Origin of the sequence: Archangium violaceum Cb vi76, from assembly GCF_000733295.1 — a bacterium.
Lineage (GTDB): Bacteria > Myxococcota > Myxococcia > Myxococcales > Myxococcaceae > Archangium > Archangium violaceum.
In genome coordinates this window covers 1-40421 of record NZ_JPMI01000299.1, presented here as the reverse complement: position 1 = coordinate 40421, position 40421 = coordinate 1, and the positions used below count along the sequence as shown (strand labels likewise).

The window sequence follows — 40421 nt, the reverse complement described above, 5'->3', positions numbered from 1 at the left end:
AGCCCGGTGTCGGACGCGAGCTTCAGCCCGGACGGCAAGCGGATCGCCACGGCCAGCCTGGACGGGACGGCACGCGTCTGGGACGCCGCCTCCGGCAGGCTCCTCGTCACCCTCTCGGGCTACACCACCGGCCCGGTGGAGGAGGCACGGTTCAGCGCCGACGGCACGCGCATCGTCACCACCCACCGGGATGACACCCCCAGCCTCTGGGACGCGGCATCCGGTCAGCTCCTCGCCAGACCCTTCGGCGAAGCCAGCCTGCTACGGGGCGCCATCCTCAGCGCCGATGGCTCGCGCCTCTTCACCCGCAACGGGAACGGCACGATCCGCATCTGGACCCACCGGTTGTGGGAGCCCCTCGAGCTCCAACTCTCGAGCTGGAGCGCCGGGCGGAAGCTGACCTGCGAGGAGCACGCGCTCTACCTGCACGAGAAGCGCGACTGCTCCACCAACGGAAGTCCGAGCAGATGGCGGCTGATGACGGTGAGCGGGGGGCTCGACACCTCGAGGAGCAGGTAGGAGCATGTTCGACTCCGTCCGTGGCCACGAGCTGGCCCCCAGGTCCCGCATCATCCTGAGCGTCCTGCTCTCGCTCGTCCTGCACGCCTGCGTGTTCCTCCTCGCGCTCGCGACCCCCACGCGGACTTCCCCTCCCCGGACGCAGGCACCGCGGGAGGCGCTGCGGGTGACACTCCTCCAGGGCCCTGGGCCAACGATGGCCGCCCCTCCTCCCCCCTCCCCTCCCTCGGCACATGAGAAGACCTCACCCCGGCGGGAGCAGCGGAGGGCGCCAGCCACCACCGTCCGGCCCAGGAATCGCCCCCAGCGGACGCGGCCGTCCAGGGTGGAGCCCAAGCCGGATGCCAAGGAGGAAGAAGCCCCCGTGACAGCGGCCCCCGTGACAGCGGACCCCGAGGGAGGAACCCCCGAGACAGTGGCCCCCGAGGCGTTGGCACACAGGCAGGCGGGTGACGTGTCCGGCGGAGTGATTGGCGGCGTGGTGGGAGGAGTCGTCGGGGGTCTGGTGGGCGGTGTGGCGGGTGGCCAGGTGGGCGGTACGAGAACGGAAGTGCTGCCGTTCGGCTCGGGAATGACCCGCCCAAGGAAGCTCTCGGGTCCGAAGCCCCGATACACCCGTGAAGCGCTCGCGGCCCGTGTCGAGGGCCTGATGATCGTCAGGTGTGTCATCACCGTCGAAGGCAGGATCGAACAGTGCCGCGTCATCCGATCGCTGCCGTACATGGAGGAGGCCGTGCTGGATGCCCTGTACGCCCAGCGCTACCAACCCGTGACGTCCCAGGGCCGCCCCATCCCGGTGGAGTACACCTTCAACATCCGTCTGAGCCTCCCCCGCTAGTGGAGTGTCCACGAAGTCCCCGGCTGGCGGGGAGGGGCTCGGAAGACGCCGCGGCGCCGGAGCCGAGGTCGCCGCCATCACAGGCGCGCCGGAGGAGCTTCATGGCCTCGGCGTCGTTCTTCCCGGCGCGGCCGCGGCTGCTTCTCGGAACACGCCACCACCGACAGCAGCTTCACGGAGGGCGGAGAATCATGGCATCGCAAGCTTGGCGCATGACGTCGAGAAAGCCCCGGCAGGGAGGAGAAAGCCTCGTGGGAGCGCTTCCTCCTGCCCGTCGCACTCACCTTCCGTGTGTCATTGGCACTGGCTCACCATCATCTCGCCGCCCGTGAGGGTGGCGTTGATTCGGAAGCTGAACACGTAGGTACCCGCCTCCGGGATGGCAATGGACGACTCCGTGCCACTGCCCGCGGCGATCGCCATGGGCTGCTCCGTGGCGATCACCACCGCGGCGGAGCTCCGCACCGCGAACTCCTTGGACCAATCCGCGCTGGCGAACTTGAAGGTGTAGGCGGTGGGCGCCGGCTCGTGGATCACCACCTGATAGAGATTATTTCCCTTGTAGGCGAAGCGGCGGCTCGCCGGCGTCGCGCCGAAGTTGTCTCCGCCGGCGTAGCTGCCACGGATGAACATCTCCTTGCCGAGGGGACCCAGGCCCTCGACGGCCGGGGTGTGGCAGTCGGCCAGCGGTCCCTCGCCCGAGAGATCACTCCCCTCGCCCCCCCGCGGACCCTCGGCCGTCGGCGAAACGATGTCGAAGAACCTGGCCTCGAACGGCTTCAACCGGAGCTCGTAGTTGCCACCGGAGCCCACCACCTCGGCCCCATCCAACAGCCCGACGAGCGCCCCCGCGCTCCCGATGGCCGTTCCGGCCACCGTGACCACCGCCGGGTCCGCCTTGGTGTTCAACACGTACAGGACGTGGTCATCTCCCTTGTCCTTGCGATCGATGTAGATGTTCGTGTCCGAGAAGATGTGCGTGCGGCTGCCATTGGCCAGCGCCGGGTGGGTGTCGCGCAAGGCCATCAGCGCGGCCACGTGGCCCTTCAGGCTGGCCTGTTCGGCCGAGAGCACCGCGGGCGTGCCGCCGACGGTGGACGCAACGCCTTCCACGATGGCGGTGGTCCGGGAGACATGGTCATCGCAGTGGCCGTTGACGGCGCAGGTCGAGGTGCTCTCGCGGGCCGCGAAACCCGGCAACTCCTGGCCGATCTCATCGCCGTAATAGAGGGTGATGGGACCGCTGTACGAGGCCATGAAGCTGAAGGCGGCCTTGTGCCGCGCCCAGTACGCCGCATCCGTGGGATTCGCCAGGGTTCCGCGCTGAAGCAGATCGCCGAAGCGGACCACGTCATGGTTGGTCAGCATCAGGTTCGGCATGGCATGGGCGGGATAGGCCAGGTGGTTCTGATAACCCGACTGGAGGTTGCTCGCCGCGCGGTTGCCAGTGCCACTCTCCTCGACGGCGAGGGTCTGCACCAGGCTGTAACGCACGGGGAAATCGAACACGGACAGCAGCCCGGGGCTCTCCGGGGTGCCATAACCCTGGCTGGAGATCTCCCCCGCGCTCCGCCAGATCTCCCCCACCATGTAGCCCAGCGGATGGACCGTCTGGCCGGCCCGGTTGGTGTAGCTCGTGTTGGCCGCGGCTTCGGCGACGGCGGTACGAAGGTCGTCCCAGTACTGCACCGGCACCTGATAGGCCTGATCCAGGCGCCAGCCGTCGATCTTGTACTCGGTCACCCAGTGCGCGGCGACCTCCTTGAAGAACTCGAGGTCGGCCGGATAGACGGCGGACCTTCCGGTTTCCCCCTCGGATCCACCGGTGGTGGAGACCTTGCGGCCCAGCGGCGAGGCGTAATCCTGCGCGTTGTTCTTGTAATGACCGAACACGCCATCGAGGAACACATACAGCCCCCGGGAATGGGCGGCGGCCACCAGCTCCTTCAGCTTGTCATTGGTGCCGAAGTGGGGGTCGACGTTGAAGTAGTCCGAGGCGAAGTAGCCGGTGGCATCGAGACGATCGGCCCAATCACTCTGACCGGCCACGCGCGCGCTCTTGAAGATCGGGGTGAGCCAGAGGGCATTGACGCCGGTCGATTGGATGTAATCGAGACTGTTGATGATGCCCTGCAGGTCACCCTTGTGAGGGCTGGTGCCATAGCCGGTGTTGTAATCCGCCGTGCTGTCACCATCGACGAAGGCCTCGACCATGATCTGATACAGACGCAGACCACACTCGGCCTCACCATTGCCCTTGAAACAGGCCAGGCGGCTGTCGGCCCGGCCCGCCGCGGTGCTGACGGTCACCTTGTAGGCCGCGGGCTCGGGTGCTGGCGGCTCGGGATTGGGTTCTCCGCCTCCGCCATTGCCATCACGGCAGGAGGAAAGAACACCGGCGATCGCCAGTGCGAGAAAGGATCGACTCCAATGCATGAGGTTGCTCCTTGGGTGGCAGGCGCGAGTGTTACATATAGGCCCGCATGACGCCCGCCCATCCATCGGCCACTCCCCCGCCGTCAGAACTGAGGACCTCCCCCGAGGACTCGGACCAGAAGCTCGCCACCCTCCTGCGGTGGCTCGAGGACGGAGGAGCCCGCCTCCCCAAACTGCACATCGCCCGGCAGCAGAACGGTGAACGCTCCGTGCTCGCCCGGGCCGACATCGCCGCGGGTGAGGCGGTCCTCCAGGTGCCTCGCGGCCACCTCATCACCCTCGAGGTCGCCAAGAGCTCCGACATCGGGCGCCTCATCCAGTCCCACGTCAATCCGGACAACGAGGAGATCTACCTGGCCTCCTTCCTCCTCCAGGAGAAGCTCCGGCCCGACTCCTTCTGGAAGCCCTACGTGGACACCCTCCCCGAGGCCTTCCCCCACGTCCCCCTCTTCTTCGGTGACTCCGAGCGCGCCCTCCTCAAGGGCTCCTTCCTGCTCACGCTGCTGGAGTTCCAGGTCTACACGCTCCGGCAGGACCATGCCCTCCTCTGCCAGAAGGTCCCCGGCTACGAGCGCTTCTCCCTCGAGGAGTTCGTCTGGGCCCGGCTCTCCGTGTCCTCCCGCAACTTCGGCCTCAAGGTGGGCGGCCTCCAGGGGCGCGCACTCGTCCCGCTGGCGGACATGCTCAACCACCGCCGGCCTCCCGACGTCCTGTGGGACACCTCGGCCGATGGGCAGTTCTTCGTGATGACCGCCCAGAACGCCGTGGCCTCCGGCCTGGAGATCCACGACAGCTACGGCGCCAAGAGCAATGATCTGCTCCTGCTCCACTTCGGCTTCGTGGCCAGCGACAACGAGCAGGACGAGGTCTTCCTCTCCCTCGGTCTCCCCGAGGGCGCGGCGATGGCCTCCGCCAAACAGAAGCTGCTCGGGCTCTCGTCCCCCACCGCGCGCCAGCCCTTCAAGGTGCCACTCCAGCTCGAGCACGCGTCCACCCAGCGGATGTTCTCCTTCCTGCGCGTGGCCTGCGCCGCGCCCCTCGAGCTGCCCAGGCTCGCCCCCCGGCTCCTGACGGGCCTGGGCTCCATCAAGCCGCTGGGCGTGGCCAACGAGGAGCGTGTCCTGCGCGCCCTGGCCGCCGCCTGCGAGGCCCGGCTCGCCGCCTTCGACACCTCCCTCGACGAGGACGAGCGGCTGCTGCGCGAAGAGACGCTCTCCTACAATGCCCGCAGCTGCGTCCTCCTGCGGCGCGAGGAGAAGCGGATGCTGCGCGCCTGGCTCGAGCTGACCCGCACCGGCCTGGAGCTGCTGCGCATGCCCCGTGCGGAGCTCGAACGGCTCGCCGCGCTCCCCCAGTCTCCCTGGGGCTGGTTCGATCGCTACGTCCGCGAGGCCGTGCTGGAGCTCGTCCGCCGCGCGTAGACGGCCTCAGTCGCAGCGGTAGCAGAGCGTCCGCGAGCCGCTCGCCACCCAGGGCGCGGCGTGCTCCCTGCACACCGTGTCCGGCCGGGCCTGAAGCCCGCGGACGACGTCCGCCAATGGCGAGTTCTCCTCCCTGGAGAAGCGCTGGTAGCCTTCCCAATCCGACGCGGAGGCCTCCCAGAAGACACACAGGCCCGGTCCCTGCCTCACCTGCCCCGATACGAACAGCGGCCAGTGCCCGTTGGTCTTGCTCCAGTCCTCCGGCACCCAGCCCAGCTCGACGTTGGTGAAGTTCGTCCGTGGCCACGAGGGGCTCAGATACCCTCCAAAGCTCTTGCCTTGCTCGCGCAGTACCTGGCGGGCGAGCGCGACGGCGTCCCGGTCCTCCAGCGCATCGAGATAGGGCAAGGGCGGTTCAGCGCGCACGCGATCCCAGTAGCTCGGCACGTAGATCTTGAAAGCCCGGCCCCACCCGCGCGTCACCTCGAAGAGCCCCACGGCGACCAGCACGGCCAGCACCAGCTCCCATCGCCCCGCACGCGCCAGTCCCGTCTGGAACAGCCCCCCCACCCGGATGCTGATGACGAGCAGCCCCACGCACAGCAGGAGCACCACGGCGTGGAAACCGTACTTGAGGAAGTAGTAGTCGACGTGCCACCCCGCGCCCAGGTAGGCCTGCTGCACCAGGGCGTTGACTCCAGCGAACAGCAAGGCGAAGTCGATCAACCGCCGCTCGACGGGCTCCTCGCGGGAGGAGAGGAAGCGCACGGCCAGCAACCCCACCACCGTCCAGCACTGCACCCGCAGCGCGCGCGCGTACGAGTAGGGCGTGACGCCTCCGGAGATGTCCTTCAGGGGCAGCAGCCGCCAATACGCGTACGTGGCGGCCGCGAGGAACACGAGCCCCAGCAGCACCACCCCGCCGCGGTACTTCGAACCGGACACGCGGGTGGCCTCCAGCAGCACGAGCAGGCCACCGGCGGCGAGGAGATCCCCGAGGTTCAGCCCGTAGGTGTAGCGATAGAACACCACGAACACGGCCAGCGCGGCGCAGCGAACCCAGGGGGACCTCGGAAGAGCATAGGCGAGCCACGTCAGCACGAGCGGTACCGTGCCGAAGAGATGGGCATAGAAGCCATCCGACTGGTGGTAGTGCAGCAATCGCAACAGCAGGAACGGCCACGCCATGATCGTGGCCACCCACAAGGTGGCCTGCGCCGCCACCATCGCGCGGCCCGAGCGCCAGAGCCGGCCGGCGACGAACTCGAGGCCCCCAACGAGCGCCAGGGCCATGCTGACGGGCACCAGGAAGAAACCAGCGCGGAAGCTGGTGAACGTGTCCAGACCGAAGAGCCACCTCAGCCCGTACGTCAGCGTGTGGAAGAAGGTGAAACCCTCGTAGGTGTTGGGCTTGTGGGTGACGAAGTCCATCTGCAGCGCGGCGTGGTTGCCGGCATCGCCGCCCCCCACCGAGACCAGACCGCCCAGGACCGGGATGCCCAGGATCCGCCACGTCAAGCCCAGCGTGGTGATGAGGTAGAGCACCTGGATGAGCACGAGCGGCCCGGAGGTGGGCCACGCACGCCGCCAGGCGAGCACCTTCCACGTCACGCCCACCCCGCCCGCGGTTCCGGCGACGGCACCCACCCACAAGGGCAGGCCCAGCACGGCCCGGAACAGGTTCGCCAGGGCTCCGGGCAACAACAACCACAGAAGCACGAGGAACAACAGCGTCCCGAGTCCTCGGGGAGACTCTTCAGGAGACCCTTCAATGGAGGAAGAAGGCTTCGCGTCGACAATGTCCACGGGGCACGCCGTATCACAGACCCGCCCCAGGGGCGCTACCAGAGCAACGCCTGATGCGTCGTCACACAAGGCAGCATGGCGCTCACGCCCAGCTCGGCGGAGAGGGCCTCCAGTGCCCCCGGGGACAGCCGCGGATCCTGCCGCAGCTGGCCGAGCACCCGGGCCGATTCCACCACTCCAGGACGGGCGTTCCGCACCTGGGCGACGAAGGCCGAGGCGCACAGCAGGGCCCTCGCGGCGCGCCCCGCGGGAGGCGGGGAGTCGTACCCCGTGAGCAGCACGGCGGACAGCACCTCCCCCAACTCCGGGAACCCCTCCACCAGGGGGCGCACCCGCTCCAGCGAGGGCATGACGAACCGCCGGGGCTCCTCCAACCGCGCCGCGAGCACGAGCGTGCGCGCCGCCATGACGGCCAGCGCCTCCTCGCCACAGCCTCCTCCCAGCGACGTCACACAGCGGCGGGTGAGCCGGACCAGCAGGGGCGCCATCTCCGCGCCCCCTCCCACCAACTTCAACGCCTCGTCGAGCAGCCGCGCCTGCAGTTGCTGCAACGTCACCGGTTCCGGTGCCTCCTCGAGTGCCGCGTCCGGAGGCGGAGGCGGCCCCACGGGGTACAGCATCGGCGGAGGCTCCGCCCGGACATGGCTCCCAGGCGCCATCCGGACGACGGGGGGCAGGACCTCCAGACGTTCGCCCTGCCCGTCCACCCCCTCCTCGTGAGACGAGCGGCGCCCGGGGAAGAGCCGCGTGAAGAGGCTGGCGATGTCCAGATGATCCACACAGAGCTGGCGCTCCTCGAGGAAGACCCGCAGGGTGTCCGCGAAGACGCGCGCCGAGCCGAAGCGGGCCTCGGGCTCCGCGGAGAGGGCCTGGAGCAGCACCGTCCAGAGCGAGGGCGGACACCCCGGCAGCGGCTCGAGGACGCGCTCGTCGAAGGTGCCGATGTGACGGAGGGCCTGGGGCGGCGGGCCCGCGAAGAGCGGCCGGCCCGCGATCAGCTCATAGAGGATCAACCCGAGACGGAAGACGTCACCGCGCCCATCCGCGGGACGGCCCCGGGCCTGCTCGGGCGTGAGATAGGGCGGATTGCTCCGGGAAGCACCTCCCGTGTCCACCAGCTTCACCGCCCCACCCTGGGAGATCCACACGTGGCTGGGATGCAGACCCCGGTGGCGGGCGCGGGCCTGGTGGAGGCTGTCGAGCCCCTCGGCCACCTGCATGACGATGAAGCACATCTCCCGCAGGCCAATCACCATCCCCCGCGCCCGCACCGCGAGCAGCGCGCCCAACGGCTCCCCGTCCACGAGCTCCAGCACCCGGCAGGGCCGCTCTCCGCTCAGGCCCGCGTCGAGCACCCGCACGACATTCGGGTGCCCCGGCCCGGTGGCCCGCGCCGACTCCAGGAAGAGCTCCACGAAGGAGGCATCCCGGGCGAAGCCAGGCAGCAGGCGCTCGAGGACGACAGGCGACTCCGGGCCCGCGGGCCCCGTGCTCCGGGCGAGGAAGGCCTCGGCCACGGGGTTCACCGTCAGTCTCCGGATGATGCGATAGCTGCCCACGAGTGCCCCCCGGCGTCCCGCCGCCACCCGCGCACCTCCTCCGGCTCCCCACGAAACCGGCCAGCCCGGGCCTCGCCTGGAAGCTAGGAAGCCCACCGCCTCCGGCACCCCTCCTCACGGTAGGGGTTGCCAGCCCTGCAGCGAACGCTGGCTCGCCCTCCCGGCCTGCAAGCCGGACAAAATTCCAAGAAAGTCGGGAACTTGAGGGGCTTCCGAGCACATGGTACGACCCCGGAAGGCGTGCGACTTTTCGCCTTGATTCCCCTCACGGAGCCCGTTTCCCCATGAGCGAGCGCAACGATCTGCCGAGGATGCCCACCTCGACGTCTCCTGGTGTGTCCTCCCCCGGTGTCCCCGTGGGCGCCGTCACCCTGGGAGGAACTCCGACAGGAGGAACCCCGACGGAAGGAGCCCCGACCCGTCCGGGTGTCACCGAGGCCCTCGCCTCCACCCTCGCCACGCTTCCCGTGGCCTCCAGCCCCGAGCAGGACGCTCGCGAGCGCATCGCCACCCTGGAGCGCGAGGCGCGTGCACTCGGCAACGAGCCCCAGGCCGCCCTCCTCTTCCATGAGATGGGCCGCCTCTTCGAGGATCCCCTCAAGAACCCGCGCAACGCGGCCATGGCCTACAACCAGGCCTACCGGCTCGCGCCCCGGTTCCTCGCCAACCTCCGCGCCGCGCGCCGGCTCTTCGCCGACGTGGGCAACTGGCAGATGGCCGTCCAGCTCCTCGAGGCCGAGCTGAACGCCACCGAGACCCCCGCCGATCGCGCCACCCTCCTCTTCGAGAAGGGCACCCTGCTCGAGGAGCGCCTGTCGCGCGAGGCCGACGCCACCGCCGCCTTCCTCCAGTGTCTGGAGCTGCGGCCCCAGGATCCCTCGCTGCTCACCCAGCTCGAGGCCATCTTCGCCGCGCGCAATGACCACGCCTCGCTCGTCGAGGTGTACCGGCTGCTGGCCGCCGCGCTGGAGACGCCCGCCCTGCGCGCCCACTACCTCACCGCCGCGGGCCTGGTGCTCGAGGAGCGCCTCAAGCGTCAGGCCGAGGCCGCCGCCTGCTTCCGCGAGGCCTTCACCCTGGATCGCACGGACCTGCTCCTGCTCAACGCCCTCAAGCGCGTGGCCCTGCGCGAGGGCCGCGCCGAGGAGCTGCTCGAGGTCCTCACCGCCGAGGCCGAGGTGCTCGGGCCCCAGGGCGCTCCCGCGTGGCTGCAGCTGTGCAAGATGTACGAGCGGCTCGGGCGCAAGGAGGAGGCGCTGGCCGCGCTGCTCGACGCGCGCCGCGTGAGCCCCAACGAGTCCCTCATCCTCGCCGCGCTCGCCAACATCTACGAGACGCGCCAGCGCTTCGAGGAGCTCGCCGACGTGCTGCTCGCCTGGGTGGGCTGCATCAACGACGAGAGCGAGCTGGTGGCCATCAACCTGCGGCTGGCGGCCCTCTACGAGGAGGATCTCAAGCGCGAGGTGGACGCCATCTCCCGCTACCAGGCCATCCTCTCGCGCATCCCCGGCCACGCCGCCGCGCTCGCCGGCCTGGGCAAGCTCTTCTACCGCATGCAGAACTGGGAGGGCCTCGTCTCCGTCTTCGACGCCGAGAGCGCCTCCAGCCCGGATCCCAAGGAGAAGGCCGCGCGCATGTTCAAGGCGGCGGAGATCCTCGAGGAGCGGCTCGGCCGGCAGGAAGAGGCGATTCAGCGCTACAACACCTGCCTCCAGCTCCAGCCGGGCTACCTCCCCTCCCAGAAGGCCCTCACCCGCCTCTACGAGCGCCAGAGCCGCTTCGCCGAGCTCGTGGCCATGTACGAGCAGGATCTGCTCCAGACGCAGGACCGGGATCAGCTCATCACCACGCTCAACAAGGTCGCCGTCATCTACGAGGACCGGCTGAGCGATCTGGACCACGCCATCGAGTGCATGCGGCGCATCCTCGACCTGGCGTCGGACCACCTGCCCACCATCCGCAACCTGTCGCGGCTGCTGGAGCGCGCCGGGCGCTTCCAGGAGCTCATCACCAACCAGGAGCTGGAGGCCTCGCTGGTGGGAGACACCAAGCAGGTGCTCTCGCTCTACCACCGCAACGCGGAGATCCTGGACGAGCACCTGAAGGATCGCGCGGGCGCCATCGCCGCCTACGAGCGGGTGCTGACGCTCACGCCTTCCTACCTGCCGGCGCTCAAGGCGCTGGGCCGGCTGTACGCGCAGGAGGGCAAGTGGGATCTGCTCATCCGCATGTACCGGGCCGAGGCGGAGTTCGCCCCCTCGGCGGAGACGGCCGCGTCGCTCATCTACAAGATTGGCGAGCTGTGCGAGCACCGGCTCAAGGACGAGCACCAGGCCGTCGCCTCCTACCAGGAGGTGCTGACGCTGGCGCCGAGCCACTTCCCGGCGCTGCGCGCGCTGGCGCGGCTCTACAAGGCCCAGGGCGCGTGGGAGAGCCTCATCGAGGTGCTGCGCGCCGAGGCCGCCAACCGGACGGATCCGATGGAGCGGGCCAACGCCCTCTACCACGCGGCCACCATCTGGGAGGATCAGCTCAAGCGGCCGGAGATGGCCATCGAGGTCTTCCAGGAGGTGCTGCGGATGGCGCCGGGCCACGCCGCCACGCTGCGCGCCCTGGAGCGGCTGTTCCTGGCCGACGAGGACGTGAAGGAGCTGGTGGCGCTGCTGGATCGCGAGACGCAGATGGCCCAGACGCCGGGGGCCAAGGTGGCCGCGTACATGAAGCTGGCGCGGCTGTACCTGGACCACTTCCAGGAGCCCGCGCGCGCGGCCCAGTGCTGCGAGGCGGTGCTGGCGCTGGAGCCCGGCCACCTGTCGGCCCTCAAGACGCTGGAGCGCATCCGCGCGGGTGATCGGGCGCGCCGCGGCGAGCTGCGCCTGCGCCTGGCCGAGGTGGTGAAGGATCCGCGCCTGGGCACCGCCCTGCGGGTGAACGCCGCCACGGACCTGGACAAGGGCACCGACCTGGAGGCCCTGCGCCGCGCCGTGGCGGAGAACCCCCGGGACGTGCGGCTCGCCTTCTACCTGGAGCGCGCCCTGCGCCAGGTGGGCGACGCCGCCGGCCTGTCCGAGCTCTACATGCGCCGGCTCCAGGTGGTGGGTGAAGAGCTGGAGCGCGTGGAGCTGATGCTGCGCTGCGCGGAGCTGGACGAGTCGCGGCTGAACAACCCCCACCGCGCCGAGCAGGCCTACCGCGCCGCGCTCCAGCTACAGCCCCAGTGCCTGCCCGCGATGCAGGGTCTGCGCCGCCTGCTGGCCCGTAAGGGCGATGCCGCCTCCGCCCGGGTGATGTTGGAGAGCGAGGCCCGCGTCGCGAAGGATCCCCGCAGCGCCATCGAGGCCTTCGTGGCCGCGGCCCGGATCGCCGCGGGTCCGTTGCAGGACTCGGAGGGCGCCATCGCCCTGTACCGCCAGGCCCTGGAGAAGGATCCGCTGGACGCCCAGGCGACCGCGGGCCTGGAGGATCTGCTGGCCGCGCGGGGTGGCGCGGCGGACCTCGCCACGCTGCAGGAGCGTCGCGCCGAGGCCCGGCTGGCCCAGCAGGATCCCGCCTCGGCCGCGGCGGCCTTCTTCGGCGCGGCGAAGACGCACCTGTCCTCCCTGGGCAACCGCGCCCGCGCCCTGGAGCTGCTCGAGCGCACCCTGTCCGTCCAGCCCGCCCACGCCGAGGCCCTGGAGCTGCGCGCCCAGTTGCTGCTGGAGGAGCACCGGTACGCCGACGCCGCCGCGCTGCTCGCCCAGCGCATTCCGCTCGGGGGTGAGCCGGCCCACGTGGCGAAGCTGCACCTGACGCTGGGCTCGCTGTACCAGGACCACCTGTCCGAGCCGAGCCGCGCGGCCATCCACCTGCACGCCGCGCGCGAGGGCCTGCCGCGCAACACCGAGGTGCTGGAGCGCATGGCCACCCTCTTCCAACTGGTGCGCAACTGGCAGGGCGCCATGGACTGCCTGCGCCGGCTGCTGGAGATGGATCTCCCCGTGGCCGAGCGCGCGCGCCACACCGTGACGCTGGCGCAGATCCACGAGCAGGGGCTGGGAGACGGCGCCTCCGCCTCCACGCTCTACCGGCAGGCCCTGGAGCTCACCCCGGGCGATGGCTCCCTGGTGGACCGGCTGGTGGTGCTCTACGAGCGCGCCGGCAACCTGCTGGAGCTGTCGCAGATGCTGGAGGCGCAGGCCGCCCAGGCCGTGACCACCGGCGACACGAAGCGCGCCTCCTCGCTGCGGCTGAAGGTGGCGGACCTGTACGCCGGCCCGCTGGAGGAGCCCACCCGGGCCATCACCGTGTACCGGCACGTCGTCGACGCGGACCCGGCCAACGTCCCGGCCCGCTCGGCCCTGGCCGCCCTGTACATGCGCGACGCGGCGGCCTCGCAGCTCGCCATCGAGGAGAACCGGCAACTGCTGAAGCTGGATCCCACCCGCGTGGAGAGCCTGCACGCGCTCTTCCGCCTGTGGGAAGGCACCCGGCAGACGGACAAGGCCTTCTGCGCCGCCGCCGTGCTGCACTTCCTGCGCTCGGCCAACGAGGCGGAGGCCACCTTCTACTCGGAGATGCGCAGCCGCCTGCCCACCGAGACGCAGGAGCGCCTGAGCGTGGCGGACGTGGACGCCGGGCTCATGCACCCCTCGTCCCGCGGGCCGCTGCTCGAGGTCATGCGCTCCGTGGGTGATCAGCTCAGCAAGCTGCACCCGGCCCAGTTCGAGCTGCTCGGGGTGGACCGCAAGACGGACAAGCTCAAGCCGGACCATGCCGTCTTCAAGGCCGTGCGCGCCGTGGCGCAGGTGTTCGGCGTGGAGGAGTTCGAGGTGTACCAGGCCCGCCGCGGCCTCATCGGCCTGGAGACGACCGAGCCGCTGAGCGTGTGCGTGGGCCAGGACGTGGTGCGCCGCTTCAACGCCCGCGAGCAGAAGTTCCTCTTCGGCCGCGCGGTGCTGGGCCTGCTCAACAAGACGGCGGTGCTCTCCAAGCTGTCGCGCGGCGAGACGCAGGACCTGTTCGGCAACTCCATCCGCATCTTCGCCCCGCTGTTCTCCGCGCTGGGCCGCAACAACGAGGAGATGGTGCGGCAGTACCGCCGGGCCTACTCGCGCAAGGCGCTCAAGTCGCTGGAGCCGGCCGCCCTGGATCTGGGCCCCCAGTCCCGGGTGGAGCTGGAGCCCGTGCTGGCGGGCATGGCGTTCTCCGCGGACCGCGCCGGCGTGCTGATGTGCGGCGACGTGTCGGTGGGCCTCACCATGGTGCTGCGCGAGGACCCGAACTTCGCCACCGCCCGCCTGGACAACGCCGAGCCCCTGCTCCAGGCCCTGCGCGAGCGCGCCGACCTGCAGCAGATCCTCACCTACGTCCTGTCGGACGACTTCCTGCGTCTGCGCCAGCGCGTCGCCCTGGCGCTGCCGTGAGCTGAAAACGACCCGAGATGAGGGGCCCCCCCGCCCCTCACCTCGGATCGACCTGCAACCCCTCTGGCGCCTGCTTCGGCGGCAACACCCGCTGGATGGCGAGCAGCGCCTCGCTGTCCAGGGCCACGCCCGCGAAGAGGGTGGGCGTCCACGCCCCCTGCCAGAACGCGGCCTGTGTCGGCGGCCCCTGTCGCCAGGCATCCTCCTTGCGGAAGTTGGCCCCGGCGTTGACGTACAGAATCCACACCTTGAGCGTCAGTCCGGCGTAGACGTTGGCCGGAAAGCCGTTACCCCCCAGCCCCGCCATGACGCCCAGGCTGAACGTCTGGTGGCGATCCCGGCTGTTGAAGTCCACGGGCAGGAACGCGACCGCGCCCAACACGTCCACCCGGGGCGCGTCCGTGCCCACCGGGACTGCCCCCGGAGCAGCCCCGCCGCCCGCCGACCCGAGCTGGACGTCCTCGAGCCGCCGCAGCCCCACGCCGCCTCCCACCATGAAGCGGAGCAGCTTCCGCTCGTTCCCGAGCTCCTCCAGCGCCTCCGCATGTTCCGCGGCCATGGACAACAGCGTCTCCTGCCGCACCACGGCCTCGTTCAGCTCCCTGTTCTTCTCCTCCACCGCCCGGACGAGCCGCGCCCGCTGCTCTTTCAACTGCGTGGAAGTCTTCTCATCCCGCCCGATCTTCCCGAGCTGCTCATCCAGGGCCGCGCGCTCCCGGAGCAACCGCGCGATCCGGCTGCTGTGGGAGGCAATCTCGTTGCGCAGCTCGGTGACGACCAACTCCGGGTAACGGACCGGAGGCGGAGCCGGAACCACGGGCACGGCGGGTACGGCGGGCGCCACGGACACGGGCTTGTTCTGCGCCAGCGCCGGTAACGTCCAGAGGCAGACAAATCCCAGGCAGCAATGAATGAACCTCCCCGATACGTGTTTTCCTCCATGTGTCGCGGACATCGTGTCTCCCCCCCGTGAAACAAGAGCACCCGGCCCGGGCCGGAAAGGAGCGGGTCCTGCCTCCGCGCCTTCACGAGCACTGTGCACCCACGGCGTGATTGGCGCGTGATGCGAGGCTTTGGAACCACGCGCCAAAGCGTGACCGAGGCGTGACAGCGGCATGTCCGTACGCATGCAGCCAACGCACACGCGTCTTGCGGCCTACATCACGGAGCGTGAAGAATCCCGCTCTTCTGGAGGGGGAGCATGCAATCGGTTGCCACGCGTATCGAGGTGCTTGGCCGTGCCCGGTTGACCCTACCCACGGGCGCCATCCACATGGAGCGCAAGACGGCGGCGTTGGTGACCTATCTGGCCATCGAGGGCCCCACTCAACGCAGCCGGCTCGCCAGCCTTCTGTGGCCGGATGCACCCGACAGCGCCGGCAACCTCCGCCAAAGCTTGCACAGGCTGCGGCGTCCCCTGGGAGCACAAGGCCTCGAGGGAGTCGATCCCATCGGGTTGTGTGAGGGCATCCTCGTCGACGTCCTCCTCTTCCAGAAGCACTTCGAGGCCCGCGAATACTCCAAGCTCATCCACCAGGGCGAGCTGCTCGCCGGCTTCACCTACGACGGCTGTGACGAGTTCGAGGATTGGCTCCAGAGCCAACGCGCCCGGTTCCACTACCAGCAATGCCGTGCCGCGGAGACCGAGGCCCTCCGGCTGGAGCAGGACGGCCAGCTCGAGGCCGCGCTCGACGTGGTGCGGCGGCTGCTCCAGCTGCAGTCCACCTCCGAGCAGGCCTGGCAGGCGGCGATCCGCCTTCATCTCCAGCTCGGGGACCGGTCCTCCGCCCTGCGGGCCTATCGCGACTGCAGGGAACAGCTCCACCAGGAGCTCGGCATCGATCCCTCGCCGGAGACCCGGGCACTCGTCCAGAACCTCGAGCGGCCCACGGAACAGGAGCATTCCCGGACCCGTCCCCCCGAGGAGAGGTCCCTCGATGACCTCTGCCCTCCGCATCTGCTCGGCCGCGACACCGAGTGGGCCCTCCTGGAAGAGGCCTGGGCCGCGGGCCGTCCCGTCTACGTGTTCGGCGAGGCGGGCATTGGCAAGACGCGGCTGGTCTCCGAGTTCTGCAGTGCCCAGGAGGACTCCTGGCTCCTCGTCGCGGCCAGGCCGGCTGATCCGTCCGCGCCCTACGCGACGAGCGCCCGGCTCTCCCGCTTCGTCCTGGGGCTCGAGCCGCAACGGCCCCTGGAGCCCTGGGTGCGGCAGGAGATTGCCCGGCTCGTCCCGGAGCTCGAGCCCAGCGCACCGCCCCTGCCCTCCAGCCCCGAGGAGAAGGCCCGGCTCGCCGAGGCGCTCGCCCGGCTGATCCGCACCCACTGCGGAAAGATGTCGGCCCTGGTGCTCGACAACGCACACCGCGCGGACACGGCCAGCCTGGAGCTGCACCTGCGGGTGCAGGATCTGCTGCTGGAGCCGGGGCCCGAAGGCGAAACACCGCGGATGCTCACCTGCTTCCGCACGGGCGAGCTCTCCCCCGCCTTCGAGGAGCGGCTGCGCGAGCACCGGGAGGCGGGACTCGCGGCATGGATCTCCCTGGAGCCGCTGACGCTGGCCTCCGTCGGCGAGCTGATCGACAACATCGGCGTCCCCGAGCTGAAGTCGATCGTTCCACAGATGGCGAAGTACACGGGTTGCAATCCGTTCTTCGTCATCGAGACGGCCCGGAGCCTGCTCGCCGCTGGCTTCGACGGACGATTCCCCGCCGCACCGCCCACGTCCGACCGCGTGACGTTGATCGTCGAGCAGCGGCTCAAGCGGTTGTCCCCGGATGCGCTCCGGCTGGCGCGCACCGTGGCGCTCGCGGGAGCGGACTTCAGCCCGGAGCTGGCCACGTGCGTGTTGGGGTTGAACCCCGATCTGCTCGCCGCGCCCTGGAAGGAGCTGGAGGAGGCGAAGGTGCTGCGTGGCGCCACCTTCACCCAGGGCGTGCTGCGCCGGCTCGTCATCGAGACGCTCCCCCAGCCGGTGCGTGAGGCCGTCCTGCGGCGCATCTCCGCCTGGCTGCAACAGAGGCGATGACCTCCGAGTACCAGCCCTCCGCGTTGACGCGTCAGCCCTCCGCGTTGACGCGTCAGCTCTCCGCGTTGACACGTCAGCCTTTTACGCCGGGGTGAAAGCCTTCCTCCCTTCCCTCACCGAAAAGGACCGCGCGTGCGCCTTCACTCCAGGCTGACGCACTGGGCGTAAAAAAGCCCAGGCGCTCCGGGTTGGCCTGGCGGTTGCTTGAGTACGCCGCGACCCCAGGCTGAACCAGTGGTTCATCGACAACGTGGAGTGGAACCGAGTCCGGCTGCCGGGGTCATCACTCGCAAGGAAGAGACGCCATGAGTATCGCAAAAGCCACATCCGTACAGGTCGACCCCTCTTCTCCGCCCGCCGTTTCCAAGCGGATGATCCTGGCCGCGGGCCAGACCCAGAGCCGGGATTCGGACTACAGCTGCGTCGTCACGAATGACACGGGCAATTACTACATTGTCTATCTGTTGCATGACAATGGCTGGCTCGCGGAGCTCTGGGCGCAGCCCCCCGGCCAGACCGTAGCCATTCCGCCCACCTGGAAGCTTCGCATCATGACCGCCGACGGCCGGGATGCCTGCTCGGGCACGACGGGTGGCGACCAGACCTACTCCTATTGCTGGTCAACCACCACGCAGGCCAACAGCACGTTCCACTTCAGCACGATGTCCTACGGGTGACGGACACCCCGCGTGCGATGGCTCACGGAACCGCCACGCCCGGCGTGATACTTCTCTGGTAGATGGCAATCGGAGGGTATGAAGAACGCCCATGAGCGACGAGCGTACGCCTGCCGAGCCCGAAGTCATGGAGCCCACGTTCTGGCGGAAGAATGGCTGGACGGCCAGGGTCATCAAGAACGAGGACGACGACGGCTGGGCCGTGGAAATCCGCAAGCAGGGGCTCTCCGAGCCCGTCCTCATCAGTCCGTGGGTGATGGGCCGCGACAAGAAGAACCCCAAGCCCTTCGATGCGACGGCGTTCGCGACCTTCGTGAAAACGGCCTCGGAGGTCCTGGACCGCTCCGCGCGACAGCGCGAACAGGCCATGACCAGGAAGCTCTCCATCGCCTGGGAGGGCCGCTGGTACGAGGTTCGGCTCGAGCTCGTGGCGGATGAGTATGAGCCCCACGCGCTGCTCTCGGCCATTGACGACGCGGGTGCGACCGTCGCGAAGCATCGCGTGCCCGTGAACTTCAAGTTCAACAGAGACGTCGCCAACGAGTGGGTGCGCGGCGGCTTCCGCGAGCCCTGAGTGGGCTCTCTCCGGGGGCCATGACACGGACGTGTTAGCGTCGCCGCCATGACGGAAGATCCGCGGCGCGCGTTCGAGGTCCTGAGCAGCCTGGCCACGCTGAAGGAGGCGGCCGGCAAGGGAGAGCTGGCCGCCCATCGGAAACGGCTGCTGGCGCTCTCGGCGGAGTTTCCACCCGGCTCCCCCTCCGCCACGGCGCTGGAGGAGCTGGCCGCGGCGCTCCAGATGGATCTCGCCTTCCTGCGGGTCTACCCCGGCGCACTCTTCCCGGTGCTCCACTGGCGTTGCTCCCATCATGACAGCCCCGAGCTCACCGGGCTCGCGCGGCGCTGGAGCGAGGAACACGCCCAGGGAGGGCCGGACGGTGTGTGGGTGCGTCCCCTGGGGCCACCCCCCTTCGGGCCGGGCGGTCCGCTGCTCGCCGAACTGCGCACGGCGCGCCCCCACCGGCTCCTCTCGCCGATGACCGCCGAGGGACATGTCCTCCTGGATGAGCGGATGGCCTACCGCCACTGGGACATCGAGGAGGGAACGCTCGTCGACAGGCGGGACGTGGTGATTCCAGAACCCACCCTGAAGCTCGTCACCCGTGCCTGGGAGAGCGCCGCGCTCCACGATGCGGCCACCGACACGCACCGCTGCGAGCTCGAGATTCCGGTGGATGGGAGCGCCAATACGGGGAGCTTCTCGCCGGACGGGGGCCTGTTCGCCCTCGTCGGACACGGGGATGAATATGCCTTCGGCTTCGTGCACCTCTATGAGGCGGCCACGGGGCGGCTCTTGCGGAAATGGAAGGGGCCGCGGCCATTCTGGGACAAGCCCATGTTCTCCCCGGATGGCCGGCGCCTGCTCGCGCCGAGTCGCGCGGGCCTCTTCCTCCTGGACATCGAGACCGGCCAGGAGGAGTGCCTGCCCATCCACGACGCGGAGGGCGCGGCACTCTTGGGGGATGGACGGAGGCTGGTGACCACGGATGGCCAGGTGGTGCGGGTCTGGGAGCTCGCGCGGCTGCGTGCGCTGGAGCCCAGAGAGGCCGAGCCGTCAGCGCCCATGGCCTTCTCACCGGATGGCCGGCGCCTCCTCTCGCCGGATGGCCAATGGCTCGCTGGCGGCACCAAGGAGGGCACGATCGAGCTCTGGAGGGCCGCCGGTGGAGAGCGGCTCGTCACCCTCCCCGGCCATGGCGTCCCGGTGAGCGCGCTGGCCTTCTCCCAGGACGGCCGCCGCCTGGTCTCGGCCGGGGACAACGAGGCATTGCGGCTCTGGGAGATTCCCAGCGGCGTGGCACTCGCGGTCCGCCCGCTCGACGCGCGGGACCTGGCCAACAGGCGTCTCTCGCGTCAGCGTTGGGAAGCAACGCCCGAGGCGCTCGGGGCGCTCTCCGGCTGGGAGGGGTTCGTGGGGCCACGCCCGGGGCCCTTCTCCGCCGAGGTTCACGGGGGAGTGACGATCTTCCTCCACCGGGAGAACCGGCGGCACGCGGCGGCGTTCCCCGTTGCCGGACCCTGGCTGCCCCGCCCGGACGGCGCGATGTGGGCCTCCCCCTCGGCCCAGGTCATCCTCGAAGGCCGGGTCTGAGTGACAATGCGGCGCTCCCGCGGTTTGTGTGAATCCTGGGAGCCCTGCTCGGGCGGTGATTGACGCGCCAGCCCTCCTGCCTGACGCGTCAACCGTGGCGCGGCAGGTCAGCCGCCACGGTCCGACAACGCCCGCTCCGAGGAAGAGTGGCACGGACCAGAGCTGGCCCATGACTTGCTCTCAGTCCTCGCGCGGGTGTCCAGGCCGAGGCCAGGAACCCCACACCCGCCTCATGCCCTCGAGCCTGTACGAGTCAAGCGACAAGGACGACCATGCAACTCCCTACCCTCAATCTCTGTCAGCAGGCCTTCATCCTCTCTCATGAGTCCAACTACCTGGGTAACGCCAACGAGTCTGGCCTTCCCTTCGCGCTGGCCGTCGAGTTGGCGGAGCACCTCAACAAGGCCGTGTTTCCCAATCTGGGCGGTCACTGGTCGCTCGCCTGGGGCCCCGTGGTCTACGCCCCCCTGGGCGTCCCGGCCAATGTCATGTACGTCGCGACGAATCCCGACCGGTCCGCCTACTTCGTTTCCATCGCGGGGACCAACTTCAATGCCCTCCTGAGTGACGTCATCCTGGAGGACAACTGCGTCGTCGGCGCGATCCCCTGGTCGCAGGCGTTCCCGTCGCTGGGTGGGTGCAATGGGCCCTCGGGCTTCGACACTCCGCACATCTCGCAAGGGACCCAGCTTGGCGTCAACAACCTGCTGAAGATGGTCGACAACCTGACCCAGAAGAGCCTGGTGGATTTCCTGTGCTCGCTGGGATCGACCGGTTCGAAGAAGCTGATCTTCGCCGGCCACAGTCTCGCTGGCGCGCTCGCGCCGACGCTCGCCCTGGCCCTCGCGACTTCGAAGGGCACGAAGTTCAGCACCACGAACTGGGGCCAGGTGTGCGTGCTCCCGACGGCCGGCCCCACTCCTGGCGACGCGAACTTCTCCAAGCTCTTCCAGCAGGTGTTCCCGCCGGTCAGCCTGGGCCTGGCACAGGACTATTTCGCCTGGAACCAGAACATCTGGAACAGCCTCGACGCCGTGCCGCACGCCTGGGTCACCTCCATGATCAACGAGATTCCCACCCTATATCCCGCGCCCTGGATGACGGGAACGACCGGAGTCCCTCCCCAGCCGATGCCTTCGGGTCTCCAGAAGCAGATCGATGGAGCCGTCATGTCCTCGCTGCTCTTCGGCATCAACGCCCTCAGCCCCTTCACGCAGCTCCCAAACATCCAGGTGAAGGGCACCTTCAACGAGCAGTACCCCATCAGTGGTCAGGATTCCGATGCCCTCACCGCCGCCTTCATGGCGCAGGTCGGCTACCAGCACGTCGATGCCTACGCGAAATTCTTCAGCGTCCACGATCTGGTCACCTCGGCTTCCCAGGAGGGCATTCGCCAGAGGACCGCGGGGATGATGGCCGCCATCAAGCGAGTGGCCGAGAAGCCGAAGCGCCGCGCCGCCGTGGAGGACCTGGTTCAGCACCTGGGCAAGAAGGTCCGCCAGGCGGGGTGAGCGCTCTCCTGAGGTAGGCTCGGCCCACGTATGTCCAATACCCGCTCCACCTCAGGCCTCGGCTCCGAGTACAACCCACTCGTCTCTCCTCAGCTCGAGGATCCCCACCCGTTCCTCGCACGAGCGCGGCGAGAGGCACCGGTGTTCTTCAGCGCAACGCTCGGGGCGTGGGTGGTGACACGCCACGCGGACATCAGCGCCGTGGTCGCCGATACCACGCGCTTCTCGTCCGCCGAATCCATCACGGTGGGCGCCGCGACGATGCCGCCAGAAGTCGTCACCGCGCTGATGGACGGATACCCCCTGGTTCCGAGCCTCGTCGACAATGATCCGCCAGCGCATACACGCTTCCGTGGCCTCGTCAGCAAGGCCTTCACCGGGCGGCGGCTCACGGAGAAGGAGCCTTCCATCCGGGCCCTCGTGGACGAGCTCATCAGCGGCTTCATGCATGAGGGGCAAGCGGACCTGTTCCTGCGGTTCGCCCATCCGCTGTCGGCCAGTATCATCGCGGCGATCCTGGGAATCCCACGGGAGGACATCAGCAGGTTCCGGCGCTGGTCCGATGATCTGTCCACGGTGCTCGCGGCGCATGGCCCCGTCGAGAATCAGGTCGCGGCCGCGCGGGGCGTGGTCGACTTCCAGCGCTACCTCGCCTCGGCGCTCGAGGAGCGGAAGACAGCTCCCCGGGAGGACCTGCTGAGCGACATCGTCACGGAGGGACAGGGGATGACGCCGCCGATGAGCATGGCGGAGCTCGTGAGCCTGCTGATGCAGGTGCACTTCGCGGGGCACGAGACGACCGCGGGCCTCATCGTGGGCGGTGTGGAGTTATTGCTCGACAACCCGGAGCAGTTGCAGGCGCTCCGGAACGAGCCGGACCTCATCGCGGGCGCGGTCGAGGAGGCGGTGCGGATGGTCTCACCCGTCCACGCCATGTTCCGCACCGCGCTGGAGGAGGTGGAGATCGGCGGAGTCACGATCCCGAAGGGAGCCCACATCCGGATCGTCTACGCCTCGGCCAACCGCGACGAGGCCCGGTTCCACGAGCCGGAGCGCTTCGATATCCGGCGGCCTGACGTCAAGAAGCACCTCGCCTTCGGCCATGGGCTCCATTTCTGCGTCGGCGCGCCGCTCGCACGGCTCGAGGCACGTCTGGCGCTCGAGGCCCTGCTCCGGCGTCTGCCGGGGCTCCGGCTCGTGCCGGGGCAGAAGCCCGGCTTCCTGAGGAGCGTCACCGTCCGGAGGCACGAGAGCCTCGAGGTGGCGTGGGACGTCCAGGCGCTCCCGGCCGTACGGTAGCGCCGAACGTGGATGTCGACGGCCCGCGGATACGCCATGCCCGGGCACGGGGGCATTGCGTACCGGTCCACGGCTCGCGCTCAGAACGTGAACTGGAGGAGGGTATCCGCCCAGAGGTTGTTGTCCTCGCGCAGCTCCTGCTCCGCGTTCATCGTGTCGACGGCGACCGCCAGGTACAGCGCGCCCGGCCCCTGCATCTCCGGCGGCCTCCCGGCATGGACGTTCACGTCCTCCGTCACGCACTGCCCCGCCGGCAGCGGCTGGTTCAGCTCCACGAAGCCGATGGTCACCTGGTCCATGGGGGGCGGGTACGGCTGGTCCGGAGTGGGCAGTGTCACCTCGGTGTCCATGGACAGGAACAACCGCACCAGGGGCGAGGAGAAGGTATCCGTGGAGAGCGTGCCCTGGTTGCACACCGTCACCGAGACCGTGAAGCCCTGGCCCATTTCCACGCTGGCGGGAGCCGTCACCGCGCTCACCACGAGATCCGCGCCGTCGCCCACGCCCATCAGGCCGCCCACGCGGACATTGTTGTCCTCGCGCAACTCCTGTTCCACGTTCCTCGTGTCGACAACGGCCCCGAGGTAGTACGCCCCATCCATTCCCCCGGCAGCGGGCGGCACGGAGGCCTCGGCGTCCACGCTCTTCGTCACGCACTGCCCCGGGTACAGCGGCTGGTCCAGAGACACCCAGCCGAGGAAAACCTGGTCCATGGGCAGGTCCGGCGAAGACGGGTCCGGAATCGTCAACTCGGAATCCGTGGACAGGTACAGCTCCACCCGGGGCCAGTGGTAGGAGCCGCTCCCGGTGGGCTCGGTGCCCTGGTTGCACACCTTCACCGAGGCCGTGAAGGGCTGACCATTGCCCACGTTCTCCGGGCCCTTCACCTCGGTCACCACGAGGTCCGCTCCGGACTCGAGGGCCGCCGAGACGCTCCGCGAGTGCGTTCCGCCGGAGGTGAGCGGTGCTCCGCCGACATCACAACCAGGGACGAGCCCCGCCATGAGAGGCGCGAGGAGAATGAAACGGAGGGACTGCTTCCACGGGGGTGCGCGATGCATGCAATGGCACTCGGGGTCACGCGCGCCGGTCCTTTCCGGCGCGACGTACGCCCGTTGTGCAACCGCTGCGCCAGGACGCGGAGGATGGCGGCGCCCCTGTCATCTCCGGAGCTTGCGCGACTCCGGGCCCCGTGACGGCGCTCGCGCCGGGGAGAAACGTGCCAGGACTGGCACTCGCGCGGGGACACCTGGCGGACGCGGGTGTCATGGGCGTCGCGGCTTCAGGCATATCAGGAAGATGGGAGGCCCGTGGAGGGGCATGAGGAGCTCTTGACAGGAACAATTACACCTGTAATCTCCCAACTGATTACGAGCGTAAACGATGAAGATCAGTGAAGCCGAGTCGATCGTGATGGAAGTGTTATGGCGCCAGCACCCCCTCGCCGCCGAGGAGGTGGTGGCGGCGCTGGCCGAGGCGCAGCAATGGCAGGAGGCCACGATCAAGACGCTCCTCAATCGCTTGCTCAAAAAGGGCGCGATTGTCGCGGAGAAGGAAGGACGTCGCTATCTCTACACTCCCGTGCTCCGGCGAGAGGACTGGGTACTGGAGGAGAGCCAGGGTCTGCTGGAACGTCTGTTCGGCGGCCGGGTCGCGCCGCTGGTCGCGCACTTCAGCCAGCACCGCAAGCTCAGCCGGAAGGACGTCGCCGAGCTGCGCAAGCTGCTCGAGGAGCTGGACCCATGACTGTTGCCGGAGCGCTGCGCACGCTGCTGGAGACCACTCTGGCTTCCAGTGCCGCCGTATTGGGGGTCATGGTGCTACGCGGAGTCCTGCGTGCGGGGTTCGGTGCGAGGATTGCGTATGCCGCGTGGAGCCTGGTACCCACCGCTCTGCTGGCGGTGTTGCTTCCCGCGGCGAGTGAGGGGCCAGCTCCGGCACCGGTCCTCGCGTTCATCGGTGAAGCGTTGCCGCGGACGTTCGCGAGCGAAGGGAGCTCCACGAGGGATACGGCGGGGCTGCTGGCGGCCTGGCTGGTGGGCGCGGTGGCCACCGGGCTGTGGTTCACCGCGCGGCAGCGCGGTTTCTGGCGCGCGCTGGGACACGTACGCCTTCGCGATGACGGCATGTATCAGGCCGAAACGGTTGCTGGGCTCCCCGCCGCCGTTGGCGTGTGGAGGCCGCGCATCATCGTCCCGGCGGATTTCGATGTGCGCTATGCCGAGGCGGAGCGGGTGCTGCTCCGTGAGCACGAGCACCAGCATCTCGTCCATGGCGACCTTCAGGTCAACGCCATCGTGGTGCTGCTGCGCTGTCTGTTCTGGTTCAACCCGCTGCTGCACTACGCCGCGCGGCATTTCCGCCAGGACCAGGAGCTGTCCTGCGACCAACGTGTGATCGCACGCCATCCACAGTCACGCCGCGCCTATGGCGAGGCGATGTTGAAGACCCAGCTGGCCACGCAGCCGTGGCCGCTGGGGTGTCACTGGGGCTTCAGTCATCCACTCAAGGAGAGAATCATCATGCTCAAGCAACCGCTTCCCTCGCTCAAGCGCTGGCTTTCCGGCCATGCGTGCGTGCTCGCCCTGACCCTGACCGGTGGCTATGCCGCATGGGCCGCGCAGCCAGGCAACGAAGCCGCGGTCAACATTCCAGCAGGCAGCATCCACGTGAAGGCGGTGCTGCGTATCAATGGCGGTGAGCCCACGACCACGACGTTCGTGACGACGCCTGGCCAGCCGGTCGTGATCAACGGCGCCGCCAATGGCCACGACTGGACCATCGAGGGGACGGTCGATCACGGCACGGGCAAGCAGGCCCATGTGCTGATGTTCAAGTCGGCCATCAAACGAGATGGCAAGGTCATCGTGACGCCAAGGATTGGCATGCTCAGTGGCCAGCCCGGCATGATTCGAACGGGCTCGGACCCGCTCGCGGACGGGAAGTCCGAAGGAATCGAGCTGCACATCACGCTGACCGCCGCTAAAGCCTGAACGTCACCTGCCCGAGCCAGCTCTCGCTCGGGCAGATGATGGGCAACGCACAGGCCGTCGGGATAGCACCACCCGTAGGTGCGATCGAACCCGCCGCCAGGGAGCGGGTAGGAGACAAAGCCGAACTCCTCGCCCGCGCCGCACTCCGAGCGAGCGCGCGCATAACGGTAGCAGGTGCCATGGCCCGCGCCCGCCAGGTCCGCGCAGACGCCTCGCGCACCCTCGACGCCGCAGAGTGCACGGACTCCGCAGAGTGCACGGCAGCGCGGGCTTGGGCAAGGCCCGGACCGGCCTCCTGATAGCCGGGCCACCATCAACCCCTGCTTAACGGCCCGTTCGCGCTTCGCCGTCTAGTCCCCGGAGGGCGCGCCGCGTAGTCCTTACCGCGACCTGAGAGAGAATCATGTCCATCCAACTCGCCGGCACGCCCGTGGCGCCGGCCCCGCGCTCCCCGTGTCCGGCCTCTTCGCCGTGCTGACGAGCCTCTTCATCGCATCCGCGGCCAGGTCCGTCGACCGCCAGAATCGAGCGGGTACGTGTCCAATTTTTTGCGCGCTTGTCGATTTCATGCGTCATCATTCGTCGTCCGGATGCAGGACCCGTTATTCAATTCGCCTTTCGACATGGGGATGTCATGAACAAGCAGATCATCGTCAACCTGCCGGTCAAGAACCTGGACAAATCCAAGGCCTTCTTTTCCGCTCTCGGCTTCAGCTTCAATCCACAATTCAGCAACGAGAGCGCGGCGTTCATGGTCATCGTGGATGGCAGCATTCATGCCATGCTGACGACCGAAGCGTTCTTCAAGACCCTCATCGACAAGCCCGTCGTGCAGGCGAAGGAGGCCAACGAGGTCGTCATCTGCCTGAGCTGCGAGAGCCGGGAAGAAGTGGACAGTCTGATCGCCAAGGCCGTCGCCGCCGGCGGCCGTACTCCGCATCCGCCCGAGGACCACGGCTTCATGTATGACCAGGGCTTCGAGGACCTCGACGGCCACCTGTGGAACCTGGTCTGGACGGCGCCGCAGGCCTGATAGCCTTCCTTGTCTCCGCTGCTCCCACGACGGGTGGGATGATAGGGTGAGGACCCCTCTCACCCCGAGGCGCACCCGCCATGGCCTGGAACCTGGAGATCCACCATATCGACGTCGGACAGGGCGACTCGACGTTGATCATCGCCCGAGACATCAACTTCTTCGGCAACGTCGTGCAGACGCAGGCCGCTCTCGTCGATGGTGGGACGTATGCCAAGGGGGTAGACGTCCACGACTACGTCACCAACACGGCCAACCTCAACCAGGTCGATGTCATCGTGGCAACGCACTACGATGCCGATCACTTCGGGGGGCTGCGACGCGTTCTCGGCAACGGCACTGCTGTGTACGACAACGCCCTCATCTTCGATCAGGGCGAGCCCGGGCAGATCAGTGTGAAGAGTTCCCGAGGCCAGACCGGCTTCGTTCAGCACATCAGCAACCGGGAGCAGGACTACACGGCGTACCTGACCGCCATCAACAGCCGGGGGGCTCGAAATCGGGTCACCGCCAACGTGAGTTGTGCTCCCCCGAGCACCCATATGACGGCGCTGGCGGGTTGGCGGCAGCCGAACTGGCTCCTGGGCGAGGAGCTGCTCTGGCACGGCGCCGTGCCTCCGGTCGGTGCGCCCACCATCACCTGCATCGCCGCCAATCAGTACGTCGATGGCGTCGTGGGAGGTCCCTTCACGTCGGGCATGGCCGTGGATCCCAAGAACGAAAAGAGCCTCGCCCTGCTCGTCGAGTTCAACAACTTCCGGTACTACCTGGGAGGAGACATCGAGTCCACGCAGGAGACCCGGATCGCCCAGCGGATAAACCCCGCCAACAACGCCCAGGGACGGGTGCTGGCCATGAAGGTCAGCCATCACGGCAGCGATCGCTCGACGGCGGCGACCTTCGTCAACCGGCTCCGGCCGAGCGCGGCGTTCATCTCCTGTGGCTTCGACAACACCCACCATCATCCAAGGCCGACGGTGCTCCAGAACCTGCAGAACTGCGCGACCCTCCAGCACTATTACCTGACGGCCGATCGCAACAATCAGGCATTCAGGACGCGGGTGGGCAAGAACGGACCGCCCGCGGTCGCCCCCAATCTCGCGGGGGCCTACACCGCCAAGGCGGTCGTCGCGGGCTGCTGGGGTGGCCTGTATGACGCCGGCCCCGGGGTACGTGAGGGGAACATCATTCTCTCCGTCACCACCGCGCAGTCCCTGCAGCCCGTCACGGGGGCGATCCCCATGGGGACCCACCGCTTCCGGGTGACCTGCGAGTCGGCCAACTGCGCCAACCACCAGAACGTCCAGAACGATCACGACTGAGGGGCCCGCGGAGACGGGCATGGCACCTCACCCCATCAAGGTCTACCAGGGAAGCTTCTCGGGCTCCTTGTCGGGCTGCTCGAAGAAGGCCAGCACGGCCTCCGCGAGGTCGGGCGCCTCGGCCCGTGACAACCGCTCCAAGTCTGCTGCCGTCAGCTCGTCGCCATCGAGGGACCGAATTTACCGCAAGTGAACAGTCGGTTAGCGTGCCGAGACGCGTCGCCGCGGTCGCCGGTGTGCCTTTCCCGGCCGTGCTCCGGTGGGCCAGAATGCGCGTGTCCCAGACCCATGGGGGCTCGGGTTTCATCGGCAGGTTCAGATGCGAGAGCGGTGCATTCTGGGACGGAGCTGGGTGTTGTGGCTGGTGGGCGTCACCCTGGTGAGCGGTAGGACCGCGTGGGCCGTGCCTTCAGGCGGAGGGGAGGGGGACGTCGCGCCGAGAATCCGCGGGCTGTTTGCCGCTCTGCACGATCCCAACCACGAGGTGACGGCCAGGGCCCTTGAGCATCTGGTCGAAGTCTCTCTTGCAGCACAAGAATTGCTCCGTACGCCAATACGCCGTGAGGGCGCTGGGGGTGCTGGGAGTCACAGCCCGTTCGCAGATTCCCGCAATGACCAACCTTCTGCGGGATGGGTGTTCTAATGCTCGTGAGGAAGCCGTGCAAGCGCTAGGGGCAGTGGGGGCGGCCTCTGGCGTGCGCCTTCCTGGTGTCATCCCACTTCTGCGGGATGAAACCCCATACGTCCGGATCCTCGCGGTGGAGGCCTTGGGGCGAACGAGGAGCGTGGCGGACAGCACACTGACTCCCCTGCTCGTGGAGGAGCTACGGCCTGGGGATGGAGAAGCCCCCCGTACGGTCCTGGAGGCACTGTCGAGAATGGGAGCTGCCGCCACCGTGCATGCTCCTGCGATTGCCAGGCTTTTGCAGGATAAGGATTGGAAGGTTCGCATCAATGCAGCGGGAGCGCTGGGCGCGATGGGGGCGGGAGCCAGCGCACAGGCCCCCCGGTTGATTGACCTCTTGCGCGATGAACGGGACCGCAAAGTCATTTCGAAGGCCAGGGAGGCGCTGAGACAAATGTGCCCGGCGATCAGCGCGCAAACTCCCGAAATCGTCAAACTCCTACGGAGTGATGTGTGGTTCGTTCGCTCGGGCGCGGTATCCTTGCTAGGGTGTATGGGTGTTGAGGCGCGCCCCCAGATTCCTCTCATCGCGAACCTCTTGCAGGACAGAGATCCGAATGTCCGTGGGAGTGCAGCGCTTGTGCTGGGTGGGATGGGAGCAGCAGCCAACGCGCAGATTCCAGCCATTGCCAGTCTCTTACAAGACAAAACGACACGTCATACAGCGGCGATTGCGTTGGGGAAGCTGGGTACAGCGGCAAGCGCGCAGGCACCTCGGCTCGTCGAGTTCCTGCGGGATGAGGATGCGGATCTCCGCAAAAGCGCGACGGGCGCACTGTTGAAGCTGGTTGCGCCTGATCTCAGAGTGGTTGCTGGAGTGCTTGCGGTAGCTCCCGACACGTCGAGCACTGAACGCCATGTCTTGCTGGCGTTGGCCCACGCCGCAGGGGGTGGCGAGCCCACGGCGGAGCGTGTCCTCCAGTGGTTGGGTCGGCCTCCCGAAGAAGTTCCCTCACACCTCGGGCTCGAAGATGCGCGAGCGACCCTGCAGGCTTTCGCGGAGTTCTGGCCGAAGACCGAACTGCATCCGACCTTGAGGCGGGAGTTGGCGAGGCAGGTTGCCGAGGTGACGGGCCTCGTCCGTGGCCGTGGGAGGGCTCGGATCTCGAGCTGCTCGAGCTTCATGCGAACAACCTCGGCGCGCTCTACCCGACCCATGCCGAGAGCGTCCGCACGGTCATTGCGTCCATCGAGCATTGGCGAATCCTGAAGACCTTCGGTTGGAGCTGGGCCGCTCATGTGGGCTTCTGGTTTCTGCTCCTCTTCTTCTACCCGCGCTATCCGCAGGTCCAGGCGTTCTTCTTCTGGAACCCGTGGGTGCGTCGGATCTCCGGCTTCGGTTACGTGGGCTTGTTGCTGACCTGGGTGCCCTTCCTGCGCCACCGCCTCCTATCACCCTTCAGCCGGCTGCTGCTCGCCGAGGCTCAGCTCGAGCGCTTCTCCGCCACCACCTACTTCGATGGCTCCGAGTTCCTCCTTCCTGGCTCGGGCCGGAGTGAGCCCCTCCTCCGTGTCCTTCCCAGCCTGCGAGGTCAGGTCGTCCTGGAAGGTGCCTCGGGGCTCGGCAAGTCGATGTTCCTCAAGTACCTCCTCTCGCGCTCGAAGCGCCTGACAGTGTACCTGTCGGCGGAGCGCTGCAAGGATGGGGTCCTTGAGGCCATCCAGGCGAAGTTGGAGGGCCAGGCGAAGGATGCCTCCTTCCTGCGGAGCCTCATCTACAGCGGGGCGCTCGACATCTACATCGACGGGCTCAACGAGGTGACGGCCGACACGCGGGCCCGCATCGTCCAGTTCGTCGAGCGCAACGTCCACGGCAACATCCTCCTCACCACGCAGCCCATCGAGTGGACGGCGCCCGCGACGGCGAGCCGGTACGTGCTCCAGCCGCTCTCGGACGAGCAGATCGCCCGCTTCCTGGAGAGCCGTGAGCCATTGCTGGGGGAGAAGGCTCCCGTGCGCGGTCAGCCGTATCTCCTGGCCTGCCAACGCTTCGTGGCCGAGGCCCTCTCCGCCGAGCAGCCCGTGGAGTTGCGCCAGGCCCACAGCGAGGTGCTCTCCAACCCCATGGACCTGACGGTGGTGGCGCAGATGCTGTCCGAGGAGCGGCAGCCGGATCTGTTCCGCCTGCGGCAGCAGCAATACGAGCTGATGGCGAAGGACTATCGCGACATCCACCAGGACGACTTCCCGCTCAAGGCCTTCTCCGAGGAAGCTTACGAGATGCGGTGCAACGACCGGGGTGTCCTCCCGGAGGAGAAGTTCGGCCGAGAGCTGCTGCGGATGGAGGCCGCCAAGATGGTGCTGCGCCATCAATGGCGGAGCCCAGATGGCAAGGAGCAGCGAGAGTGGCGCTTCCGCCACGACAAGATTCAAGAGTTCTTCATCGCCCAGACCTTCCTGGGGAAGGACAGTCGGCGCGCCAGCAAGCATCTGGAGGACTCGCGCTTCCGCGGCGTCTACCTGCTGCTGGCGCTGCTGTTGGAGCCGGAGCAGGCGCAGGCCCTGCGAGACAAGCTGGTGGAGTACGCTGCAAAGACTCGCGACCACTCGGTAAGCGATGACTTCGTCACCCTGCTCAAGAAGCGGCAGGGCGCGGAGAAGGCCCGGGGCAACCGCTCGAGGGGCGTTGCGTAGAGATGTGAAGTTGTGGGGCTCTCACGCCAGGGCCAAGCTCGGCACGTCCACCTCCGCCCAGCGCAGCCGCTGTTGCAGCGATTGCGCCTGATACGCCTGCTGCGCATCCTCGGGCCCTTGTGCGGGCAGGGCCCATCTTCTTTCCAACAATCGCCCCCCCGGTGGCGCACCACCTTCAGCAGCCGCTCCACCTCGCTTTGTGTGGACGGCGGCAACGGCTCGAAGCGCACGCCACCCTCCCTCGGCACGAAAACACCGTCCGGAACCAGCGAGTGGAAGTGCGGCGTCACCTGCAAGGCCGCGAAAGGACTCCGCTTCCCGGAAAGCTGTACGTCGCTACTTCCCAATCAGCGGGATCGCGACAATCGAGCCGCTCCACAACAAGATCTTCGCCCGTCCCGACAATCGTTTGCGTGGCTTGCTGGCGGGTTGTTCGAGGGATTGGTCTGACATGAGCGTGGGATGGGATGGCGAGGGGACACGCTACCGCACCCGGTCGATGCGGTATTTGCGCCCCTTGATCCGCCCATCGCGCAGCCGCTGGAGCGCCACGCCCACGAGGCGCTTGGAGACGGCGACGTAGGCGTGATGGTCGTGGATCTCGATCTTCCCGATGTCGGCGGCATTCAGTCCGCCGGCCTCGCCCGTCAGGGCCCCGAGGATGTCGCCCGGCCGCATCTTGTCCTTGCGTCCGGCGGAGATGGAGAGCGTCTCCCAGGCCGCCTCGAGCGACTCCCCACCCGTCTCGTCCGCCGGGGGCAGCGTCTCCGCGCTCGCGCGCTCCAGCTTCACGCCGGTGGCCTGCTCGATGGTCTCCACCTTGCGCTCGTCTCGCGGGGTGGCGAGGGAGATGGCCAATCCCCTCCTCCCCGCGCGCCCCGTACGGCCAATGCGATGCACGTAGGGCTCGGGCTGTGAGGGCAGATCGAAGTTGACCACCGCATCGAGCGCCTCGACGTCGATGCCGCGGCCCGCCACGTCCGTCGCGATGAGGACCCGGGTGCTGCGATTGCGGAACTTGGCCATCACGTCGTCCCGCTCGCTCTGCTCCATGTCTCCCTGGAGCCCGTCCGCCCCCACCCCGGCCGCGCTCAAGGCCCGCGTCAGCTCGACGACCGTCGCCTTGAGGTTGCAGAACACGATGGCCGAGGCCGGTTGGTACCGCCGCAGGATGCGCAGCAGCAGCGCTGTCTTCTCCTCGGGCTCGCAGACGTAGCAGAGCTGTTGGATGTCGGGCGCCGCCTCGGCGGCCTCGGCGATCGTCACGCGCGTGGGCTGCTTCTGGAAGGCACGGCTCAGCGCCTCGATGTCCGGCGGGAACGTCGCCGAGAAGAGCACCGTCTGCCGCGTGGGCGGCGTCTGACCGAGGATGCGCTCCATGTCCTCCCGGAAGCCCATGTCGAGCATCCGATCGGCCTCATCGAGCACCACCGTGACGAGCCGCCGCGTCTCGAGCGACTCGCGCTGGAGCAGGTCCAGGATACGGCCCGGGGTCCCGACGGCGACGTGGGCTCCCTTCTCGAGCGCGGCCACCTGGGGCCGGACGGGCTGGCCTCCCGCGAGCACGAGGACCTGGAGGCCTGGCAATCTCCGGCCCAGCCGGCGGAGCTCCCCAGCCACCTGGGCACAGAGCTCGCGCGTCGGGCAGAGCACGAGCGCCTGGAGCCGCCGGTCCTGGAGCCGGATCTTCTGCAGCAAGGGCAGCGCGAAGGCCGCCGTCTTCCCACTCCCCGTCTTCGCCTGGCCCACGAGATCCCGGCCCTGCAACAGCACCGGAATGCTCTGCGCCTGGATCGGTGTGGCGGTCTGGAAGTCCAGCTCCTCGAGGACTTGCAGCAGCGGCGGTGAGAGCGGGAGCGAGGCGAAGTTCATCAGACGCCTCTACCTCAATCCGACGCTGGCGCCATCGGTTAATGTCGGGTCCCATGCCTGGATCCTTCACGGACCTCGTTGAGCTGCTCCATGGCTCCGACGAGGCGATCGAGCCGATGCTGAAGCGCGCGGACTTCGGGAGCTTCGTGGCCAGCAGGGATCTTCCTCCGCTGCGCGCGCGCCTCCTGAGGCTCGAGCGCGAGAAGGGCATCACGGACCTCCATCGGTGGGTGTCCGAGAAGGTCCTGGAGACAGGGGCGCCACTCGTGGAGACTCCGCGCTACACGGGCCGCCAGCGCTCATTCGCGCTCAGTCCCCGCGGGCAATATCTGGCCATCACGAGCGCGCGCGTCGACCCCTTCTTCGGTGGCGAGCTGCGCATCTGGGAGTTGGCGACGGGTCGCGTGGTCGATGTCCACGGATTCGACGAGGGCGTGGGAGGCAGGAGAGAGCCCTCCTGCGTTCAGTGGTCCCCTTCGGGACAGTGGGTGGGCACCGTCTTCAAGGACGTCGAGGTCGGCGTGGTGCGAGCCTTTTCCGAGGGTCGCCCGTCATTCACCGTCGACGTCACCCGGCGCTGGGTCTCGCCCCCTCCCTGGGCCGACAATCGCCCCGAGGGCGCGGAGAAGAGAGGCCACCTCCCCGCCTGGTGCTGGTCGCCCGACGAGACGCACCTGTTCGTCTCCACGCCCGGGCCCGGGCCCGATGGGGCACTCGGCTGCATCGTCCCGTTCCGGGAAGGTGCCACGCTCAACGAGGACAGCGAGGACGTCCGCTGGTGTCCAGCGCGGCCAGACGCCGCGAATGCGCCCCTGAAGCCACATACGTGGATACGCTGGAGTCAGGATGGCTCCCGGGTCTACGGCTATCGCTGTCCCCGAATGGGCGATTGGGATGACAAGGCGAACGAATACACGAGGATCGGCTCCGCGTCGGCAATCGACACCGGGAGCGGAGCGCTCCGCTTCCACACCGGGGGAGTGACGTTGCCCGTCGCGTTCTCGCCCGACGGGTCTCGTCTGGTCCATGGCAGCGAACGGCTCGAGCTCATCGACGGGCACACCGGCCAACACATCGCCACGCTCAGCCAGCAACTCGCCGAGAAGGATCCCACGTTCAGCGAATTCGTCTGGTCTCCCGACGGGAGGCGGCTGGCCGTGATCATGGATGACTATTCCCACCCGAGGGTCTGCGTCTTCGAGGAGGAGAAGCTCCTGTGCCGCCTGGAGTTCGAGGTGAGCCCAGCAACACCAGGCACACTCGAAGACATACGTCGCTGGGCATGGTCCCCCGATGGCTCCATGGGAGCGTGCCTGACCCGTGATGGAGGAGTCGAGCTGTGGGCCATCGGACCCGCCCCTCGGTGGATTCGCAGGCTCCCGGGCGCCGGTGACCTCGAGGGGCTGGTCTGGGGAGCGGACGACACGCTCGTGGGCATCGGTCTCTCCACGCTTGCGTTCTGGAGCACGACGAGCGGAGAGCTGCGAGCCCACGCCTCATTCGACCTCGAAGCGGGCCGCGTACCGCCCCCGGCGTCCTGGTACCCCTCGCCGGAGGAACCCGGGCGGTTCCTCCCGACGGAACGAGGTTGGGCCTTCACGCGTGTGGACCCGGACGGCACCGTGTTCTGTCCCCCCGAGCAGCGGGAGCAGCTCGAGCCCCGGCTGATGTTCTCGGTCGCCGGGCGATATGCATGGCCCTGGCGCTGGGCTGTCGGGACGCGGCACACGCGATTCGAGGAGAGGGCTCCGGGTGCCGCGAACGGCGCATCCGGCAAGGAGGTCCGTTACACGCATGACCACAGCCTCTACCGGGCCCACCCGGTGCTCACAGGAGACATCCGCCGCGACAGCCTCACGCCTTACGTCGGGCAGCGGGTGCTGGTGTACATGGGATACCACGGCGAGGTCACCGACCTCGCGACCTTGCTGGCGGTCACCAAGAAGGGGTTCCGCATCCGCACCGAAGGCCATGTCGGACCGCGTCCCGAGGAGCTCCTCCCCTTCTCATTGCTCTATTGGATCGGTCCAGCCGTGCCGCTCGAGAAGCCCGAGCACCTCGATTGAAGCGCGGCCGCGCCTGTCTGCAACCCGGGAGGTGACCGGGTATGATGGGGCCATGAGCCCTGCTCGTCGCGGCCAGCGGGTGGGCCGAGGCCCCGCTCCGGTGCAATGGGCCGCTGCGTTCGGGCCGGGGCCCCCGTGCCCGGAGGGAGCGCGAGGCACCCTTGCACTCCGGGGCAGACGCCTCTACCGGTAGTGGGGAGGCGAAAAGGGGGAGGTCTCACGTGAGACGCGTCATCCTGGTAGGTGTGGCCCTGGCGGCCTGTACCACGGCCGGCGCCGCGTCCGCGCGGCCGGAAGAGCCCGTCGCCTTCTCCGCCACGCAGATCGTGCGCATGCCCGAGGGGGAGCTCGAGCGCAGCCAGCTCTACGTGAGCAACGGCCGGAGGCGCATGGAGACGCGGATGTTCTGGGTCTCACGGCTCCCAGGACAAGAAGTCCACGTGGCGGTGTCGCTGAGGTTGCAGGGGCTCTACCGGAAGACGCTCCTGGATTCCGAGGACCGGACGGCCATGGATGTGGATGACCCCTGGACGATGCCCTGGCCCGACTGCGTCCGGTGGCTGGTCGTGCGTGGCGAGAGCCCCTGCATCGGCCGGCCGGAGCTCGCATGCGAGCGGTTGGGCACCGAGCGCGTGGACGGCCACTCCACCCAGCGGTGGCGCGTGGTGCCCACGGATCCCCAACGGCAATGGGCGGCGGTGACGGTGTGGGTCGCCCCCGCGCTGGGCGGCTTCATCCTGCGCACGGAGGAGCCCACGGGCCTGCGGACCGAGCTCACCGACATCCACCTGGGCCCGCAGCCCGAGTCGCTCTTCCAGATTCCCGCCGGCTACCAGCGGGTGAGCGGCTCGCCGCCAGAAGCGAGCGGCCCCCCGCGGTGAAGGCCTGGAGGCTACCTCCCGGTGTCCTCACATCGGGCGCGGGTGGACTCCTCCTCCCGGGCTGAGGCCCTGTCCAGGGGGCCGGGCCGCCGGGAGGGTGGTGGGGCAGCGGCCCCTCGATAGGAGAGCCCATGCGCGCATGGAACGTGATACCGGTGTTGCTCGCCGCCAGCCTGGTCCTGGGTGGACAGGCACGGGCGGACTTTCTCTCCATCCCGGAGCCCTCCGCCGGTGAGCGGGCCTATGCCCGGGGACTGCTCGCGGCCCTGGAGGACGCCGATGACGAGGTGGTGGGCTGGGCCCTGCTGTCTCTGGCGTCGGGCGACCTGAACTCCGGCTTCCTGAACGAAGAGCGCTTCCCGGGCGTCCGGGAGCGGCTCGTGGACTTCCTTCGGACCCCTCGTGCGGCCCAGGCCCTGCGGGCTCGGGAGGGGGCTCTGCACAAGGCGCTCCTCGTCACCCAGGCGAACCTGGGCGAGGGCTCTCCGGACACGGCGCGAGCCCTCGTCGGCCTGCTGGGGGTGGAGCGGGACCATCGGCTTCGTTTCGAGGAGGAGAGGGCGCTGGTGAACATGGGCGAGGCCGCCCGGGAACAGATTCCCCACCTCGTCGAGATGATGATGAATCTGAAGGGAGGCGACTTCGGGGACATCTCGTCCTCGGCGACGTTTGTCCTGCGCATGCTGGGCAGGGCCCTTCCGGAGGAGGTGCTCCGAGAGATGGGCCCGCTGCTGGAGGACCCGGCTCCGCGGGTCCGTTCGAATGCGTTGAATGTCCTGGAATCCATGGGCAAGGCAGCCCGGCCGCTGAGGCCCCGGTTGCTCGAGCTGCTGAGGGACCCGGACTCCTCGGTTCGCCTGTCGGCGAAGGCGGCCCTGGAGCGTATGCGCGAGACCCCCTGGGAGCGCCAGGAGGCGGAGGTGGAGAGGGAGCGGGCCTCCCGGGAGCGCGCCGACCGGGCGTTGAAGGTCCGCATGGAAGCTCTGGAGCGGGAGCATCCAGAGTCCTTCGAGTCCACGAAGCAGGTCGAGCGACAACGGTGGGAGTCCCGCGTGCGCGCGTGGACCACGTTGACGGTGCTCCGCTTGAGGGATCCGGACTCGCGGGTCCGTGCCCAGGCGCTGCACACATGGGTGGACCAATCGGAGCGCATCCCGGAGTTCCTGGGAGAGGAGCACACGAAGCGGTTGATTCCCCTCGCCGCCGAGCTGCTGGCGGACCCTGACGGGAAGCTCCGTGCGGCGGCGGCGAGGGCCCTGGGGAATCTGGGCGCCCAGGAGTACATCCCCCGGCTCGCCATGCTGCTGCAGGACCCGGATCCGGATGCGCGGGGGTTCGCCGTCCAGGCCCTGGGGAATCTGGGCGCCCGGGAGTATGCCTCCAGCCTCATCCCCCTCGTCTTCGTCTCCGGCAGCAACTCGATGGAATGGTATGCCCTCGTCGACATGAGCCCCCTGAAGCCCCGGGACGTCGCGCTCCTGGTCACGGTGCAGAGTGACAATCCCGCCGAGCGCTCCCTGTGGTTGGCACGGGCGCATGGTCTGGGCGGAGGCGAGCCCCTGGCGGAGCGCGCGCTGCGGTGGCTCGGGAGGAGGGACTCCGCGCAGCTGCCCTCGGCCGAGGAGCTCACCCCCGAGGAGGCGAGGGCCACCCTGCGCGACTTCGCCACGCTCTGGCCCCAGGCCGAGCAGTTCCCCATGCTGGCCGACGAACTGGCGCAGCGGATCGCCCAGGTGGCGATGCTCGGGCGGGGCCGGTGGCAGGCGAGCGACCGCGCGCTGCTCAAGCAGCACGAGAAGAACCTGCGCGGCTCCCAGCCCCAGCATGCGGCGAGCGTGCGCGCCGCCCTCGACTCGATTCCCCGGAGGTGGCCCCGGACGGTGGCGTGGAGCTGGGGGGCGCACGCCGGCTTCTGGCTGCTGCTCGTCCTCGTCTATCCACGCTCGACGAAGGTGCAGGCGGTGTTCTTCTGGAACCCGTGGGTGCGCCGGCTACTGGGCCTGGGGTACGTGGGGGTGCTGCTCACGTGGGTGCCGTTCTTGAGGCGGCGGCTGCTGGCGCCCTTCCAGCGGCTGCTGGTGGCGGACGCGGACCTGGGGCGCTTCTCTCCGGAGGCCTACTTCGAGCGCTCCGAGGTGCGCATGGTGGCCACGGGACAGCGAGAGCCCCTGCCGCGGGCCATTCCCCGGGTGCGCGGGCTGGTCGTGCTGGAAGGGGCCTCGGGGCTGGGCAAGTCGATGTTCATCCGCTACCTGCTGAGCACTTCGAAGCAGCTCGCGGTGTATCTGCCAGCGGAGCGGTGCAAGGGGGGCGTGCTCGAGGCCATCCAGGCGAAGCTGGAGGGGATGGCGGGGGACAGCGGCTTCCTGCAAAGCATCATCTACAGCGGGGCGTTGGACCTCTACGTCGACGGGCTCAACGAGGTGTCGGCGGACACGCGGTCGCGAATCGTGGGGTTCGTGGAGCCGAGGTTCCACGGCAACATCCTGCTGGCGACGCAGCGGATGGAGTGGACGCCGCCGGCCACGGCGCGGGTGTACGAGTTGCAGCCGCTCACCGAGGAGCAGGTGCGCGACTTCCTCTTCAGCCGCGAGCCCCTGCTGACGGAGCGCGCTCGGCTGCGCGGCGAGGCGTACCGGAAGGCCTGTGAGCATTTCCTGACGCTGGCGCTCACCCCCGAGCAGCCCGAGGAGCTGCGCCGGGAAATGCTGGAGGTGCTCAGCAACCCCATGGACCTCACGCTGGTGGCGCAGATGCTGGCGGAGGGACATGCGCCCGACCTGTTCCACCTGCAGGAGCAGCAGTACGAGCTGATGGCGCGGGACTACCAGGAGAAGAACCTGACGGAGTTCCCGCTGAAGGCCTTCTCGGAGGAGGCCTACCAGATGAGGTTGCAGGTCCGGAGCGCCATCCCGGAGAAGGACTTCGGCAAGGAATTGCTGAGGATGGAGGCCCACAAGATGGTGGTGCGCCGGCAGTGGCGGCGTCCGGACGGAGAAGAGGGGCGCGAGTGGCACTTCCGTCACGACAAGCTGTGGGACTTCTTCATCGCCCAGACGTTCCTGGGGAAGAACAACGAGCGCATCCTCGAGCACCTGGATGATCCGCGCTTCCGGGGCGTCTACCTCCTGCTGGCGAGGCTGCTGGAGCCGGAGCGAGCCCGGGAACTGCGCGCCCTCCTGGTGTCGCACGCGGCCGAGACGCGCGACCACACCGTCAGCGACGAATTCCTCAAACAGTTCCGGGCGAGGCGCCGCGTCGAGGAGGCCCGCGCTCCGAATCCGGGCCATCCGGAGCCGGGAGGGGAACCCATCGCCGGACAGGAGACACCATGAGCAGCCGCACTGTGATGGCGCTGGTGCTCGCCGCGAGCGTGGCGCTCGGGGGGCTGGCGCGAGCGGCCCCGGCGTCCTCCCAGGGCACGCCGCAGCTCACCCCCGCCGAGAGGGCCTTCTTCCAGGGAATGTTCGCGGGCCTGGAGGACGCCGACGACGAGGTGGTGGCCTGGGTCCTGATGACGCTGTGCGGGTCCATGGACGCCCTTCCCGAGTACCGCGAGCGGCTCCATGCCTTCCTCCTGACGCCCCGCCTGCAGCGGGCCCTACGCAGTCCCGGCTCGAGTCTCGGGAGGTCCGCCCTCATCACCCAGGCCACCCTGGGAGAGGCCCCTCCGGACACGGCCCGGTTCCTCGTCGATCTGCTGGCGGTGGAGGGGCAGCAGCCGAGAATCCGCGAGAGGGCGAAGTGGGCCCTGGTGAAGATGGGCGAGGCGGCTCATGCACAGGTTCCCCGCATCGCCGCGCTGCTGAACCACCAGGACGTGGATGTCAGTGAGGCGGCGGGGGAGGTGCTGGGGGCGATGGGCGGGGTTGCACGGGAGGCGGCTCCCCGCGTCGTCGACCTGCTGAAGGAGCCGGAGCGGAGTGAGTGGACGGATCCAGTGCTGCTGCCCACGTTGGCGGCGCGGACGCTGCGGTCCATGGGCGAGGCCGCCCGGGAGCAGGTTCCCCGCATCGCCGCGATGCTGAAGGATCCGGACCCCCGGCGCCGTGCGGCAGCGGCGCAGGCCCTGGGGTTCATGGGCACCACCGCCCGGGAGCAGGCGCCCCTCCTCGTCGACCGGCTGCTGAAGGATCCGTCCGCGGATGTGCGCCAATCGGCGGCGCAGGCCCTGAGGAACATGGGCGAGGCCGCCCGGGAGCAGGCGCCCGTCCTCGTCGACCGGCTGCTGAAGGATCCGTCCGCGGATGTGCGCCAGACGGCGGCGCTGGCCCTGGGGTTCATGGGCGA

The 40421-nt window shown here is 68.6% G+C and carries 26 protein-coding genes; 20 read left to right on the top strand and 6 right to left on the bottom strand.

Annotation, left to right across the window (positions count from 1 at the left end):
• Positions 1-519 (top strand): WD40 repeat domain-containing protein (locus Q664_RS41320; protein WP_200883844.1); only part of this gene is annotated, 519 nt, incomplete at its 5' end.
• A 4-nt stretch (positions 520-523) separates the two neighbouring features.
• A complete protein-coding gene (locus Q664_RS41315; protein ID WP_043409388.1) occupies positions 524-1357 on the top strand; it encodes an energy transducer TonB in 834 nt (277 codons plus the stop codon).
• A gap of 294 nt (positions 1358-1651) precedes the next feature.
• Here the strand turns inward: Q664_RS41315 and Q664_RS41310 are convergent, their stop codons facing one another.
• Positions 1652-3793: an alpha-amylase family glycosyl hydrolase gene (locus Q664_RS41310; protein ID WP_052519320.1), complete on the bottom strand. Its 2142-nt coding sequence runs from the start codon at positions 3791-3793 to the stop codon at positions 1652-1654.
• A 47-nt stretch (positions 3794-3840) separates the two neighbouring features.
• Between Q664_RS41310 and Q664_RS41305 the strand changes: the two genes are divergently transcribed.
• On the top strand, positions 3841-5214 hold the full coding sequence (locus Q664_RS41305) for an SET domain-containing histone-lysine N-methyltransferase (protein ID WP_043409385.1): 1374 nt from the start codon (positions 3841-3843) through the stop codon (positions 5212-5214).
• Positions 5215-5220: 6 nt separating this feature from the next.
• Here Q664_RS41305 and Q664_RS41300 read toward each other — a convergent pair whose 3' ends face one another.
• Both Q664_RS41300 and Q664_RS53375 read right to left on the bottom strand, forming a co-directional pair.
• Positions 5221-6933, bottom strand: coding sequence for a hypothetical protein (locus tag Q664_RS41300; protein ID WP_425117466.1), 1713 nt, complete (start codon positions 6931-6933; stop codon positions 5221-5223).
• Between the two features lie 122 nt (positions 6934-7055).
• Positions 7056-8606 carry a serine/threonine protein kinase gene (locus Q664_RS53375; protein ID WP_052519318.1) on the bottom strand — a complete coding sequence of 517 codons (1551 nt, stop codon included), beginning with the start codon at positions 8604-8606 and terminating at the stop codon, positions 7056-7058.
• 257 nt (positions 8607-8863) lie between these two features.
• Here Q664_RS53375 and Q664_RS41290 point away from each other — a divergent pair, with 257 nt between their 5' ends.
• Complete coding sequence (locus Q664_RS41290) at positions 8864-13981, top strand: tetratricopeptide repeat protein (protein ID WP_043409380.1); 5118 nt, start codon at positions 8864-8866, stop codon at positions 13979-13981.
• 37 nt (positions 13982-14018) lie between these two features.
• On the opposite strand, the gene Q664_RS41285 is transcribed toward Q664_RS41290, so the two are convergent.
• Positions 14019-14936 carry an HAD-IG family 5'-nucleotidase gene (locus Q664_RS41285; protein ID WP_160174613.1) on the bottom strand — a complete coding sequence of 306 codons (918 nt, stop codon included), beginning with the start codon at positions 14934-14936 and terminating at the stop codon, positions 14019-14021.
• A gap of 246 nt (positions 14937-15182) precedes the next feature.
• Here Q664_RS41285 and Q664_RS41280 point away from each other — a divergent pair, with 246 nt between their 5' ends.
• The 6 genes from Q664_RS41280 to Q664_RS41255 all read left to right on the top strand — a co-directional run bounded on the left by Q664_RS41280 (position 15183) and on the right by Q664_RS41255 (position 22645).
• A complete protein-coding gene (locus tag Q664_RS41280) occupies positions 15183-17006 on the top strand; it encodes an ATP-binding protein (protein ID WP_043409375.1) in 1824 nt (607 codons plus the stop codon).
• A gap of 305 nt (positions 17007-17311) precedes the next feature.
• Positions 17312-17683 (top strand): hypothetical protein, encoded by a 372-nt coding sequence (locus Q664_RS41275; RefSeq protein ID WP_043409372.1) that lies wholly within the window; start codon positions 17312-17314, stop codon positions 17681-17683.
• Between the two features lie 91 nt (positions 17684-17774).
• Positions 17775-18257, top strand: coding sequence for a hypothetical protein (locus tag Q664_RS41270; RefSeq protein ID WP_043409369.1), 483 nt, complete (start codon positions 17775-17777; stop codon positions 18255-18257).
• A 48-nt stretch (positions 18258-18305) separates the two neighbouring features.
• Complete coding sequence (locus tag Q664_RS41265; RefSeq protein ID WP_043409367.1) at positions 18306-19835, top strand: WD40 repeat domain-containing protein; 1530 nt, start codon at positions 18306-18308, stop codon at positions 19833-19835.
• Between the two features lie 272 nt (positions 19836-20107).
• Positions 20108-21346 (top strand): lipase family protein, encoded by a 1239-nt coding sequence (locus Q664_RS41260; protein WP_052519317.1) that lies wholly within the window; start codon positions 20108-20110, stop codon positions 21344-21346.
• Between the two features lie 30 nt (positions 21347-21376).
• On the top strand, positions 21377-22645 hold the full coding sequence (locus Q664_RS41255; protein WP_043409363.1) for a cytochrome P450: 1269 nt from the start codon (positions 21377-21379) through the stop codon (positions 22643-22645).
• An 80-nt stretch (positions 22646-22725) separates the two neighbouring features.
• On the opposite strand, the gene Q664_RS56960 is transcribed toward Q664_RS41255, so the two are convergent.
• Positions 22726-23649, bottom strand: coding sequence for a CARDB domain-containing protein (locus Q664_RS56960; RefSeq protein ID WP_052519316.1), 924 nt, complete (start codon positions 23647-23649; stop codon positions 22726-22728).
• A gap of 379 nt (positions 23650-24028) precedes the next feature.
• Between Q664_RS56960 and Q664_RS41245 the strand changes: the two genes are divergently transcribed.
• The 6 genes from Q664_RS41245 (at position 24029) to Q664_RS60315 (ending at position 31312) form a co-directional block, all read left to right on the top strand.
• Positions 24029-24391, top strand: a complete 363-nt coding sequence (locus Q664_RS41245) for a BlaI/MecI/CopY family transcriptional regulator (RefSeq protein ID WP_043409360.1) — start codon at positions 24029-24031, stop codon at positions 24389-24391.
• The gene (locus tag Q664_RS53365; RefSeq protein WP_075207657.1) at positions 24388-25638 is read left to right on the top strand and encodes a M56 family metallopeptidase; all 1251 of its coding nucleotides are present in this window, start codon (positions 24388-24390) and stop codon (positions 25636-25638) included. The genes Q664_RS41245 and Q664_RS53365 overlap by 4 nt, the downstream gene beginning before the upstream one ends.
• A 634-nt stretch (positions 25639-26272) precedes the next feature.
• A complete protein-coding gene (locus tag Q664_RS41235; protein ID WP_043409357.1) occupies positions 26273-26671 on the top strand; it encodes a VOC family protein in 399 nt (132 codons plus the stop codon).
• An 80-nt stretch (positions 26672-26751) separates the two neighbouring features.
• Positions 26752-27993: a ComEC/Rec2 family competence protein gene (locus tag Q664_RS41230; RefSeq protein WP_043409353.1), complete on the top strand. Its 1242-nt coding sequence runs from the start codon at positions 26752-26754 to the stop codon at positions 27991-27993.
• Positions 27994-28493: 500 nt separating this feature from the next.
• Positions 28494-29888 carry a HEAT repeat domain-containing protein gene (locus Q664_RS63070; protein WP_084610779.1) on the top strand — a complete coding sequence of 465 codons (1395 nt, stop codon included), beginning with the start codon at positions 28494-28496 and terminating at the stop codon, positions 29886-29888.
• Positions 29889-29917: 29 nt separating this feature from the next.
• The gene (locus Q664_RS60315) at positions 29918-31312 is read left to right on the top strand and encodes an NACHT domain-containing protein (protein WP_052519314.1); all 1395 of its coding nucleotides are present in this window, start codon (positions 29918-29920) and stop codon (positions 31310-31312) included.
• 483 nt (positions 31313-31795) lie between these two features.
• On the opposite strand, the gene dbpA is transcribed toward Q664_RS60315, so the two are convergent.
• On the bottom strand, positions 31796-33184 hold the full coding sequence (dbpA, locus tag Q664_RS41220) for an ATP-dependent RNA helicase DbpA (RefSeq protein WP_043409350.1): 1389 nt from the start codon (positions 33182-33184) through the stop codon (positions 31796-31798).
• Positions 33185-33237: 53 nt separating this feature from the next.
• Between dbpA and Q664_RS41215 the strand changes: the two genes are divergently transcribed.
• The 4 genes from Q664_RS41215 to Q664_RS41200 form a co-directional block, all read left to right on the top strand.
• Entirely contained in the window at positions 33238-35250 is a 2013-nt protein-coding gene (locus Q664_RS41215) for a WD40 repeat domain-containing protein (protein WP_235217080.1), read from the top strand.
• Between the two features lie 221 nt (positions 35251-35471).
• The gene (locus Q664_RS53355) at positions 35472-36131 is read left to right on the top strand and encodes a hypothetical protein (protein ID WP_152622634.1); all 660 of its coding nucleotides are present in this window, start codon (positions 35472-35474) and stop codon (positions 36129-36131) included.
• 131 nt (positions 36132-36262) lie between these two features.
• Positions 36263-39466: a HEAT repeat domain-containing protein gene (locus Q664_RS53350; protein WP_052519312.1), complete on the top strand. Its 3204-nt coding sequence runs from the start codon at positions 36263-36265 to the stop codon at positions 39464-39466.
• Positions 39463-40421, top strand: a 959-nt coding sequence (locus Q664_RS41200; protein WP_200883843.1) for a HEAT repeat domain-containing protein, incomplete at its 3' end; no start/stop codon positions are given. The genes Q664_RS53350 and Q664_RS41200, both read left to right, overlap by 4 nt.

Coding starts and splice junctions, on each gene's coding strand:
- Q664_RS41315 (WP_043409388.1), top strand. CDS start 524: ATGTTCGACTCCGTCCGTGGCCACGAGCTGGCCCCCAGGTCCCGCATC.
- Q664_RS41310 (WP_052519320.1), bottom strand. CDS start 3,793: ATGCATTGGAGTCGATCCTTTCTCGCACTGGCGATCGCCGGTGTTCTT.
- Q664_RS41305 (WP_043409385.1), top strand. CDS start 3,841: ATGACGCCCGCCCATCCATCGGCCACTCCCCCGCCGTCAGAACTGAGG.
- Q664_RS41290 (WP_043409380.1), top strand. CDS start 8,864: ATGAGCGAGCGCAACGATCTGCCGAGGATGCCCACCTCGACGTCTCCT.
- Q664_RS41285 (WP_160174613.1), bottom strand. CDS start 14,936: ATGTCCGCGACACATGGAGGAAAACACGTATCGGGGAGGTTCATTCAT.
- Q664_RS41280 (WP_043409375.1), top strand. CDS start 15,183: ATGCAATCGGTTGCCACGCGTATCGAGGTGCTTGGCCGTGCCCGGTTG.
- Q664_RS41275 (WP_043409372.1), top strand. CDS start 17,312: ATGAGTATCGCAAAAGCCACATCCGTACAGGTCGACCCCTCTTCTCCG.
- Q664_RS41270 (WP_043409369.1), top strand. CDS start 17,775: ATGAGCGACGAGCGTACGCCTGCCGAGCCCGAAGTCATGGAGCCCACG.
- Q664_RS41265 (WP_043409367.1), top strand. CDS start 18,306: ATGACGGAAGATCCGCGGCGCGCGTTCGAGGTCCTGAGCAGCCTGGCC.
- Q664_RS41260 (WP_052519317.1), top strand. CDS start 20,108: ATGCAACTCCCTACCCTCAATCTCTGTCAGCAGGCCTTCATCCTCTCT.
- Q664_RS41255 (WP_043409363.1), top strand. CDS start 21,377: ATGTCCAATACCCGCTCCACCTCAGGCCTCGGCTCCGAGTACAACCCA.
- Q664_RS56960 (WP_052519316.1), bottom strand. CDS start 23,649: ATGGCGGGGCTCGTCCCTGGTTGTGATGTCGGCGGAGCACCGCTCACC.
- Q664_RS41245 (WP_043409360.1), top strand. CDS start 24,029: ATGAAGATCAGTGAAGCCGAGTCGATCGTGATGGAAGTGTTATGGCGC.
- Q664_RS53365 (WP_075207657.1), top strand. CDS start 24,388: ATGACTGTTGCCGGAGCGCTGCGCACGCTGCTGGAGACCACTCTGGCT.
- Q664_RS41235 (WP_043409357.1), top strand. CDS start 26,273: ATGAACAAGCAGATCATCGTCAACCTGCCGGTCAAGAACCTGGACAAA.
- Q664_RS41230 (WP_043409353.1), top strand. CDS start 26,752: ATGGCCTGGAACCTGGAGATCCACCATATCGACGTCGGACAGGGCGAC.
- dbpA (WP_043409350.1), bottom strand. CDS start 33,184: ATGAACTTCGCCTCGCTCCCGCTCTCACCGCCGCTGCTGCAAGTCCTC.
- Q664_RS41215 (WP_235217080.1), top strand. CDS start 33,238: ATGCCTGGATCCTTCACGGACCTCGTTGAGCTGCTCCATGGCTCCGAC.
- Q664_RS53350 (WP_052519312.1), top strand. CDS start 36,263: ATGCGCGCATGGAACGTGATACCGGTGTTGCTCGCCGCCAGCCTGGTC.